The following is a 56,808-nucleotide window of genomic DNA, read 5'->3' as shown; positions in this document are numbered from 1 at the left end:
ATTGTTTTTGGCATACACCTGCTGGGCTTTCATGTACTCATAGGTTGCATCAAATGATGGAGCAATTAATGCCGTTGCGAGCTTATTCATTGTGGCTTTGCGGACTTCCATGAGCTGCTCATAAGGAGTCAGCAAAGGCTTTGATACCTTTGGATTTTGAACAGGTTTCACCTGAGGCTCTTTGTTTTCTGTACTGTACCAATGAAACCCATGAGCGGGTGGACTTACTAAATCAGCCATGACCGGCATGGAAAGTAACATTAAAATAATAGTGAATAATCTCATTTTTGTTCCGCCTTTTTCTGGACTCGCCGTTTGATTTCATCCATGGCTTTTGAAGCGTCGGGGCTATTTAAAACGACATCGCCTACAATTCCTGCTTCTTTTGTTGGCTGTCCCTGGGGAAATGGATACACAGGGTTTAAAAAATCGATGCGTCCCATATCAAGGCTTTGTAATTCATTCACACTGAGCCCCGCACAGCGTGTATGCTCTGCATCTCCTAAAGCGTTGGGATTTAATTGTCTTAAACGTCCTTCGGCCTGGATAATGCGCGCCATTTTGCTGTCAAAGACACAATAGGTGCGTTTGTGCTCCAGACAGGTGCCAAAAATGGGATCTTTCTGGCTGCAAAACTCGCCTACATAATGAGCCAGGTAATTCAATTTGGCTTTGCCTAAAGCCTTATCTTCTTCACGACACAAATCGATATGGAGTTTGTCAGCCCAGCCTTCATTCGAACAACAATCAATAATGTCCCAAACCCAGATTTTGCACTGCACAGGATGGCCTGAAAATAAGGTAGCCTGCGTTTTACCAAACTCAGCGCCAGCAGCCCCTGCAACGGCCATGGGTGCCATGGCCTCTCCAAAACCATCATTCTGAGTTGCTGCATGTTCCGTGCAGTCTCCATCGGCACAAAAGAGATCACGCACACAGGCCACAGGCTGTGGGCAGACTGTCTCATCGCAACGATATACCTGCTCATAGAGCGAGCAGGTATTATTGTTCATTAATGTGCAGCGCGAGCTTGCCTGTAAGCATCCTTTTTCCCGTTGCGTTTTACATTCATCGGCTGCAGCGGATGCACACTGGTATCGTGCATTAAGCTCCCAGCAATCACGGGTGACGGGCAGACCATTAATGACACGGGTTGGATTGGAATCAGTACACTGCTCTTGTGTTTTTTGACATAGGTTGTTTGTCTCAAGAGTGGCGCATTCATTATCCCAGTGCTCTTCTTCCACATAGGATTTGGAATGGGCATTAATCGTCAATGCCACCTGAATTGGGTAATAGCGACTGAACTTATCTGAAATATACAAGGTGATTACGCCTCCATTCTGGCAAGTTGGGAGTCCCACAACATGCACCCAATGAGCAGAACCACCATTATTTAAAATGGAGTGAACCGTGGCTTTCATTTCTTCACAGGGATGATTTAACTTCACAGGATTGGTTAAGTGCCCGCCTGCGCTATTGGTCATGGCGCCCGTTATAAGATTAACCGCAATAAGCCCCGTCCATTTTTTATGAACCCATACCTCAAAATCAGCTCTTTGACTTAAACGCTCGGTATTCACGGTTACTTTACGTTTTTTAAAACACTGCTGCTCGGGCAATTGCCTTGATGTATGACAGATTTCCTCATGCGATTTAATTTGACAAGCCTGTGGTTTTTCATCACATTTGACTCGCTCATTGGATTGTCCATGAGTAATGGCATAACTTTCTTCTTCAATTAATTTAGCGTTTTTAATCGCTTCATTTTTGGTATTGATTTCAAATTGGCGCTGACCAAAATGCTCAGTCACAGTACGTCCACCGGCATCATTGTGTAAGGCATTGGCAGCAAAGGTACTTAAATCGGTTTTTTCAGTTTCAACCCCCTGATAATGAAGCGATTGCGAGGGAGTTTCCGTATAGTCTTTGAAGGTATTCTGGGGCTTAAATTCATTCATGGCGCTCAGTGGTTGATTCCCCAAAGATTTTGCGTATTCTTTTAATTTCTGAAAGTCTTGGGCTGTTGTATTGGCAGCCGAGAAAGTGCAAAAACCAAAAATACAGGCGATGGTCAACAAACTTCTAAACATGGCCTTTCTCCAAAATGGTGGCCGCTAATGTCGCTCCTGCGTCTCCTTTCTGGGCGATGAGCTCGAGTCCTTTTTTAATGCTTGCATTGCCATACACTACATCAAACGGTTGATTGGTGCAGTGCTGCCCTGAACCGCAAGACCTGGAGGGCTCTGTTACTACAAGCGCTGGAACCGTTGTAATGTGGAATTGATTAAACCAGACTGGGTCAATAGAAATTCCCTTAAAGTTCAAATGCTGCTTTTGGGCTTCGCTATTAAGACGTTTAAATGTTTCTATGGTCTGTTTAAAATCACCATCCACTAACCCATTAATGACCACGGGAATATGAAACCGTGCTGCTTCATCGCTCAATGCAAATAAAAGTGAGTCGGGCATGGAAAAGGATACAAATAAAATGGCACCTTCAGCTCCCTGCGGTTTTTGATTGCTTTGTAAACCGTCTGTGCTGCGTTGCATGATTGTATCAATTAATAATTGGTGCTCTGATTGATTCCGTGAGGACGTGCGCTTTAACGTTTCAATTGTCTTATTCGAAATGGTTGATACCTGGTGAACCCCCTCCTCTTGATAATGCCTTAACTCATCATTAGTGTTTGCAAGGCATCCGCCAATCCCAGTTAGAAACAGAATAATGATTTTAATGTAGTGCGCCATGAAAGGCCTCCTTATAAAAAGCAACAATTTCTCTTGCGCCAAATCATGAAACCAAAATTATCCCCATCCCCAGGATAGGTATGTCCGGCTTCCCAGGTAATGACTGAACGGCCAAAGGGCTGGCAGCGTTTTGCATCAGGCAATGTATTGACTAATTGGTAGCGATACCGGCTTTTAGGTAAAATGGAAGAGCGATAGGTGCTACAAAGTGCAGGCCAATCTTTACCAACGGAATCTTTAATTGCTCCAAGGCGATGAAGCTTAAAGTCGGTGCGTTCTGTCAGAAGCGTTGCGGCACTAATGGGACTTGCCTGATTGGCAACAAAACCATTGAGAGGATAGGTGGAACCTTGTGCGCCCATGCACCAGAATAAAGAATCCATGGCCGTCCCTGCCAATGCTTTGGTTGCATCTGCAGCGCAAGATGCACGCACTGGCGGTGTGGTAAATAAAGTGGCCTCAGGATTAAGAACAAAAGCAAACTCAGAGTCATTCCATGTTGGATCAAGTTCACTCAAATACATCACATCGAAATCTTCTGTCTCCATACAGCCGATGGAAGTGAGTACCTGCAGCCAATACATCAGTGGGTATTTGTACCAATGCACGTAATAAAATGCGCCCCGCCCATCGGTATCAGGCATTTGTGAACCACCCAGCCCCTGATCTTTAATGTGTAATTGCACCCCAAGATTCACCATGCAATAAGGCTTTCGTGTCACATCCACTAACGCAAAGGGTTCCCAATAACCTATAGTAACTCCTAAAAGTTGTAATTTGTTTGGGCAGGAGCAGATAGGGTTGCCAGGGTTTTTCGTATCAGGATATTGGCTCTTTACCACTTCGGAGGAGCCAATGGTTAATGGGAACAAACAATCCCAGCAAATGTCGGTTATAGGATTGACAAAATGCCCCTTACATTGTGATGCATGCAGTGAACCTATGAAGAATAAGCCCACAACAATCGAATAGAAGAAACGTTTATTCATCGTTCACTCCAATTTCTTTAACCTGCCAATCAAGACCTTCCTGGCTGACTATGCTTGGGACGTGTTGAAGGTGAAGCCTGGATGAAATGTTGCCGTTCACATCAAAATAAATTCGACCAAAAAGCTTTGCAGCAACTCGCACATCCCCACCAGTCAAAATATACTTAACGTGCTTAAAGTCGGTGTAATGTTTTTTAACCCAGGCAACTTGTCCTGTATCATCTGCATTAAAAAAAATCAGGGTTTTAAGGAAGTGAACACGCTCAAATGGATTGATCCGAGTTCCTGCTTTTGCAATTAAATGTCCATCAGGTGTCCAGATATCATGAGATACAGTCACTGCCGGTGAAATGCGAAACGTCTTAGGCTTGCGAGTCGTGCTCAATGCCAAAGGGGTTGGCCTCATCGCCTGACGTGCAGCTTTCTGCTCTAAATCGCGTTGAACATGCTCTAAATCACCGCTTTGCTGCAATGCATAGAGTTTGTTCATAATGACTTTCCTTATATCCTCTTCATTGACAGGGAATGTCTGACCATAATGACCTATATTTTTTGCATGACTCACAGGTTCTAATAGACAGAAAAAACCTAGAATAAGGAGAAACAACTGTTTGTTAGCGTGCCTCATGTTTTATCCTTGTTATGGTCAAGGCAATAAGCTCATCCGTCACATCCACAGGGGACGGTTTAAAACTCGACAATACGGACGCACTCACAAGGGTTACCTGATGTGACGCCCCATAATCCTTGATGACTTCTGGGAGGGTGCGTGAAAAGCGCTCCATTATTTTTAATTGTTCTTCATGAGTCAGTTTGGAACGAGCAAGCATTACCGAAGGCGCTTCAATGGCACGATTCATGTCAACCACCAAAAGAGGTAAAGACTTAGGCCACATCACCCAAATACCCGCCAGGATTCCAATTAATCCGCCAATTCCTGCAAAGACCCAATGCATGGTTTTGATCTGGTTAAGCCGCATAAGCCCTCCCATAATGCTCCTTTGCCACTTGCGATACGGCATCAAGAAATAACAGTCCCTGTGCCACATAATTAATGACTGCCTGATAATCATCACCATCGGAAGATAAAAGCACGCGAGTAAACGGATCAACAAACAAGCGATGAAAGGAGGAAATACCATTAGCACGCAGCAAGACTTGAGAAAAACCCGCTTCTTTCGCTATTGGGAATGATTTGAGAATAGTCATCTCGTAGTCTGAAAAAGTCTCATGCTTTTTTTGATGTTCTAAAAGCGGTGATTCCTCTTGTAAAAAAACAAGCTTTAATGCGGAATTTTCCCAGGCGGCGCGCGCTTCTGAAAATTCGAAATAATCCTCAATTCCCTGGGTAATCGTGACAAATGATGCTTTATGCCGCCGACCAGTACGAAAGCCTTTGGTAATAAAGTTGACCGCAATTGAATCTCCTGTAAAAAATGACCAGGCTTCATCAATGATGCACATCTTTTGTTTGTTCCTGTCTGAGTTGAACATACGTCTTTGAAACTGGGAAATAACGGACAGAAGAACCGGGGCGCGAATACTTTGATTGTCCTCAATTTCCTTTAAGTCCACTACAATCATACGGGCATCAGGTGATAGTTGAGATGGCTCATTAAAGGCTTTGCCATGCTCTGAGGCAGAACAGTAACGCTGGAGGTTCTTAGACAAAATACGCGCTGTAGGATAGGTTTCGCGGTCGTGCTCGTACAACGATAATAAGACTCCTGCAACCTCATCAATGCGTGTTTGATTCTGAGTTGCTCCAAAAGCAGTTAAAATAGCTTCTCTTAAAGTGCCTCGGTCGTCATCTGTAGCACCGCTAGTAGGGCAGGTTAATAATTCAAACAAGGCAATAATGTCATCAATCTCTCGTAAAATGTCCGTTACATGGGTAAAGGGATTCATCGCCAAATTGCTGTACTCAAGATAAGTCCCACCGAGCGCCTCACACAGTTTTCTATAGCTCCCACCTACATCAATAATGAAAATATCTCCGCCATTAAACAGGATATTGAGCATCAGCATCTGAATAAAAAAGCTTTTTCCACCGCCCGAGGTTCCGGTGACAGCCATGTTGTAATTGCTGCCAAATACACCAGAGAAAGGATCGATGCAGGCAAATTGATCGCGCATGGTAGGCAACAAGATACCCTTACCTACTCCGCGCCAGTCAGAAAGAATGGGCATGTATTGAGTTGCATTCCATGAAGAAATTGGCCACATCATTGTGGGAAGAGAAAAATCCTTAACCAGATTTCCTGTGAAAAAAAACGGCATCGAGACTAAAAAATAGGGACATTGCATGCGTTTACACAATGCCAGTTTAATGTCATTAAACGCAAATACTGTGCGAGCAGCTTCTACATCACGCTCTTTCTCATGAGGTCTTGAAAAAAGAACCACGTTATAAAGCATCTTTACAGAGCGAGTCTTTTGTGAGGATAAATCATCACGAAAGGTACGCCATACCCGTGCCTGCTCCTCTGTTCCCGCCACATTTAATGCGTAATCACTTTTAGATTTTTTATCCAAATCACGGGTTTTACGATTCGCCCTACCCTGAGCGCGTCCTTGCTCTTCGACCAGATAGATGACCGAGATGATGTGATTGCAGGATATTCTTTTATCAGGATGAAAAATATTGCTGGTATTATTAATGTTCTCCCATAAACAATACTGGCGAGGCAGGCGATCAATGGTCAGAACAGATACGGCTGTTTCATAAGCACGCCCAGATTCATTAACCCCTTTAATCACTACTTCATTATTTTTAAATTCAATATCAAAGTCATGAGACAGTGCCTGCTCTTTGAGTAACTTGGTTTTATCATAAATTACAGGGCGTGGAGTAATGACATCAGGACAATTATCCAGATAAAAATGAAGCAAATGCAAAAAATCGGTTGCATCCGCTTGCTTGAATCCAATTTTTGCAGCACTTAAGGATGCTTCAAACGAAACGCGAAACTGGCCAAAACAGGCTGTTAAATTACTCTCGGATTCTTTTTTGATTTTATCAATAACGATATAGCAATCTGTATGCGTTAATCGCGGTGCAAGCATCGTGTTGGTTTTAAAACCATGGATGGCGGCTTTTTGATAAAAGGCCTTAAGGTTATCTCCTAACAGGCTTAAATTTTCAAATTCGCTTTTTGCAAACTGAGAAGTAAACGCTTCAATATCATTCCCAACTTGATTGTGTTTGACGCAAATCAACTGTAAGGTGAACTCATGCGACACTTTAGATTGAAGCAGCGTATCCAGTTGTTCCGCTATGTGTTCATTCGCACCTGTTAAAGGAATAATGCGATAAATTAATCCTGCGTTGTATTCGTTAAAAAATAGCTTCGATTCCTCATCAAAATATTGATAAGGCAGTATTTTTTCAGTAAACGAAGGATATTGATGTGTCTTGAGGTCAAAATCGGATTCATTGCCCGTTAGCCCTTTGTCATTCCAGGTCTCCTTTAGCAACTCATAAGTATCTTGGACCCATTCTATAGCGTTTGTAAACATGGCTTCTCTCCTGTGAACTGGTCAGCGCCTACTTATAACCTGAATAAAGAACCTGGCTTTTTGCCTGCTGCACGAATTGACCATCGGGTGTGTAGCGTTTTTCCTGTACCATGCGATTCACCATCTCCATGCTTTGACAACCACCCCTGTCAGCAAAGGGGCATCTGGCATCCTCGTTGTCCAGGATGGATTTGGAGCAGGCAGATAACTGCGACACTAAGAAAAGGGTACTCAATAAAAATAGAGGTTTAATCATGAAGTGGCTCCTCATTTTGTACGGTTGAAAATAATGGAGTAATGGGTTGTCCTGGTTGATTTAATAGTGGATTCTCAACAGGATTAACGGTTTGAACCATGGGCTCTTGATTATTGGACTGCATCAATGAAGCGCCATTCACTGGGTGTGTATTTAATTCATAGGCACGGCTTACAGTGGTTGTAACCCCAGACTCGTTTTGGGCACGTCCTTCATTGATGGCTCGTCCTGACTCATACACCTGATGTTCTTTGTCTATCCAAAAGCCTTTAGTAAATAAAACTGAAACACGACGACCCGCACGTGCCACAACCAGTGGATGGTAAATATCGGCAATGCGCATTACATAATCTGAAATACGATTGGCAGGATTACTAAGCGCACCACCAGCAGCCGATTGAGCAAGGGTTGATGCCTGTCCATAGGTCGTAATGGTGCCAGCCCCTGGATTGATTGTTTGAGCGGTATTTAAATTCTTTAAACCATCACCAAATCCTGCCAGCATGCCTGCCGCTGCCGAATAAGTTAACAGAGGTTTTGTTTTTAAAATGGAAGTCCCGCGTAAATCCTGCATGGCATCCAAATCAAATACAGAGCCGTAGGCCTTTTGTTCAAAATTGATATTGTTTCCTGCGCAAGACAGTGTTTCTAAATGCATCACCACGGAGCTTCCTGATAAATCACCATAAGTGGATACCAGTGCGACACAGTCTTCCAGATGAGAATGCTGGTTGTTAGGCATGATTCCTCCGCTGGTAAGGCGGATTAAAGCAGTTCCCATATTTTTTGAGCCGTTTATTCCTGCATCACCTAAAACCCCAGTCAGCAACACCCCTTCAACAAAGGTTCCCGCCCAAACGTAATTTTTAGCGGTTCGTACTTCCTTGTTTCTTTTGTTCCGGTTGTTAAATTGCACTGTTTCCAGTCCTGATTTTGCCAGCAGTTCGCGCTCTGCCTGATGCTTTTTCTTTTGCTGTGCTTCCATTTCTTCACGAGTTGGCGGCCTTACGGTGACCAGGCTTGCCTGACGGGTAGAAACCAGTGCAACCTGTAATTGTTCGTTCATTTTTTTATTTTCTTCTTCAAGGTGTGCAAGCTGCTCTTTCATGGCCTGGATCAAGGCTTTTGTTTCCGAATTTTCTGTATTCACAGGTGCTGCTTCCTGCTGTTTTTTATGATGTTCTGCCACTAACTCTTTTAAAGAATCAATTTGTTGCTGCTGTTGCAGAAGGAGTGCTTCGTCACTGCCCTGGTTAAAAGTACTTTCAAAAATACTCTCGAACGAAGCTTCTTCCGGGTGGATTGGCTTTTTTTTCTCAGCCGATGAGTAACAATAAAATCCATAGGACGCGCCACCCACCAGTAATAGAATGGCTGCATGCTTCAATTGTTCCTTTTTAGCGAGCTTATTGGCGTTTTGAGGCTTTAGCGTCAACCATTGTTTTATTTTTTTAAACATTACCTACTCTCCTTCCAACTCATTTTAAGCCGCTCCTGGTTTATCCCTGATTGCTGTATAACCCGTATAAATAAGCGATTTTTTTAGGTGGGAGTGCCTCATCACTTAATGACAGGGACTCTGCATCCTTATGGGCAAATAAGGCTGTTGTAAGCGCTAGTTCATGATTTGATGTATTTTCTAACCGATAGACATAGCCCGTGAAACGCTTACCCTGATATTGCTTTTCAAGAGTTACCTTAATGTTTTTTTTAATGTAAAAAGGACTTGGAATAACCCGTTTCTCATTAAATTCTTTGGGAGTCTCCCCTGCTTTCATGGCAGCGATTGCCTCATCTACTTCGCTGGCATCAGGGGTATCCAGTTTCACAAATTTCAATTTTGTTTGAGCGCGAGGCACAAGTCTTAAGGTTTTTCCAACCGATTCATCAGGTGTCAAGGTAAGTGATACGTGATGTCCTTTATCTGTAGTTAGGAACAGGGTAATGGGAACTTGAAAATTGGGCTTTATATACACCGAAGAATCCGTGCTTTCGGGATTATCCATCTCACTTTTATCTACTGTAATAGCATGCTCTGGGTAACTTAATTTAGTGATCGATTCCCCTTCAACAAACACACGATTAAAGTTAATACTCGATAAGGTCAGATTAAACTGCTCTCCTTCTTCAAAAGCGATGATCGAAGGAGCTGTGCTTGCACCAACAATTCCTGAGCACAAACAACTTATAAGAAAAATGGTTTTTTTAGCTTTATCATAAATTGAGTTAGTCATGGTGTATCTCCTGAATGGACACAAGATTTAAAAGGCCTGATTGATGTGAAAACTGAACTCGATACATTTTGTGTTGTGGCTTTAATTGAAGTCCATGGCTTGTGCGATACAACTGCCCTTCGATTTGACCTTGGTTTTTAGTGACATCCACCGATACTTTTTCAGCGTAAAATACTGAGCTTACGTTTTTGTCATGTACTGTTTTTCGCTCGGCATCCAATAGTTTGGAAAACGATTCCTGGTATTTCGCTGGAATCAGATGAGACAGCATGGTGTAGCGTGCATCAATGGTTTCAGGGTTGTAGGTCAGGCGTAAGTCGGCTGCTTTCTGCGTCATTTCTTTCAGGTACTCGGGTGAATAGCCTTTATCACCAATGCTAAACTCAGAACCAGTGCACACTGGAAGCCAGTGAACCTGCTTATGCAGTAAGGTATAAAAATTTAAGGCACAAAGAACAATAACTGCAAACGTACTCGATAGCGCCCAAATCAGCGTCAGCTTGAATAACAGTCTGTTTTTTGCAATCGCATTATCACGAAATGAAGTATCCATTAAATCACCTGATATAAATTCGGTTGGCAGAATCGGGCAAAGCTCGAAATAAAAGGGACGTTAACCGGTGAGGCAGCGACCAGTATACGATGGCAAACAGACTCCGAAGAGGCAGTCCGCCATACTTGATATGCATCGCAACGCTTAGGGCTGCGCCTATCATAAAAAGCTGATAGGCAAGTCCTGTTAAAAGCCCAATTCCCGTGAGTAAAAAAATGGGCAGGCCTGTGGTAACAGGAATACCCGCAATTTTGGGCTCATCAGAGAGCATAAAGGTTTGGTAATTGCGAGCCATTATTTCAATGCCCAGTGAGTAAACACCATCAATACCGGAACACCCGCAAGGACTGCGATATTTTTGGTTTTGATGTAGGCATAAGCCCCTGCAAGCCCTTCTGCTAACAAAAGAAAATAAGGGAGATCTGAATCCGCTCCAAAGGTTGCCTTTACTTCCTCTTTTAATCCAGAAAGCCGATTCTCAGCAGCGAAACAAGAGTCAGGCATCAAACACAACAGTGCCAAACCAATCATTAAAAAAGGGAGCAGCTGCCTGGCATACAGATATCCTTTAATGCTCAAATCGTTCATTGCTGTTCTATAGTTCATCACATTCTCCTTTTTTGGTTAAAAAAATCCCCTGAGCCCCAATTTGTGCTCATTTTTTATTCTTTTTATTTAATGAATCGTGTTTTTGTGGTTTTATAAAGAGCGTTTATCCATTCATGGTTACTCCTTTATCGAGCATGCTTTGACTTAATAGGTGGTTGTTCTTTTTAAGTTCAACTAAAATTTGTGTCAGTAGGTGATTTGCAGAATCCAGTTTTTTGAACAAAGCCACATACTCAACTGCTTTGGCTACGTCAGGAACCTCCTTATCCATTGATAGCAAAAGCGTAAAAAGCGCTCCACCGGAAAGAATGTGTTTAAAATATTCGACATCCTGTTCATCATTTTCAGTTGAAACGGCAGTCAGATTCTGATTAATCTTAAAGTTGTTTTCAGGCAGTGTTGTGGGCTCTGCGTGAATAACTCCAGTCACAACGATGAGAGTCATCGACAGCATGAGTGTTTTAATCGGGTTCATTAAGAGCTCCTTTTATTTTTGTTATGAACTTAAGCCTTTAAACTTAGTCCGATGTTTGGTCTGTTTCTGGCATGTCGATGTTCTCAAGTTCACTTTTCATCACAATGACTCGTGCAAGATAGGGTTTTACCTTCGGTGATAAATGTGTACAGTAGCTTCTTACATTGCTGATTGCTTTTAATTCATTGTATCCATAAGCCATAGAAACAACTGCTCTGTCTTTTTTATGATGCTGCAATTGCGCTCCTGCTGATTCCAGGTAGGCTGCAGCAATTGCGACATCTCCAGAACATAAATCGGAGTTGTTTTCTTCGGCAATCTGGTTTAGTTGATAAGACGTCTCAAAAATTCGTCTTTCTAAATCGTAGTGATTCGAACTGGTTGCAACAGCACAGGGTGAACCCAGTGCGGTGATGATAAGTCCTGCTATTACATTGATTCTCATTACTATTCCCTCTTTAACTAATTATTGTTTTTTTAAATCCTATGCGCTTTTTTTCATGAAGCTCTAATCAGGCTGCATCAAAAAATGCCCGCTAATGTTTTTACCAGACCTTGTTCCAGTGCTGGTCTTGCCTCTGCAAAACTCAGATTGACTTTATCGGCATTGGATACCACCCGCGTTCTATAGCGTTGGTAATCACTGTGTTTGCTCAATGTCTGGGTGGTTCCAGATGCAGTGCCATTTTGAAGGTTGGAATTAAACTGTTCATGAACGGCACCCTTTCCAACGCGCTCAGAAATTTGTACATCGGTAATCATCGTGTAATTCACTGCCTTGACTAGAGAATCTGCAGCCAAACCAATAATTCCTCCACCAATACCTGCACCAATCATGGTGCTTGAATGACCGCTTAATGCACCCAGTGCAGTTCCTGTTGCAGCCCCCGCCAATGCACTGCCATACCCGCCACCTAGCGCAGACTGACTTGCAGACACGCTCATTTTTCCAACCTTTAAAATATTGGCTTGTAGCAGGTAATGGGCTTTGGATGGATTTCCAACCACTTTATAGCCATGTTCTTCTAATGCCTGCTTTAGTGACTTATCAATGGATAATGACTCTTGAGAAGTATTCTTAATTGTGATGTAAATCGTTTTTTGACTTTGAGCCACAGGATCAAGAAAAATCGTTTGGCTGAGTTTTGTATCTGTTTCTAAGTTACGATGTTCAATTACTGTTGATGTAGCAGCACAGCTCACCAACAGGGCAAAAGATCCAGTTAAAGCTAAAGTGGTAATTGCCTTTTGTATCTGGTTAATGCATGGTTTCATTTTATTCCCTTAACTCGTTAGTATGATGATTTGATTGGTTAATGAGTCTGTACGCCACGCTCTTCCTTCCACTTACCAGGCTTATTTAAAAACAGAGATTGTTCATTTTTAATTTTTTGATGTATTTCCTGACGATGAATAATTACATCTTGTGGTGCATCGAACCCTAAGCGGACTTGATTCCCTTTAACACCGAGCACGGTGATATAAATGTCATCATTGATTAGTACGGTTTCGCCTATTCTACGTGTAAGTATTAACATGCTGTGTTCCTTTTATTGGTTAGTGAATTGAATATTCTTTTTTTTGTGAATCAATTTCGAATCGAAGCGCTTCGCATGCCAATCGTGCCTCCATCGCAATGTGCCAGAAATCGCATTCAGGGATTTCCTGATAGGCCAGAGCCAATGACTCGGAGCAGGCGTTTAAAAGACAGTACAGCTCTTCCTTTGTAAACAGTTTTAAACATGGAATTTGTTTCATCATGCAACTCCCAATAACTGGCGAATTTTCGCAAGGTGTGTTGTTGCAATGTCCTTTGATTGAGGCAAAGCGCACAAGACCTTCTCTTTAATTTCCGGGATCTGGTGTCCTTGTCTCATTAAATGACATACCTGTTCATAGGCTTCTTTAAATACTGCAAAAGAATGGCCTTCATTATCAATTTCCAGAAATTTAAGCCCCAGTCTTTTAGCAGTAAATTTAACCACTGCATGACTCCAGTTTGGGTTCGTTGAATAAGCGCTGTTTAATACCTCCCTATGCGCCTGGGCAGCAGAAGGCAGTCGCAAATCACTATAAAAGCCAAGACACAAAGCTCGAAACTGCAGGCAATTGGGTGGAAATTCACAAAACTTGTCGCCTTTATTCAAAGCCATTAATCGTTCCACACCACTGTCTAATGCTTTTGGAGTTAAATCTTTAAGTGCGGCAAACCAAACTCCCGTATCTTTCACTCCATGCTTACTGATAAAAAGTTGCCCGTATATTGCGGTCAGCTTCATCCAGAGGCTGGACAAGTGTTCCTTCGATAAATGCACCGGAGTTGAGTTCACTGTCCTGGGTGTCCCAGAGTGAGTCGATTGAAATGCCATGATGTTCGCTGACTCGTTCAAGTGCTGTTTGGTTAAGAGTGCTTTGATTGGTACCACGCTCATTGTGATGACTCCTTAATTGTCCTTGTGCCTTTTGTTGTTTGTTTTGGGTATATTGGGAATCTCTTTCCAACCAGTTAATGAATACTGGATTAAAATCAGCCCATTGAGTGTTGTGTTTTTTGTTATGTTTTATGAATGCCTGAATTTCTTTTAAATCGGTGACTTTGGTGAGTCCCATGGAAAATGCCATTTCGATGGTTTTTGGGTTTGGATAAAAGTCGTCATGAATTTGTTTTTTGCTGCAACAAAAATCATTATTCGCAGTTTGAGTTTGTTTGTTTGAGTTAGTTATATTAAATATTTTAATATTCTTTGCAGGACTTTTGAGTGTGTTAGCTTCTCTGTTAACTTCTATGTTAGATTGTACCTCCAACTTTCCTTCTATATCAGAATCCATAAGGGATTTAGGTGAATTAAGATCTGTGTTAACTTCTTTCTTTCTAATCAATTGATTATAGATCTGAGGAGCCTCAGGGAACATAAATTTTAAATTTTGCCCTTCAGTTATAACTTTAAAGTATTCACCACACTCATGTTCTATAGACTTTATGAAATTTCTGATGGTTTGCTTGGATGGAATACCACTGTTGATTCGACCTGGAGCGGATTTAATCTCCAAGGCTTTTGATAGATCACGATAACTAATATCAGATACAATGCCTGTAAGAGGATTTGCAAGATTTAATAGCTCATAAATAATTAATCTAGGACCATAGGGCAATAATTGAAACTTTTTTTCTATTTGTTTCCTAGCATTAATGTATAACTCAACATCCAACTTCATCAACAAGTCCTTTTATTTACATAATTTATTTAGATAAGAGTATCAGTTTATGGTAAAAATTACAATGATATTTTTACCATAAAGGTAAATTTATAATGCTTTATCACACCTAGAATGCTATAACGCATTGTATTTTGATGTTTTTTAAACTATTTTTTTGGTAAATTCTTACGAAGATTTATTAACCATTTTGGTATATCATAGAATAAACATGTATCTGACTGAATTATTTAAATATGAGCAATCCTGTAATAGACAATGTTTCATCCCCCGAGTCTCGGGGCAAAAGAATAAGATTCATACGCGAGCATCTTCTGTCTTTTACACGAGAAGATTTTTGTCGCGATTCTAATTTTACTGCTCAATCATTAAAGGGATGGGAATTGGCTTGGGGAGGGGGTTTATCCCAACAGGGGGCTGTAAAAATCGTTAAGCGATCTAAAGAGTTAAATATTTATTGCACAGAGTCATGGTTAATGCATGGCATTGGTAAAAATGCCACAAGAATCACAAAAGATTTAGATATCCAAGAGGGTGACGAAAGCCACATAGCTAAAGAATTACTACTATTCAGAGAACTACAAAACTCTATTGACACTGTCATAAAAGATGATGGCATGATACCTTTCTTATACCCTGGCAATTATGTTGGCGGTATAATAGTCAACAATATTGAGAGTGCCATTGGCAAAGATTGTATTATTATTGCGGACAATGATGAAGTATTCGTTAGGATCTTAAAGCATGGAGAAGAACCAGCTCGCTATGACTTAGTTTGTTTAAATGAAAAAACCACATTAGTGAAAAAAGAAATAAAAAATACCGCTATTAAATTTGCTGCCCCAATTGTATGGATCCGCAGAATATTTCGAGAAAGTAATTAATGAAAGCTTACAAAAAAGATATTTTGCCACATCAAGAATTTTATATAGTCAGATTTACTAAAAGCTCCAGCCTACCTTATGCTCTTTTCATTCATGGTGGTCCTGGCCTTAATTGTGGAACCATAGAGTATCTTATTGAGCATCATAATTTATTTAATCCTCTGCAGTGCAATATTATTCTATATGATCAACGAAATTGCGGTAAATCTAATAAAATTAAAAAGCTAGTACTACAGCAAGATAATATAATTGATTTGCAAAAAATAATTCTATACCTTGCTGACCATTTTAATCTTAACATCAATGCATTGATTGGACATAGTTATGGTGCAAAACTTCTTTTTGATTACTACAAAAGTTATGAGTCTACCATCCCTGGCGTTTTTGTTTCTACCGCTAAATCAATACTAACGCCTCGTTTGAATAATTTAATGCTTGACCTATCCTATTTGAAAAAAAGTAATTTAGACCTATATAACAAAATATTAAAAGAAATTAATAATCTTGATCTTAATAAAATCTGGGAACTATCAGAACAATTAACTCCAGTTTTCCAAGAAAATAAAGACAGGCCTTATCTGTATTGGGCCAATTTAGAATATTATAATTTGGTCCAAGATATTCAAAAGCATATCAATTTACCATTAAATACAAACACGTTTATCAGTGTAAGAAAAGATCTTTATTCAAAAGAGGCGAATTTTTCTGTTAATATTGATGAGCTTAAAATCCGCAAATTATGGATAAATGGTTTTCATGATTTTGTCATTAACGGACACCAAATAGTATTGTCAAACAATCATGAAATTATAACTTTCAATAAATCTTCCCACTACCCACATCTAGAAGAGAATGATCGTTTTAGTGAGCTTTTAAATGAATTTATTAAGTAGCTCTAAGGCCATCATATTATTATTTTCTATACTGATATCCACTGTTGTTTACGCACAATCTAAAATTAAAATATGTTTAACCGGAAGAGTTGTTGAAAATTTAAAATCATATGGCCAGTCTTTTTTAAATGCGGCATATCTTGCCAAAGAAGAAAATGATCCTGCTAATAAAGTTGAAATCAAGAGTTATTTTTATAATAACAGACCATTGGAGCCAATGCATATTTATAATCAAATGGTAAATGACTCCTGCTCCGCAATTATTGGGTTTGAATATCTTTCCGACTTGTTATTAGCTGTAAAAGAACAGAAAAATGACACCATACCTATTTTTACTTCTTACGCTAGCACCACTAACTCTGATCAATTACCCAAGAATATTTTTATCTTTATGCCCAGCTATAATTACCAAGCTGATAAAATGATGAGCTACTTACAAGATCGTTATAAAAATATAAACAACGTGTTACTTATAACGGAAATTAACCGTGATGAGATGCTAAAGTATAAGGAAGTGTACTCCAGCACTCTAAAAAAAGAACACATACAATATTCTACATTCGATTTTCTAGAAAATGACAGCGATATAGAGGGAAAACTGAAGAAATTTTTGAATGAGCGAAAATATCAATACGTTTTTTTATTGTCAGGTGCAATAGCATCAGCAAAAATTGCCAATATTATGAATAACCATTGTACTGTTTTTATTGGCACAGAAAACTTTGGTTCTTCAGTCAGTCAAACATTTTTTATGCGACTAAATGATAAAGTCATTCGTTCTCATTTTATCCGTAATTTGGATTTTATACAGCCCTATGATGCTTTAACCAGATTTGAAAATATTTATGTTCAAAAATACCATGAAAAACCCACTGTATTGGCAGTATACACTTATGATTCAATGAAGATCATTTTAAAAGCATTGGATAGAACCGGTATCGTCAATACAAATAGCATATTAAATACTAATTATACAGGAATTACTGGAGCTTATTTAAAAAACGGTCAATTTTATCGATCGACCAATTACGTTATTTTATCAGTTAATAGCAATGGATATGCTTATGAAAAATAAAAGCTCTTCAATCAAAGCAATTTTTATCAAGAAAATGGCATATTCTGCTCTAATCCAATTTATTATTTTTGGATTTATACTCATGCTTGCAAAAGATTATTTTCATAATCAGATGAGTGTTTTTTCCAGAAATTTAATTATTAATGACTCATTTACCACTGATGAAATTGGTAGGTATCAGCTGCTTAATAATAAGGATGCTCTTGATTTAGTACTATACAATTTAGGTAATGAACGCAAACTAGACTCAATAAAATTTGTTCCTTTAAAAAATAAAATAGAAGATGTAGGTACTTGCGAAGAAAACAGCAAAAGCAATTACCTTCTATGCAAAAAAGATAATGGGCAAATTTCTGGTATAACATTAATTAAAAATGATGAAAAGATATTGGGCTCGGTGGTTGCAAGTAAGCAATATAATTCCATCTATACTTTGCCAGTATCCTATGGTCTTTTGTTAATTTTATTGATCGTACTTGGAATATTTCTTTTTAATTTCTTATTTTTATTCCTTTCCATGAGAAAGAAAATAGCAAACAATACCGAATACTTGCTCGATTTCATTTCATCACATCAAACTAATAATGCTGTTGATTTTGCAAAAGTTGAAATTAATGAATACAGACAAATTGCTAATAAATTTATTGATGAACATCGACAAATAATCAATTTACAGAAAGAAAAAGCCTATTACGAGGTAAGAAAAAATATTGCTGAGCTTGTTGCTCACGATATTCGATCACCATTAGCGGCAATAAATACCGCAGTAGCTGATGTAACATCAATTCCTGAAAATAAACGCATTATGATCAGAAATGCAGCTAAAAGAATCAATGATATTGCTAATAACCTACTCATACAATCAAAAAATAATTTGCTTGACTGTAAGAGTAGCGAAATAAATATGAATAATTCTCCAGAATTAATATTTGTTGTTTTAGATAATATCGTTGCAGAAAAAAGATATGAATATTACGGAACCAACATTCAAATCAACTTACTTGGGTCGGACTACTCATATAATTGTTTTTCTAACATACACCCTGATTCTTTTAAGCGTGTTCTATCCAATCTCATTAATAATGGTATTGAAGCAGTTAATTCTAATGGCTCTATTATTATCTCTCTAACCTGCAATGCTACCCATGTCGAAATTATTATAGAAGATAATGGCTGCGGCATTCCTCGCGATATCTTGCCAAAGGTTACGGAGCAAGGATTTAGCTTTAATAAGAAAACTGGTGCTGGTTTTGGCTTATCTTATGCTAAACAATATTTAGAGCAAATCAATGGTTCAATGCATATTCACTCCGAAGAAAAAGTTGGAACAAAAATTCAGATCACTCTAATTCGGTCTACCCCTCCTAGCTGGTTCTGTGATTCAATGAATATTAGGCATGGTACTAATATTGTCGTATTAGATGACGATATATCCATCCATGATGCATGGAATGAACGGTTTTCAAATATTTCACACGTTAAAATGTTTCATTTTTATAACGCGATCGACTTATTACAGTATAAAGTTGATCCAGAAATCCCAGTATTATATTTAGTAGATTATGAGCTGCTCGCTGATGTTAAAAATGGTTTAGATGTGATTGAAGAGCTTAATTTAAATGGCAAAGCTATTTTAGTTACCAGTTGCTTTGAAGATATTGCTATACGAAATCGGTGCGAAAATATTGGTGTAAAAATCATACCAAAATCTTATGTACCCTATATTAAAATTATTGAAACTCCAAAGAAAGAACATATAAATACGGTTGTTTTTATTGATGACGATGAAATGATGCGAATGACTTGGATCTTTGCTGCTGAAGAGGCTGGACAATGTATTTCAACTTATTCTTCATTTGATGAGTTCATAAATGAAATAAATAATTATGGTGAGAATACTCTTATTTATATTGATTCAGATCTAGGAAACAATGTTAGAGGCGAGGATTGTGCAAAACTCCTTTTTGATAAGGGCTTTATTGATGTTCATCTTGCCACTGGCCATTCAAGAGATCGATTTAGCCAAATGCCATGGATTAAATCCATTGTTGGTAAAGAACCACCTTTTCGATTTGCACACGGGAATTTAACATGAACTCAACGGATAAAGATAAATTAAAACACGATTTTTTAAACTCAATTGTTATCATCAACAGCATGACAAAATCGGCTTCGAGTTTCATTAATACAATTTCACAGTCAATGGAGACCAGCGATATTAATCAAAAACAGATGGAAAAATTTTTATATTCCATGAGCACTATTCGTGAGCAGACTGTAAAGATTGAAAATTATTTTCTATCTCTTTTGAATGAATAATTCTGCCAAATTATCTCTCTGCTAGATATGAGGAATATGAAACCACCCTTCCCCAATTTATAGAATCAGTTAAATGATCTTTGGTAATACTGTAGTAGTAATTGTTATCTAGCTTTTTCGCATCAAATAAATAGTTAATCCACTCACTTATTGGTTTTTTATATTCTTTTTCTGATAACAAGAATAATATTTTCTCTTTTTTTGCAACAGCGGCTATAGTCTGTTTGGGTAGTTCATATCCCTGCATTAAATCTAATTGATCAGATAGCTCTTTTACATGTCTAATGATAAGCCATGTAGGTTTGGCATCTTTATCAAGAAATAAAACACTCCCTGAATTATCAACTAGATAATATTCAACAGCCTGTGCTTGCAGTAAAACACTGGCAAATAATTGTTGATATAATTCATTACCAAATAAATCACTAATGGAGTTTTCATACGCATTAACTATATTCTTTGTTAACTCTCTAAAATAGCGCTGAGTTAGGTCATCGACAGCTAATGTAATTTCTGGATATAGATTTTCGCTTGTCTTGAGTATAAATTTATCAATTAAACCGTTATTGAACGCGCTGATCGCTGTATCTTTATCTGCTTCTGCCGTTAGCATAATTTTAAAGATTTTTTTCTCTTTAATTTTTTTGCAAAATTCAATTCCATTAATAACGGGCATTTGATAATCCACTACTAACAGTGGGGCATGCTCAAACCTTGCTTTATCATAAATCAGGTTTAACATTTTACTAACATCAAAGCCAATAACCCGATCATTAGTAGTATCTAGATTAACATCATTCATCAATTTGAAAATTGATTGGGTAACATCCTGACTATCATTATCAATCAGATGAAAAGCCATATCTGAGCTTGTAAGTGTCAGTATATTAAATTTTTCGCCAAATTCTAAATCTAACGCATCCAAAAATGCACGGTTATCATCTAAAAAAATGACTTTTATCGGATGATAAAAACAGGTAGGTCTTGCATCAATAATAGTCATATAGTAATTCCTCTACGTTACAGCTTTAATTGCATCACACCCATGATAAATCGCCAATATTTCAGACTCCTAATTTATACTGTATTGTTCCATTATCATTGCTGTTAAGGAAAATTAAACTAACATGGATGTCGCTTTGTATAATAAATGATTATTCAAATTTTTTCCTCCTCAATTTTATATTTTGTCACTTAAGTTGTAGTTGTTTATATTTTGCGATTAAGTTTGAATACTTTTCCTGTTAATTTTTTTTCTCTCAAACGTTTGTTAATTTGTAATCACCATAATTTGCTTTAAAATTTGCCGCCTCATAAATCTACACCATTCCATAACCCCCATGTGAATTACAGAATATTGTTTATTTTTATTGTTTATAATCAATAAGTTACTAAAATTATCCCCCGGGGACAATTTATGAAACCGATAATTCCTAGTAGAAGTCTCGTAAAATTAAAAGCGCTTGTTGAAACAGAGACAGGATCGAATTTAATAAAAAATTCAACAGTCCAAAAACAAAAAACATCATCCTAAAGATAATTAAGATTATCATAAAATTAGAATGCAACCCTATTAATTAATATTTGTAGATAATTAATTCGTCACACATTTAGTATAGGTTGATTACTTTAATATTTAAAAAACAACAAGCTTTGCTTAAATCAGGAATAAATTTCTTAGATCTATAAATGAGTTAAATAAATACTGCGAGAGAAAAGATCTTATCGTTAAATGGATTATTGAAAAATGTTAAGCGATAAACCTATTTAACTTGATAATAGATACATAGTTATAAAAACTAATTTATCCATTCAAGTAGAGAAGCTAATCTCAGCTCCAACAACACCAGCGATCAATATTCGTTAAAAAAATATAATCTTCGCTATGGACAAAGACAAATAAGCAACCATCCATAATCTTTTATAAAACATAAAGATAGTGTAATGTCCGCATCAACTTTTAAGGAGTAGCTGAGTTTTAAGGATGGGTAAAGCGATAAAAGTGATTATCACGCAAGAGCAAAAACAAACACTTCTAAAACTAAGAGGCTCGCGAACGGGAAAAAATATAGGGGAGCGAGCGTATTATGTTTTACTGTCCTCATCAGGCAAAAGTATAGGTGAAATCTCAGCGCAATTGAGTCGTAATCCACACACGGTGAGATGTTGGATAAAACGTTATTTACATTTTGGCATTTCAGGATTAATAGATAAAAATTCAAGCGGTCGACCGAATCAATTGAGAGAAAAAGTCAAGGAAGAGCTCAACCAATTGCTAAGTGTATCGCCCAAGGAGTACGGTTACCAACAGTCTGGATGGCAAATTAATCTTCAATTAGATCAATTGACTAAAACGGTTGGCTCTGTGAGTGCGACAACAGTAAAGCGAGCACTTCATGAGCATGGATGGGTATATAAACGCTATTCTAAAAAGCCCCCACTGAATGCGCCGAGTAAAGAAGATAAAGCAGCTTATATTGAAAAAATGGTTGCATCGCTAAGTAAACAAAAGTTAGAGCATGAAATAGAAATATTATTTGCAGATGAGTCTCACTTCTCAAACGAACCCTATGTAGAGAGAGGTTGGTTTAAACGTGGCGAAAAAAAACCCGTCCACACCAACAAAATGAGAGAAAGTAAAACATTATTTGGTGCTCTGAGTTTAAGCTCACAAGCTTTTTATTGGAAACAAGCCGAAAGAGGAACTCTAAGATATTTATTCAATTTCTACATCAATTACATAAAAGCTAAACCCAACAAAAAGATAGTGATGATTATTGATAATGGCTCTATTCATCGCAGCAAAAAGGTTTCAAAATTTGTGAAAAAACACGAATGGGTGGAGTTATTTTTTTTACCACCATATTCACCTGAATATAATCCAATTGAGCTATTTTGGAAGTGGTTGAAGAGGAAAATATATGGTGCGAATGGATTTACTTGTATTGAGCAATTGATTGCTCGTATTAGAAAATTTATCTGGCATTACAATGAAAATAAATTTGCTTGACCCTATTCAATTTGAGTTTAACGCATATCGGGAGTTGTTATAAATGTTTTTGGATGGTTACTTATAATAGATTTAACTCAATACGTGGACCCTTATTACGGGCATATATAGCTGAATAACCAAGATACTTAGCAAGAATTAATCACAAACTAACACCGCTACAAAGTAGCAATTGGTATGATTATTTAATCGCAAATGAAGTTATTCTGTTACAACTAGAAATGAAATCTAGAATATGGAAATAACATTCGTTTATATCTATTCCCGAATTTATTCTATTATCAAAGTTAATCAATGTGCGACTTATTCGAGCAAACGCAAAAAGTATAGTGTGGTACTATCCAGTTAAACATATCTTATTGCAGGGTAGAGATTTAATACAAAAGATAAGTATACCCAAACAAACATCAGGATAATCTTTTACTGAGATTCGCAATACCACTTGCCACTCCGAATTTTCAAAGTTTCTAGAGCAAAAGATCCAGCCGCCTAAAATCTAGCATTCATTGCATTAGGTAGATTATGGATAAAAGTTAAAATCTCTCCCATAAATCTACACCATTATCATATAACTACACCACAATACCCCATAAAGCTACACATATGATTAAAAAACCTTTTGAACCCCATATTACTACACAGAAAAACTCATAAACCTACACTATCACTCCCAAATAGATACACAATTATCCTTTCATAAATCATTTAAAATCAATTAGTTACTGTGTTTTATATAAGGAATCTATGAATAGAAGAAAAAAGATATATATTTTTCTTTTTTATAAATTTAAAAGAATAGTACAAATTACCGCTTGCAAATTCATTTCAAAGAAGATAGCCTAATAACAAATAGTACAAAACACCTTATTGTAAGAAGGGGGATGGATGAAAGTAATTACAACAGCCGGAAACAAAGGAGGGATTGGCAAATCAACTATTGCACTCACTCTTGCACAATATCTAGCTAAATGTAAAAACATGAAAGGGGCATTTATTGATTTAGACCCACAAGGTAATTCTTCATCTAGCCTAATTCCAACTACCAGAGATCCTGCTCACCCAACGGGTTATATGCCTAAAGCGCATCCAGAGTGGGATCCTAATAACTTACCAGAAGATGATCCACATTGGGATGGTGTTAGTAGTATTGCAGATATATTCATAGGTAAATCTATTTATCCATACCCAACATGGGTTGACAATTTACATTGTTTCCCTTCTTTTGCTTCATTACTGGAAGATGCACAACGTGTTCTAAAAGTTGATGTAAAAGAAAAAGTTATAAATCGTCTTAAAGAATTTACCGAAATGCTGTCAACCCACAGTGATTACCAATTTGTTATTATTGATACGAATCCACAGTTTGGCCCACTAACAATGGCAGGGTTGCGAGCAGCAACTCATGGACTATTGCCAACCGAACTAGAACAATATGGTATTAATGGAACCATAGGTATGATCCAAGCAATTTCACAAGAGCAACTTAGAAGAGTAAAAGATGACACAATCAAAATAGCGGGAATTTTACCTAACCAAGTTCGTAAAACAGCAGTACATACTAAGTTCCTTAATGACTTGCGTTCGATAGAGAAATCAGAAGAATGGTTGTTACCTCCGATCGCCCAAAGAACTATTTATTCAGAATTGGTAGTAGAAGATGCAAAACCTAATTGTGTATTTAATCTACCGCAAACACATCTAGCTAGAATTGAGAGTGAAAAATGGTGTTCTTATGTATATGACAGGGTATTTCATAATGTATACAACAAAATAGAAGAAAAGGAGGCTTCTTATGGTTAGTAAATTCAAACTAAATCCAGTCAAAACCGGAGAGACAAAGGAAGCCATATCAAGAACACTGGCGATTGCCAATGATTATGCTGGGGAACTGTCAATAGAAGTATTATCCTTAGATAAAATAGAACTTGATCCAGAAAACAATCGTGAACTAGCACTAACTCTTCATGATGCTATGAATGGAATAGATCCTTCTGATCCTGACTATGCAAAAAAGAAAAATGATTGGAAGTCACTTGAGTCATTAGCAAAAACTATACTAGATGATCAGTTAATTAACCCCATATTTGTATACAGGTTTGGGAACAAATGTCGTTTAATCGCTGGTGAACGTAGAACCTTGGCCTCAGCGATTGCTGGTAAAAAGGAAATTATAGCAAGAATTGCAAGTCAACGACCTGTTGGTACAAAGTTAAGAGTTCTACAGTGGATTGAGAATAATGAGCGTGTTGACTTATCTCTGGCTGAAAGAGTTGCGAGCATTGAGGCTATTGTTAAGGAATATTTAAACGAAAATAAAGGAAAAAATGATAACGAGAAAATAACATCAAAAGTTTTAAGTGACTTAACAGGAATGTCCATAACACAATCTCGAAGATATATTCTGATTCTGCAAGCTAGCCCAGACATAAAACAAGCGATTGTTGAAGGAAAAATAGAGAATATAAAGTTAATTGAATTAATTATTTCAGTTGAAAATGCAGAACATCAACAAGTTCTTTTAAAGGCTGCCATAGAAAATCTATCCTTTGAAGCAATTGTTAAGCTAAAAAAAGAACTCGAATTTTCATTAGTTACAAAAAAAGAAATAAGAGGACGTAAACAATTAAATGTTAGTTTAGGTAAGGTAAAACCCAATATTGCCAAAATTATCTTTGATGCCTTAGTTTCAAGCAACATTCTACACGAGAGCATCGTCGAGCAAATGAATATGTTAAGCAATAATGTCCAATGGAATAATGGTAAATCAGTTGAGGAGTGCTTTAAAAAAATAATTCCTCTAATTGCTCAGGAAGTGTGATTAAAATGAATAAACTGAAACTCAATAATAATGAAGACGATAAGAAAATTATTACATTTACTATTAATAAAGAAATTAAAGAGTCACTCAGAGAAATTCTGTTAAATTCTGAAAAATATAATTTAAAAAAGAAAACTGATTGGGTAAACGAAGCCATCATAATGTTAAAGGAAAATCCTGATTACAAAGAAATGGTACTCAATGCAGAAGGGAATAGTGAAAATTTTGTATTTGATAAAATTTACATGACATTTAAGCAACGATGTTTTTTTTCTGATATGAGAAGTGAAGTTGTAAAGGAATATCCTGATATAAGAGGCCCTCAAACTGCCATAATACGCGCTGCTATTTTGAGTAGAATGATGAGGAAAAAATAAGAAAAAAGGCCAAACGGAATGGGTAATGTTCGCTGAAAAAACAATACGTAAACATGTAACAATTATTCATGCATACTCTTTAATGAGTGTATTGCAACGGAAAATTGTCAATGTGCTTTTGTATGAAGCAATAAAAGGAGATGGCCGCATAAATAACCATCAAAATTCGGTCGCTGTCGAATGCAATATGCCTTTTTCTAAGCTGTTAAAAGCAGTTAAGTTCAATAGTAATAATACCCAATATCTAAAAGAGTCCATTGATGGGTTGGCATCATTAAAAATAGAATGGAATTTATTGAAAGATAAGGTACCTACAGATATCTCTTTTTTAAATTTACGAGTTTTACATGGTGCACCTACGTTCTATCAGGATAATACCATCAATTTTTCTTTTCATAAAATCATGCTTGATTTACTAGTTAATCCATCTATATACGGTACTATTGACATTGATCTGCAATCTGAATTTGAATCGAAATATGGTCATGCTCTTTATGAAAATAGTACACGGTTTATTAACTTACAAAAAAATAAAATTATTTCGTTAGATACATTTAGAAAAATTTTAGGAGTTCCTGAAGATAAATATCCAAGTATGCGGGAACTTACAAGAAATGTCATTTCGCCTTCATTAGAAGAGGTTAATGATCGAGCTAATTTTGCTGTTAGTTTGGATCCAATAAGAGTTGGTAGAAAAATTACTGGATTTGAGGTGTTAGTCCAGAATAAAAAAAATACAATAAAATCAGAAGTCAGCTGTATTGATTATGAAAATGAGAAGATGCATAAAGAAATAAAAGTAACTTTTGGTATATTAAATGAGTCTATATTAGAAAATATTATAAATAACTACTCAGAAGAATATATTCAAGAGAAGATTAACTATACCAAGAAATATGCAAAAAAAGAGCGCACAGGTTTTTATCCAATTCCATATTTTATTAGTGCTTTAAAATATGATTATAAATTCAAGGAAGAATCTAAGCCAGACGGTTCTCAAGAAAAAGAATCTAATGAACAAATTGAGTGGGAAAAGAAATTATTCGCTTTACAGGCAGAGCTTAATCATTGGGAAAAACTATCAGGTTATACTAAAGCTGGAGATAATCAAGAGCATGTTAAAAACATGCAGAAATTTGTTCTGGAAACCCGGGAAAAATTAAAGCAACATTATTTAGAGAAGCCCATTAAAATGGAGGCGGTTTAATATGAAATTTCCTGCCTTTGAACCAATTAATCTAAAAAATGACATACAATCCTTGGAAGCAATTGATCTGTGTTTATCAAAAATTTATCCAGATCAAAATCAGGCTAGAAAGTTTTTTAGCGATGCTTCACTAGAAGAACTGGCCTCGTCAATTCGACAGCATGGGATTATACAGCCTATTCTTGTCAAAGAAAGAGATCATAATAGGAATGAATATCAAATTATTGCGGGTGAACGGCGTTGGCGTGCAGCTAAAATAGTAGGATTAGAAAAAATCCCTGCAATCATCAGAAAATATAATAAAGCAAACGGGATGGCAGTTTCTTTAATTGAAAACATTCAAAGAGAAGATTTAAACCCATTGGAAGAAGCACAAGCTATACAGCGGTTAATAGAAGAGTGTTACATGACGCATGGTGAAGTTGCTGAAACTTTAGGTAGATCGCGAACAACAGTTACTAATCTTCTTAGATTGCTTACTCTCACGGATGAAGTAAAAGAAATGTTAAAAATGGGATTACTAGAAATGGGGCATGCCAGAGCTTTATTAAGTTTGTCGAGTATACAACAAGCAGAAACAGCAAAAATAATTATCAATAAGTCTTTATCCGTTAGGGAAACTGAAAAATTGGTTCAGCGCTTAAATATGCCAGAAGATAAACAAGAGTTTTTTCTAGATCCCCAATTTGAACAAAAAACGAAAGATTGGATGGCACAATTATCGAAAAAACTTTCATCCAAAGTTAACATGCATTTTAATGATGGAGGAAAAGGTAGGGTGGTGATAAGTTTTGACTCTTTAGAGGAAGCAGATTGGTTAATGGCCCATCTTAAGGTGGAAGGGTAGGGCTATTTTTTTATTCACAAAATTAGTGGATAACTATGTGGAAAAATTAGAAGATGTTTGCCCTCGAGTCTGTAGTTATAATTTTACTGGTATACTGGAAAAAAATGACCTCCAAATTTTACCTTCAAGAGACGATTGGACTACGGCGAATGGTAAAGTGTGGCAAGAGCTCAGCTTCTTTCTAATCACTATTAGAGCGCTCTTAAATCGGTCTGATTATTTAATGATCACTTTTCTTTTTAGAAATTAAAAAAATAAGTCAAGTTGGAATGCTTTTGTATGAGATAAGTTGTTTTGAACAGTCGTGGAACAATTATTTTGACTCAACTCGGATCTTGGTTTTTCCTTCCTTTTGGCATGGGTTTTATTAGCATATTTTTGTGATACTAAAAGAAACAGCAGATTGTGAAGGGAAAAAATATTTTCACTATACAAAATTTTAAGTCGATAATTATGCTGATAACGGATTTTTATCATGATTAAGAATTGAGCAAACGCATTTGTGTACGTTGAAAAATCCAATATTCTTCTTTGTCCCAACTTGGATTTTATTCGTCCGTTAATAGCGGTGATTGTCCAATCATCTAGTAAATCTTTCTCTAAACGAAGTACATAATAGCGTTTGTCTTTTTCAAAGCGTGCCTCATGGTAGACTTCATTGTAGGTAAAATCCAAATAGTGTAACCAAGGTAAAGTAATAAACCATGGTGTCATTTAGAAAATAGCCAAGTTAGCAATACGTTTCAGGCGATCAGGGTTGTCTTCAACATAAATTGCGGTGGTGACAATGTTGGCATGACCTGCAAGACGAGAGACTGCTTTAATATCAGCGCCTTGCTCAATTAAGCGGGTAATGAAAGTACGTCGACCAGAATGGGAGCTTGCCCCAATGATTCCTGCCTTATCATAGAGTGACTTGAACCATTTTTGCAAACTATTGGGTGTAAAGCGACTTTTACGTTGGGTCTGAAATAAGGGTTTGTCTCGTGCAACAGGTTTTAGGGTATCGAGATGAGCTTGGAGTGCTTTACGGATTTTTTCATTGGCAAGATAAGCGTAACGCTGCTTTTCACCTTTGGTCATTGAGCGCTTCAAACAAATCTCTTCAGTCAATTGATAGTTGTAATCGGCTACATCTGCAATAGTGAGAGAGGCGATTTCTTTCACTCGCAATCCAAGTCCAAAAGAACAATACACAAGGGCACTATTTCTTATAGCGAATTGCCCATCTTTGGCAACAATAAGCAGTCGCTTAAACTCTGCTTCACTTAAGACTCTGGCCTTTCCTTCTTTTGGCATAAAAGACTCAATATTTTCCTGTTATAATGGTATTCTAAATAAATCAGGCTGTCTTGGCAAAAGCAAAAATAAAATTGTGGTTTATAGTAGAGCTTTAGTATGAATACACTCATCGATGCAGCAATAAAATATCTTTCCAATCATTATTGCAGTGAAAAAGAGCTCATAAGGCAATTAGAGAGGGATTTTTCGCATGTACCCGAGTTAGATGCTCAGATTCATGCAACCATAGCTCGCCTTCGGGAATTACATTTAATTAATGATAATCGTTTGGCTGAATCATTAAGTGCCCGTTATATCCATAAAGGAAACCGTTTTATTCAACAAATATTAAAACAAAAGGGCGTTAAAGAAGAGGTGATTGAGCAAATCTTAGAACATATTGAACTGGAAGAAGTTCGCGCCCTAGATGAAGCTCGGAAAAAAATGCGTGGATTTAAAAATGATACAGATGAGACGATAAATACAAAATTGGCTCGTTTCTTAAGTGGCCGAGGTTTTTCCCATGCTACGATAAAAACCGTACTTAAACAGTTAAGTGAAGAACAGACTACTTAAAGTTTTAGATAGTGTAGTGGATGAGTACAACAATCATTTGCATCCTTAAGAAAAGAACACAGTAAATTAAACTCTGAATGAAATGATAAACTTACAACGCATCATGATTATTGGTCGACCAGGAAGTGGCAAATCCACTTTTTCTGTTAAGTTGCAAAAGAGTCTAAATATTCCCTTGTTCCATTTAGACAAATATTTTTTTATTGCCGATTGGGTGCCACGAGAATATGAGGATTTTTTGTCACTCCAAAAAGAATTAGTTGCTAATCCTTGCTGGATTATTGATGGTAATTCCAGTAAATCATTCGAGATACGTTATCGCGAAGCCGACATGTGCTTGTACTTTAATTTACCCAAATGGCTATGTTATTGGCGGGTATTTAAACGCTTGTTTTATAAGGCTTCAGAAATCGATGATAGAGCCGCTGGTTGCAATGAAACGGTACGATGGTCGCTATTAAGTTATATGTGGAACTATGAACAACGGATTAACCCTTTATTAAATGCTTTAAAGAACCAATATCCAAAAGTGAAATTCATTGAGCTGCGTAGTCCATATGATGTGGCGCACTTGATGCGTGTGCTTACACATAAAGAAGAGTACAGTATTGTGACAGGATTTTAATAAATGATGCCGACGAATATGATGATACTCTTGATGGGTATTGCAGGTACCGGTAAAAAAACCATAGGCGAGGCAATTACAACACTGGCTTCTCAGTTTCGATTAGCGCATCACCATGCTTGGATCGATCCGGTTCTAAAACTTCTAGGTAACGATGATCAAGTATTTTGGTCTCTTGATGATAAAGGATGGGCAGCGCTTAACAAGGCCCGAGATGTGATTTTTGATACGATGACTGAGGTTTGTTCTAAAGAAACGAGCTTTGTTATTACCTATGAGCTCTTAGCGAATAATTCTTGGCATCAGGAGTTTTTTAATCAAGTACAAGCCGTTGCTCAAAAACGGGAAGCTATGTTTGTTCCTATCCGATTGATTTGTAATGGTGCAGAGCTTGTTAAACGCTTAAAATATTCAGATCGAAAAGGCTATTTTAAAACACAGGATGAGGCACTCATTACAAAAAGACTGTTTGAAGAAGACGTTTATTTTAGCAAAGAGCCGTATGAAATGACTCTAGATGTTAGCTGTCTTTCAGCAGAGGAGTCAGCGCGTCGTATTTTGGATTGGACTTCCTTAGTTTATGGGAGTAAAAATCAGAATCTTGAATTTAAACCATTGGGTCAAAGAGATTTGAACTTAATGACCCAATGGTTTGCAGAGCCTACGGTAAAACAAGGATACGCACGAAATCAACAGTTTTCTTTGGAAGATATTAGTGCAAAGTACTCACCCCGAATTGAAGGCATTGAGTGTATCCCCAGTTTTATTATTTATTTAAATCAAAAACCAATTGGTTTTATTCAATATTACTGTCTTTCCGACCATTTACCCGAAGGAATTTCAGGACATAATGCTTCCTTGTTTGACGAGGCAACACCTGAACAATTGGCTGGTATCGACCTTTTTATTGCAGAGCCATCGTTTCGTGGAGTAGGGTTGGGCAGACAAATTATAAGGCGTTTTATTGCCGAACAACTCTCCAAATTTAAAGCCGTTGTGGTTGATCCACAAATTGGAAACGAGCAAGCCATTGCGTGCTATCAAAAGGCTGGTTTTCTTCCCACGCAATACAGTGAAGACGCTAATTACCTACTCATGATAAACATGCTTTCTTATAGAGGCTCCTATGAATATTCTTGAAACTTCCCGTCTGATTTTACGTACTTGGAGAGAAGCTGATCTTGATCCTATGTCACTTATTGATCAAGATAAAAAGGTATGCCAATTTTTACCCGGAATAGGGAACAGGAGTGCTACAAAAGCAGGCATTGAGCGGATGATTGCACATGATAAAGAGAAGGGATTTTCTTTGTATGCTGTTGAACTAAAAAATACTGGAGAAATGATAGGATTTTTAGGGTTAATGACCCCTTCTTTTGAAGCGCACTTTACCCCTGCTGTTGAAATTGGCTGGAGACTTTCCTCAACGCATTGGAATCAGGGTTATGCTACGGAGGGAGCAAAAGCGGTTTTGCATTATGCATTTACCTCTTTAAATCTTCCCGAAGTAGTTTCATTTACAGCAGTGAATAATCTAGCTTCAAGACGTGTTATGGAAAAAATTGGTTTACAACATAATACAAAGGATGATTTTGATCATCCCAAATTGGAGCACAATAGTCCATTGAAACGACATGTGCTTTATCGATTATCCAGAGCTGATTATCTGAACAGTAAGAGTATCCAAAAATGATTTGGGAGACCACATTAAAAAAAATTACGGATGAAACGGCAAATCGTGCTGCTAATAAGTGGGTAAAAAACCCTACCCATCTTAAGCTTATCAATAATCAAATTAACTGTGTTTATCGATTTGAATCTAAGAACCAAGGCTTTTACCTTCGCATGACGCATGAAAAAATACGAAAAGCTCATGAACTTTTGAGTGCCATTGATTTTCAGAAGCATTTATATTTGCATCAGGTTCCTATTTGTGAACCGGTTGTATCCCAAGAAGGAAATGATGTCGAAACGGTACACCAAGATGATTTGGAATTTTTTGTTCATGTTTGCCGTGAGGTGCCAGGGCAAATCATGAATTTTGATTATCCAGATAAAAAAGCTTATCTAACATGGGGCCGTGCCCTAGGTCTATTGCATCAAGCCTCGCAAAGTTATGTTGCATCGGAACATCATTTTTTAACTTGGGAAGATTTGTGGCGTGAAACTTGGGATTATGCGCGTCAAGAAGAGGCTCTGATCCAGGATTTATACCAAACCATCACGACACGCTTCAAAACTTTTTCAATCAACTCAGCACATTTTGGCCTAACCCATGGGGACCATCGTCCTGGCAATGTGCTTTATGATGGTGAGAGCGTTCATCTGATTGATTTTGATGAGCCAGTTTATCATTGGTATCTTGCCGATATCGCTAAACCTTTTTTGGACTTATGCAATAAGCCATGGCCTCTCTGGAAACCCCTGTTTGAATGGTTTATAGAAGGGTATAGGCAAATCCGGCCATTGAGTTCAGACGAATTAAAAGAAATGAATCATTTTTCGCAAATGAAAAGCTTGGATATCTACCTTTGGTGTAAATACAACTGGTTTGAAGAAACAGCGCCAGGAGGAAAGCCACGCAATGAGTGGCTTCATGACTTAAAAACTATGGCATTAACGCCTTTGTTTTATGTACCATAATCGATTAAGGCGATTTATATTGGGGTGGGTAATGAATAATATCATGGATGCGCGATAGTTCATTGGTTGGATTCCGGTAGCCATGCGGTTGATTGGCATTAAAACGAAGCCCTTCTCCTTTAGAAAGTTTTTTCCAGCTCCCGCCTAACAAAAGCTCAATGGTTCCATCCACAACAATGACATGCTCAATGACTCCATGTTTATGGGGAGGTGAAAGATGTTCACATTCGGGCAATAACTCAATAACAAACAATTCAAAATGTAACTGCTCATCAAAAGGAAATAGAGGCAGTACTCGTATTTTTTCATCATCTGGATGCAAGGTTTCAGCATGTCCCGCCCTATAAACAGGATTGGTTGAATTATCCAGACTGTCTTCAATAAACGAAGAAAAGGAGGCTTGAAAGCCGCTCGCAATTTTCCATAAGGTAGAAATCGTTGGACTTGATTCTTCTCGTTCAATTTGCCCGAGCATCGCTTTAGAAACGCCGGTTTCAAGCGCTGTTTTGTCTAAACTCCAACCTCGTTCTTGTCTTAATGATTTTAATGTTTTTGCAATACGTTTTGAAATTTCTTGCATGATATCTCTTAATAAAAAAGCTTGTGCGTTTTAGCGCACGGGCATATACTGGTTTATTATGCGTTATAACGCACGAATTGGGAAGTAGATTGTGGAGAACTGTATGGTTGAACACCCTTTTAAAAACAAACTGGTTGCGGTACTTAATAAGCGTATTGAGCCAGGCAAAGTGATGAATGCGCTTGCTCATATGTGTATTGGTTTAGGTTCCGTAATTGGTGAAGAAGAGCTGCGTTTAACCGATTATCGAGATGCAGATGGAGGATCTCACCCTTATATTTCAGAAATACCTTTTATCATTCTTTGTGAGAACCCCAACAAAATTAGAACATTACGCCAGAATGCTTTAGCAAAAAATGTTCTTTTTAATGATTTTACCGATACGATGACTGTGGGTACCTATCAAGAGCAAATTGAAAGAACGGCACAGGTTAAAGAGAATGATCTGATTTACTATGGCATTGTTTTGTTTGGAGATTGGGATGTGGTGACAGAGCTGACTAGAAAGTGTTCTTTGTGGCGATGATGGGTGGGTGATAGCGATGAATGAAGGTAAAAATTTAAGTAAAAGCGCGCAAATCATACAGGATTTTTTATCTCAAAAGGGGATATCGTGTGAGGTCAAGGAACTTGATTCGAGCATACGCACTGCAAAAGATGCTGCTGATACTTTGGGTTGTGGTGTTGCTCAAATTGTGAAATCACTATTATTTTGTACTGAAAAAACCAACAAGCCGGTATTGGTATTAGCAAGTGGTGTTAATCGTGTGAATGAGAGCCTGATTGGGAATCTCATCAATGAATCTATTGGGAAGGCTGATGCAGATTTTACACGAGAAATAACTGGTTTTGCGATTGGTGGGATCCCTCCAGTTGGCCACAAAAATGTTATTAATACGGTTCTTATCGATGAAGATTTGTTATGCCATGAAGTCCTCTGGGCCGCAGCAGGAACGCCCAACGCAGTATTTTCATTATCTCCAGAAGCACTTAAGCAGCTAACCAATGGGATAGTGGTAAAGATTAGAGAGTAAGTTATGCAAAAAATATTTTGGGATAATCCCTATCAACGCCAATTAATGACTAAGGTGGAGTCGGCAAATGAGAATCGACTACTTTTTGCAGAGACTATTGGTTTTTCGTTTTCCGGTGGTCAAGAAAGTGATACAGTTCGCGTGAATGGCCTGATGGTCACTCATTCTGAAATAGAAGATGACTTGATTTATTATACATTACCTTCGGAGCATGGGCTTTCTGAGGGCGATGTTGTCCTTATGGAAATTGACTTCGTTCGTCGCTACAAATTGATGCGTCTTCATTTTGCTGCTGAATTAATCTTTGAACTTGTCCAAAGAATGTTTCCTATTGAAAAAATAGGTGCTCATATTGCTGAGCATAAGGCTAGAATCGATTTTAACTATCAGCACAATATCTCGGATATCTTTGACACTCTCTTGCTTGAATACAATCAAATTATTGCAAAAGATATGTCTATACGCACTGGGTTTTCTGATGAGAAGAGTCAAAGACGTTATTGGGAAATCGAAGGATTCTCTAAGGTTTCTTGTGGTGGAACACATGTAAAATCAACCGCGGAAGTGGGCTATATTACGTTAAAATGGGCGAATGTGGGTAAAGGTAAAGAGCGAATTGAAATTTATCTGGTACAATAAATCAGCCTAAACGTAGAGTGTTGGATGTTAGCCAAAAAAGAAGTTTTTAATACCATAGGAATTACGTGTGAATGCACAAGAAATTACAGTCTTAAATGATTTAAAAAACGACATAAACCAATTGCTGGGATTTCATGAAGAAACACCAAGGATTAATTATGGTCCTTGTGGTGCGTTTGCCAAATTATTTTTTGATGCGTGGAATAGCCGATTTAAGGATAAAGTGCATATTGTTTTTGTGATGGTGACATCCCATGAAGAGTGCTGGCATATTGCATTACGTATGCCTTCAGGAGAACTTTACGATGGTGGAATTGGCCTTCATTGTGAAGAAGTTTATGGAGAAGGTTATTTATTTGAAGACATGATCGAATATGACCATGAACGTTTGGAAAAATGGTCTTATGGTCTTGAACGTGACTATCCACGATTTTGTCCTGACTTTAATAAAGAAGTGGTTAATTCATTGATTACTCATCATCTAGATCGATTGCAATCTCAAGGAATTTGACTTAATGCGTTATTTACCTCAAGAAGCAATTCAAAAATTAAGTAATGAGCATCAACCCGAACCGCGTGCTATTTTTTGGCTGGCTCTGTTTCTCGAGAGGAAGGAATGCAAGCTCAGATATTTGATGAGAATATCGCTATGAAACAAGAACACCAACTGATTTATGAGCTAGAGATTTCTCTTTTAAATCCGCAAACGAGAAAATCGATTACACAACTGAAGCTACTGATTGCTGATGAATTTATTGAGTATGGTGCTTCTGGTTTAATTTACAATAAGAACGACTTACTTGATTCTCTCCCTGAAGAAGAGCCACAGAGCTATATGGTTAATGATTTTTCAGTTTTAGAGGTGTCGTCCGAAGTCATGTTGGCAACTTATAGGGTCACTGTTGCCTCAAAAAGTTCTTTACGTTCTTCTCTCTGGCAATACAAACACAATCGTTGGCAAATGGTGTTTCATCAAGGCACGCCTTGCCAAGAGTAATAATTTATTTTTACAGGTATTATGATGATTACAATAGCCTATTTAAAACATCACTCAGATTGCATACCAGAGCTTGCTAAGATTTGGCATGAAGTATTAGGGCAAATTTGGGTTCCTGATGTGCCCACCTCACGTGTAGAAGAAAATTTACGAAATCATTTAAACATCGAACAGTTACCGCTCACTATCGTTGCCTTTGATGAAGATAAACCTGTTGGGATGTGCTCTTTACGCGTGAATGATGGAATCCGCCCTGAATTAACCCCATGGCTAGGCTCATTAGTGGTATCACCAAGCCATCAAAAACAAGGTATTGCAAGACAGCTTATTCATCGAGTAAAAGAAGAAGCCCAAGCATTAGGGTTTAAAAATCTTTATCTTTTTGCTTTTGATCCTACTCTTCCAGAATATTACAGTCGTCTTGGTTGGTGCATGATTGGCATGGATGAATTTAAAGGACATCCTGTAACAGTTATGGAGATAATGTTGTGAAGATTAGACAGTTGTTTGATACGGATTGGCATCTATGGAAAGAAATTCGTTTGGAAGCTTTGAATAATTCACCAGAAAATTTTGGCTCTTCTTATGAAGATGAAGTGCATATGTCCGATGCTGATTTTCAAAATGGATTAAGTAAAGGATATGTATTGGGCGCATTTGTTGACGATTTATTGGTGTCTTGTGCTGGATTCTATACACTTAACTCAATTAAAACAAAACACCGTGGTGTGCTTTGGAGTATGTATACTCGTCTTGAATACAGAGGGAAAGGTATTGCAACAGCATTAATTCAGACCCTGATCCAACATGCAAAAACCAGCGTTACTCAATTGCACCTAACCTGTGTAGTAAGTAATTTTGTGGCTCAAGCTTTTTATCAAAAGCAAGGATTTCGAATTTATGGTACCGAACCTAAAGCACTTAAAATTAATGATACCTTTTATGATGAATATTTGATGGTATTGGATTTCAATGAGGAACCCATGAAAAAACTGGATACTTATCAGAGCCTTTGTACTGAAGTATATGATTTAAGTAAACCTAATGCACCACAAGATGAATACTCATTCTATCGAAGCTATGCCGCAGAGGTTAAAGGCTTGATTTTAGAGCCTATGTGCGGCACAGGTCGATTTTTACTGCCTTTGGCTGCAGAAGGATTTGATGTTCATGGCTTTGATGCAAGTCAACCAATGCTAGAACGACTGCATGCAAAAGCGAAGAGCAAAAATCTTAAGCCAAAAGCCTGGCATGGTTTTATTGAAGATTTAAATCAATCCGCTAAATATTCTTTAATTTTTATACCCAGTGGTTCATTTGGTCTCATCACAGAAAAGGTGGATATCCAAAAAGCCTTAAAAACCATTTATGAACATATGGAAGATAAAGGACTTTTTGTATTTGAAGTAGAAACACGCTATGCGGTTCCTAAAGAATTAGGTATATGGAGAGGCACAAGATGGCCAAAAGAAGATGGCACAATCATCCTACTCAGCCAATTAGCTATGCTCGATGAGGAGATTTGTTACTCTATAGGTAAATATGAACTGATTGATAACAACCGTGTCATTCAAACAGAGGTTGAGGAATACAAAATTCGAATTTATCAAGATCTTTCTTTCTTGCTCAATTTGCTCAATGAGGTTGGTTTTAGCAATGTACGAACGGTTAAAGCATTTGACCGAAATGCATCGCCTAATGAAACAGACGAAAGTATTGTTTTTGAGTGCAGAAAATAATTGAGGTAATAAATGAATATTCTATGTCCAGAACCACTACAAAGAGGAGATATCGTGGGGCTTATTTCTCCCTCGAGTCCTATTACGGAAAAAGCAATAGAAGTAGGAGTTCATTTATTAAAGTCGAATGGATTTAATGTAAAGTATGCAAAGCATATGTTTGCATCAGAACGATTTTTAGCTGGTAAAGACCGTGACCGTGCACAAGATGTGATGGATTTCTTTATAGACTCAGAAGTGAAAGCAATTATTGCAACCCGAGGAGGACAAGGTTCGCAACGACTTTTACCTTTCTTAGATTATGAATTGATTAAGAAAAACCCAAAACCATTATTCGGGTTTAGTGATACTACAGCGTTGCAATTAGGCCTATTTAAAAACACTGGCTTAGTAAGTTATACAGGGTTTACTTTGACCATTCATTTAAGTACCCAAGTTAAAAAAACATTATTTTCTTCTTTGTTAGGCCAAGAGTACACAATTCGCAAAGGAATAAAGGTTCATGGAGGCGTTAGCCGAGGTACTCTTCTTGGTGGCAATTTAACCCTTATGACTAATTTAATGGGCACGCCTTACATGCCTACTTTTAAAGGATGTATTTTGTTGGTAGAAGATGTTGGCGTCGAGCCCTATAATATTGATGGCATGTTCTCACAATTAGATTTAGCAGGAATTTTTGATGAAGTTTCCGGCGTTATTTTTGGTACATTTGAACAATGTAAAAGTAAGAAGTCGAATCAGAGCGATGGTACGGTAGAAGATGTAATCAATGAATGGGCTTCTAAATTAAAAGTCCCTTGTATTAAAGAGTTTTCCTATGGACATGGTAAGCAAAATTGCATTCTTCCAATTGGCAAAGTAGTTACTTTAGATGCAGATACTACTTGCGTTACGATTCAAAATTAAAAATGAAGAAATAACCACTTGATAAAACTGATGAGAGCATTGGTTTAATAGAGGCATAAATGAATACACAAGAAATACCCAAAGAATATCAACACACTTCACCAGCAGGAGCTGAAGTTCGATTGCTGATGAATAATCATTTAGGTGGAATGGCTCACTGTACTTTGAAGGCAGGCACAATTTCCAAAGCAGTTCGTCATAAAACTGTATCTGAATTTTGGCATGTCCTTTCTGGTGAGGGTGCAATTTGGCGTAAGTTGAACGATGAAGAGAGCATTACCCCTTTAACTGCTGGAGTCAGCATCGATATTCCCTTGGGAACACATTTTCAATATCGAAGTGATGCAGCAGATTTGGTGTTTATTTGCGTTACTATGCCACCTTGGTCAGGCAGTGATGAGGCAAGTTATGTGGAGCATGGTGCCTGGCCTCCTACAGTGGAATACATTAAATGACTTTAAAATTATCGTTTTTAGAAAATCCAAACCCTGATGATGTTCAAATATTAACGAATGGGATTAAGGCGTACGCCAAACAAGCAAGGGGCTTCGAGTCCTTAGATTTCTTTGCATGCTTTATTCGTGATGCAGACAATAGCATTGTGGGTGGTTGTAGTGGTGGAACACTCTATGGAGGACTTCATGTCGATAATCTTTGGGTGAGTGAGTCCATCAGGCATCAAGGATGGGGAACAAAGCTTATGCAAGAGGCATTGAAGTACGGTAATGAGAAAGGCTGTGCTTTTGCAACAGTTAATACTATGGATTGGGAAGCAATAGAATTTTATAAAAAATTAGGTTTCGAACTTGAGTTTGAGCGGCATGGGTTTCAGAAAAACTCTATTTTTTATTTTTTGCGTAAAGAATTTCAGGGAACAAGAGACATCGGGCTCTTAAATGATGATTCAGTCTCGGACTTAAGTCAAAATCTAAAATCGTCTATATCAGAATCTGTAGTGAGAGAAGAGGTTGTCTCAATAAGCAATGCGCCTCATTTTAAGTGGGGACAAAATTGTGATGCATGGTGGTTAAAAAATGATGGTCAGTTTAACGTTCTTTATGAAACGATGCCCTCAGGCAGTTTTGAGGTAAAACATTATCATCAGGAAACAGAACAATTTTTTTATTGTTTGCAAGGACAATTGGTTATTGAGTTTGAAGACTATGAACAGGTGTTACAGGAACAGGAAGGAATAAGTATTAAAGCAGGGATAACCCATAAAGTGAAAAATAGTTCCGGAAATTTGGTTTCTTTTTTGGTAATTTCATCTCCTAATCTAATCGGGGATAGAGTCAATCTGGAGTCATAAAGTGTCTTCTGAACTGATTATCCGCAAAGCATTAATTGATGATGTTCAACATCTTCACCCTTTAATGGAGCAATTGGGTTATCCACAATCGTCTGAAGAGTTGCAAAGACGACTTGAGCTATTTACTAGTGAACTGCATTACGGTGTTCTTCTTGCGGAAATTGCAGGAAAAGTTGTTGGTTGGATTGCTTGGTCTAAGAGCTATCTTTTTGTTTCCGAAACAACAAGATTTCATATTGAAGGCCTTGTGGTCGACCAAAGTTATCGTAATCAAGGAATAGGTAAAAAGCTTATGATTACTGTTGAGGAGTTTGCCAGGCAATTTAGTCCCTGTATCATTGATTTGACATCTGGACTTAGGCGAGCGAAAGAGGGCTCCCATGATTTTTACAAATCGCTTGGATATCAGAATGAAGGTCATATGGCGAAACTGTATTTAAGGAAAATGCTGTGAACATCAAAGAATTACAATCTGCTTTAAAAGTTGAGACAGCAACATTAGATGATTATCCTACCATCCAAAACATGGCACGATTTTATGTATATGAACTCTCGCGTGACTGTGGTTTTATTTCAGATGATTGGGCTTTGCCTTCCGATGGCCTGTATGAAAGCTTCGATTTTAAAAAATACTTTGAAGAGCCGACAAGAAAAGCCTTTCTGATTAAAGTTGGTAATAAATTAGCTGGTTTCGCTCTATTAAATCACGAAGGAGTTTACCCTGATACTGCATGGAATATGGGCGAGTTTTTTATTACTGCTAAGTTTCAAGGCAAAGGTTTAGGTTATTTAGTTTCCTCTGAATTATGGAAAATGCATCCAGGCTTATGGGAGGTTTCTGTGATTCCAGAAAACAAGCGAGGACTTAGTTTTTGGCGCAAGGCTATTTCAAGCGTTACAGCGGGCAATTATCAGGAAGAAATTAAAACAATCAATTATGATACGCACCAACCACAACGAGTTATTTTTCGTTTTGATAGTACAGCACATGAATGCAGCGAGCCTTTAGAAAGCGAGAACGAATATCAAATCCAATTTGTTGATGAGCTTGATGAAGCCACAGAAAAACGCATGACAAAAGGATTTATTGCCTATGAAGCTCAGCATGGTATTGACGTCAATTATCGACGTTTTTCAGTGACCATCTCTTCTGCCCAAGGAAAAATTTTTGGTGCACTTAATGCCTTTACTGCATTTGCAGAAATTTATGTGGATGATATTTGGGTAGACAGTGCTTATCGTGGTAAAGGGTATGGCAAGCAGTTATTGCTTGCTCTAGAACATCACTTCAAAGGCCAGGGCTTTAATAATATCAATTTAGTGACCAGTGCTTTTCAAGCCCCAGAGTTTTATAAGAAGTGTGGCTTCATAGCAGAATTTACGAGAATAAATAAAAAAAATCCCAAGTTAAGCAAGACATTTTTTGTTAAATTTTTTAACGAGGAATCAGAAACACAAGGCACTCTTAAGGCAGCTCATGGTGAATAAAAATCAACTGGAAACAATCTGTAAAAAATTAAAGATGAACCAACCTTGCGACTTGCCTCAAAGAGTTCACGGTGGTCTTTTACATAAAATGTGGTATCTGAAGTGCAATGGCTCGCAATTTGCTGTAAAACAGCTCAATAAAAGGCTTCAGTTAACTGAAGAAGTTAAATCCCAATATGAATTGACAGAAGAGATAGCCTTCCAATTTTCCCAGTGTACTATTCCCGCAGTTCATGCTCTAAAATTAGAAAATAATTACTTAATCCTTTCAGAAGATGAGGCCTTTCTTGTTTATCCTTGGATAACAGCAAAAACATTGGATAAAGACGCTATATCTGAGATGCATGCGCTTAAAATAGCCACTCTTTTGGCTAAAATTCATCGTATTAATCTTAATGTTCCCCAGCTAAGTGCTCAAGAATTTGATATTCATCCCAATGAAAAAATTAGTGTGTTAATAGACCAGTCAGCAAGCAAAAATTTGGTGTTTAAGGAGCAATTAAAAAGTAATCAACGAGTTATAATTGAGCTTAACGATATCTATCAAAAAGCAATACCTATTTTACAAAGTAGTAGTGTAGTAAGCCATGGTGATTTGGATCAAAAAAATGTTTTATGGGATAAAAATGATACTCCATTTCTCATTGATTGGGAGTCTGCGCGAAAACTTAATCCCACTTATGAAATAGTCAATTGTGCTCTTGATTGGAGTGGAATTACTACTCCGCTGTTTAATAAAACTTTATTTATAAAAATGCTAAAAACATATGCGTCTTCTGGAATAACAATAAATCAAGATCATTTGGAAGCTGCTTTTTATGGTGTTCTTGGCAATTGGATCAATTGGCTAGTATATAATATAAACCGTTCTTTTAGTTCTGATAAAGAGCAGCAGGACATTGGTATTGAGCAGGTGCTTCAGGTTTTACCTACTATTATTCAAGTCAAGGCGAGTATTCCAGAATTAACTCAATTAGTAACACATGAATTAGGAATAACCTTTTAACTTTCGCCAACTTTGATTACCATACCGCACGAAAGTAACTTAAGTTTCAAGGAATGCTTCATGACGAACATCAACAATAATAAAGCTGCATTAGTGACCGGAGCCAGCCATGGAATTGGTCTTGAACTTGCTAAAATTCTTTTAGGTGACGGCTGGGTTGTCTATGGAACAGGGCGGGATGTGAGCAGCTTAGAGGATACTAAAGCGCTATTTCCTCGTTTTGTTCCCATTCAATCGGATTTTACTCGCAATAGTGATATCGAACAGGTTGCTAAAACTATTAATGATTCTGGAATACCGCTTCATCTTTTAGTTCAAAATGCAGGAATGAAAAGTCCTCCACGTCCGTTGACCGAATACGATTGTGACAGTATTGACGAAGTTTTTCAGGTTAATTTATTAGCTCCAATGAAACTTACGGCACTACTTGCCGCGCAGATGCCTGAGAAGTCTCGGATTTTATTTGTTACATCAAGAGCAGCTACTCTGAAACTTAAAGAAAGTTCAACATACTGTGCCAGCAAAGCAGGTTTGGATGAAGTAACTGCTATTGTGAGAAAAGAGTTAGCAGAGAAAAATATTGGTGTGTCTTGTATTATTCCAGGAGAAGTGGATACAAGAATTCAAAAAATTTTAAGAGAAACGACTTCATTTCATTTACATAAAATGTTTGATGAAGCTTATCAGTCCGGTCAATTAATAAGTCCGGAAACTTGCGCGGAATTCCTTAAATGGTTTCTTTGCGACTTATCTTTTGATGAATTTAAGCAAAGCAATATGCCCGTTTCCATTTATGAAGAGTGGCACCATCCATTCTGGCTTAAAGATAGGAATCAGTTACCTCCTTTTCCTTTCTAATTTATTTATGAATTTTTATGATTAGTTCCAATAAAAATTCAACTCTGGAGAACAGATGCTTCGTTTCTTCTGTTCCTTTTTCAAGGCATACTCTCTTATGGGGGATATGCCCCACTCTTTCTACAATTGTTTTCTAAAATAGATCCGATCATGTCCTTCTAAATAATTTTTAATTGTCCCTATGTGCTGATAACCTTGTTTTAAATAAAATCCTTCTGCTTGAAAAGAAAAAGTATCTAATGTTGATGCAGGAATACCTCGCTTAATTGCTTCGGCTTCAACGCTGCGTAATAGTTCAGCACCGATACCAAGGCCACGGTATTCTTCCTTAACCCAGAGGACATCAACGTATATTGAGCTTTTATGAGCATACACAATAGCTCCGCCAATAATATTACCCTCCTTACCTTTCACATAGACTGAGTAACGCTCTGGTTTAGTTCCCGTAAAAGGAGCATTATAATTTACTATCCCATCACGAATAATTTTATCTTGCTGTTCCAGTAGATTGGTGTCTATAACAAGCTCTAGTTGGTAATTTATTTGCGATTGATTCATGAGTTATATCTTCTAAAATTAGCTTGAATACAATAAATCATTGACCACTTCCATAGTAATTTCGGGTAGTTTTTGTGTTTGATCAATACACTCTTGGATGGTTATAACCGCTTTTCTAATTTCATTGGGTAACATCTCAGATGGTGCATTGTCGCCTGGCCAAGAAGCATCTCGAGTAGCTTTATCGGGCCAACGAGAATAAGCAAGCCACATACCATCGTTAGTTTTATGCAGGCAAGAACCTAAGGCACCGCGATATTGCACAAAATAGGAAGCAACCTGATGCCAAGCTTTTTGATACTCCATCTCAAGTCCAGGCTTAATAAAGGCTCGGTAAATAACAGCAAAACATTTTTTTGAAAGCAGCTTAAAATGTTCAAGCGCTTCTTCAGGTGTTAAATCCTGGGTACCCAAAACCTCCTCTGCTTTGAATATGTTTATACCTTTGGGAATTGAAAATTGGGAAGTAAAATACATCTGATCAAGGCCTATTCCGAAAGCACAATCCTCATAGCCTAGAACACGAAAGTAATTAATTGATTGCTGATTTTCATTAGTTAAGACATAGTTTCTGAATTTGGGATTATAAAATCCATAAGTCATGTAGTAATGAATACCTTGGCTTTCAAGATGTTGAATGATTTGCACCAAATTCTGGTGCAGTTTTTCAGGCGAATAAAGTTCAATATACATCCCAGCTTTTTCAAGCGTCGAATGTTCATTCTCTGGATAAGGAGGATTCAGCGCCACAAAATCACCAGGTGACGCAATCGAAATCACTTCCATAAAATCCCCGCTTTTGAAGGTAACCCGATTAGCATTGAGTAGAATAGATACTCGGTCAATTTCACTTAAAAACATTTCCAAAGACAAGTTCGCTTTCTCAAGAAATCTATCAGCCTTTTTTCCTTCAAATAGTTCACCTTCACGGTAGATAATGTTTAATTCCTTATCATAAAAAAGGATTCCACCCCATGAATGATTAATGATAAAAGGGAGCAGTAATGCTTTTTCTTCATCAGTTATTTGGTTGTAATTCCTAATCACTTCAAGGAAAAAATCTTTTTTTGATAATGAGGCATCATATTTTTCTACTAATGCTGCATAGGGCTCTTTGATTAGATCTGGTTTGTCTTTAATTAATTGAAGTGTATTAATAAGAATTTTATTGCTGTCATTGATGATATATTCCTCTGCAAGACCGATCTCCATTGCGGCCATACTCCAGGAAGCAGACCCTGCAAAAGGTTCGATTGCTTTCTTGTATTTTTGACCATTATTATTTGCCAATAATACAGAGAGATGCTCATTCAACCAGCTAGTATCAGGGGACATATGCCCTGTCAAATCTGGAAGAGTCAGGTACCTATTTCCGAGATAATGGAGCGGTCCCCCATGATTTTGAGTTAATTGAATAGAACGTGGATTCATAATGGTCACTATGTGGTAAATTTATTTATAAAGCTGCACATCTTAACATGAAATAATAAATTTTTTATTGTATTGAACAAGCATATCTTATTTTTTAATTATTGATGTGGCTCATTATTGTGATATTAAAACATACTATTTGGATTAGCTGATTTTACCGGAATATCTTGTATTGCGTCCCAATGCTCTATGATTTTCCCGTCTTCTAATTTGAATAAATCAAAAATAGCTCTACCCCGAGTGCCAGGCTCACGAATAGAATGTACATGAAGAATAACATAGTCCCCCTCAGAAAAAATTTTTTTAATTTCACTATGAGAATTAGGATAATATTCAATTAAATATTGAATAAATGCTTTTAAACCTTCAGGTCCATCAGCGGCAGCAGGATTATGTTGTTTATAATTTGTTCCCAGGTACTTTGATGCTGCTTCAAAATTTTTTTGATTAATTGCTTTTTTATAAAACTCAGTAACTATTTGTTTATTCATTTTTTGTTGCTCATCAATAAATGCATAGCTATTGTTAATAATTGATAGAAACAAACTTATAGCAAAGATTTTTGATTTATTAATAATCATAAAACACCATTGGTTATTTATTCTCAGGGTTTATCTTGAGATAGCCATCAAAAAATTCGGGTAAATCTTTCAATGCTTGTGCTCTTGCTGCTTCATTAAAACCAATATGATAATGTTCTCCTTTTTCGTCAATAACTTCTTTTGAAACTGGAAACTCAAAGTTATCAAATCCATGCAATGCATTTTCATAAATTTGGATGGAAACATTTTGATTGCTACCAGTACTTTGGTTGACTAACTGAATGCAATCTTGGGTTGTTGCACGATCATCATGTTCTCCAATAAATAGTTTGGTGATTGCCCTTAGTTTTGTTCCTTCTTCAAGTCGATGACATACGCCATAAAAAGAAGCCGCTGCTTTAAAAGAGAGCTTTTGGTATGGTTTCGGATCTTGTTGTGATAACGCCATGATTTTCAATACATCAAAGCCTCCCATAGAGAATCCCAAAAGTCCTATTCGGTCAGGATCAACAGAAGGAAGCTGCTTAAGGTATTCATAGGCAGGAACGATATCATCAAGTTGTGCTTGTGTTGCTCTTTCCCAGCCTACTGAGCGACGATCTTCCCAACCTCTGGGTTTAAAACTGTCTATCATATAGACTACGTATCCATGCTCTTTTAATCGGGTGGCCCAATCATAATTCACTTTTTCGATACCGGTACTCGCGTGCAATAATAAAATAGCAGGGGATCTCATCGTTGCATCAGGAATATAAAGACTGTGATGTGGATCATTGGGATCAAAGATATAATCTTCATTATGTGCTAGTACTTCAGTACACACTAATAAAATAAATAACATAAAAAGCATTTTGGGATGGAAAAACATAATTTTAATTCCTTAGTTTTAAACAGTTAGCTTTAGACTGGATGCCTCATTATTTTCTAGCTTTTCCATGTGCTCTTTTAGATTGCAAATTTCATCAAAACGAGCACCTTCATGAATTCGAGTGAGGGCAGCCGCTTCTTTTTCCTTAATCTCTTCCGCTTTATTAATAGCATTAACTGCTTCTTCTTTATTCATGACAATAATGCCGTCTTCGTCAGCAAATATCAGCTCACCAGGATTTACCTCAACAGAACCACAATTGATTGGTTTTCTTATACTGCCAATTTTATTTTTACTTCCTGATTTGGCGCATTGTCCCTTAGCAAAAAAAGGGATATTTGTTGTTCTGACTTCAGAAACATCTCGACAATTTCCATCAGTAATAATGCCACCAAAACCCTTCGTTTTTGCTACATCTGCACACATGCCACCTGCTACAGCAAGCTTGGTGCCGCAGGAAGCGATAACCAATAAAATGGGAACTCTATCATCATAACAACCAAGGGCAAGCATAAAATCAGGCAAGTCATCCAAAGCCTGCATGGTAGATAAAGAATCTTGAGCCGAGTTAACAGTATAAGCTCTTCCTACAATTCTTGTTTGTGGCGATGTGTTAAAAGAATGAATATCTGAATCCATGAGACGCACACTGGGTAAAGCATCACAGATTAAGGGCGTTGTCAGTTGAGATAATCGCTTACATAGTTCAACATAGCTATGTTCGATCTTTAGTTTCATAATAATCCTTAATATATCGATTCAGTTCTATCCAATTTGTATGAGGTTTTAGGGATAAAATAGGTGAAAATCTCCCTCATTTAATAAAGTTGTTATTTGTTGATAATCTAAAGTATTTGCTGTTTGAGAAGCATTTTGGAATTTCAATCCGATGACGGATGCCATTGCTGACCAGGAGGAGGGTTTAAAATTGTACTGTGTAACATAGCCTTTCTCATAAAGGTTTGTTGTTACAAAATAATCATAACCTCGAGCAATATTATCAGGTTTCCAAAGTATTTCTTCTCCAGGTGCTGGGGTAAGGATAATTTGGTTTGCTTCTGCTATTTCTTTTTCAAGATTGTAATTATCAATACCATAGGTAGATAATAATATTTGTATTTGATATTGCTTGAGTAATTCCTGAGTCAAGCTTTTGAGTTTATCTTTCTGGGATTCGGTGTCTAGATAAACAATATCGGGATCATAAACTTGATTGTCAATTAAAAGTCCACCGCTTTTGATAACAGTACTTTTCCAATATTCATATCCTCTTAGCATTTCACGACCTTTAGAACCATCCTTCCCTGTCAATGGTAAAGCAACTCCCATGCGCAGTTTTTTGTGTGTTCTTTGGGTAAACTCAGGGATGAATGCTAAACCATTTGGTCCAGCATGGGTTGGAATAGAGATGAGTTCAAAATTATGCAAATCTATTTTAGATAAATGCTTGTCTGTTGCATTAGATACATAAGCATATTGACCCTCTGGGTCAATTAAAACGTTAATCGGATTTAATCCGGTGACTAATCGTTTTATCACTTGGCCTGAATGAACATCAATCACTGCAACTTGGTGATCAAAGGGCGCCGGTGCTAATATATAGTTTTGATCAGGAGTAATATCTGAGTAAAGAATCGGTCCTAGATTCAAATTAGTGAATTGTTTTTTAATGGCGAGGGTATCGGGATCAATAAAGACGATCTGATTGACAGCTGATACCATCAAGGAACGATGATCTGGCGTATATTTTAAACCCCGTACAGCTGAGGGCAATGTGAGGTTTCCAGTAATTATTCCTGAATCAGGATCGATTCGAATGACGCCATCTTTACCCGCCATTAACCACAAGGTTTTTCCATCATTAGAAAAAAACAGATTATGTGTATTAGGACTGACCGCAATTTTTTTGACGATGGTTTTGGTATCAACATCAAAGACGAGAATCTTACCGCCTTTTTCCACATTCACAAAAAGTTGTTTTTCAAAAGGAGGTCGTAACTTAACACCATGAGGCGCACTATCGATGTCTGCATAGTCTTTGTTCTCTAGTGATTCAAAAGTAAATAGCCGATATTTCTCGACTTGATTTAATAAATCGATAACAGAAATGGACACACCAGGTATACCAGAGCCACTATCGTAGTCTCTAATGCCGAAATTGCTGACAAAAGCTGTTTTCCCATCTTTTGTAACAGCAATCTCATGAGGGAGGAAGGCAAGTTTCAGGCTACCTTTTCTTGCACCTGTATCGGGATTATAGAAACTGATACGATCGGCATTTTCTTCAACAACAGCTAACGTGGTGTTGATAGAAGAGGAATAAGTGAGGCCATTGAAAATCGATAGAGCAATAAATAGGCTGCTAACTTTTTTGAACATCATTAAATCCCTTTATAAACACAAAAAGTGCCGCCATGATAGTAAGGGAATACGATATTGTCAATATATATAGGTGCCTATATAATAGCGCAAAAAGGAACTATCCATGACATTTAATTTGAATGAACATACTGGTGTCTTGATTAAAAAGGCAGCTCGCTTGTTTGAACGTGTTTCAAATCTCAACCTTGAAGAACTTGGTGTGACCTATAGTCAGACTATTTTTCTGGTTCGCTTGTGGGAGCGGGACGGCCAAACGCAAATGGAACTCACAAAAAGTGCGGGACTGAAACAACCTACCGTAGTAGGTATACTTGATAAGATGGAAAGAGACCAGCTTATCACACGTGTTCGAAGTGAACAGGACAAACGTTGCTATCATTTTTTTCTTACTGAAAAAGCGAAACATGCTTGTCGCGAATTAGAAAAGCAGGGGATATTGATGCAGAATTTGTCTGCGGGTAATTTACCCAATAAAGAAGTTAGCAAGTTAAATGAGAATCTATTATCAATTATAGAAAACCTAGAGCGTTTTATTGAAAAAATTCAGGGGTAGACTTGATGGCCCCATGTTCAGTCACCTGAAATGTAGAAGCAAATTGATCCATCACCAAATCTACATCACGATAAACCATAAATGAAGAATGTGGTGTAGGAACAGGATGATTGTAATTTGCTACAGGCCCTATACAAACTAGATTTTCATGTACCTTTCCGTATGTATCGATCACTTGATAATGATCCGTTAAATGGATGCCACCATAAGGCTTAGTGCTTATTAATCCGGTTTGTGCCAACTTGTCTAATAACATGGGCTTGACACTATTGGGATCTGGTTTGTAACGATATCCAGTTGCATCAATAAGAGTTGCAGCATGCAAGACTTCGCCTGATGTAAATAATAATTGGAATCTGTGATTTACTTCATCATAGCTTACAGAAGCCAAGCTATGATGCTCAATAATTCTATTTTTCTCATAGAGATGGAGCATGATTCTAGCATTCACTGGTGTGATACCAGTCAAATAAGCCATTAAAAGAGAATAGAAGTATTTTAGAAATTGTTCTTTGCCTTCAACATTCAAGCTTTGCCACATGTGAGTATAACAACCACTAAAATAAAAAGTTTTAATAAATGCTCGTAGCTCATCAATATTACCCAGTATGGGATTGTTTTCTGGCAGATGATCAAATTTATTCATTTGATAACGTAAAGTCTCAAGAGCACCAGGGGAATGGGTAGGAGTAATAGGATTTTTAGCATCATTTTGATAAGCATTCCAAAATAATGTTTTTGCTTCGGAAAAGGTTAAACTGTCAGGAAAGCGTTTTTGTAGACTATTTGATAATTCCTGTTGTTTCGTAGTGTCACAACTATCTGTATTGCCTTTGGTTGTTAATATATTAGGATTTCGCGTGACACTGTGTATTTTTCCTGAGTACTGCTTTTTCATAGTTAACCAAAGTGCGGCATCAACAAATGCTGCCTGACCACCAATGATATAAACATCATCTGCTAAATCCCATGCATCTGGATTTCCTGTTGTGTTTTCAAAACGGAGAAAACCTGGTTGATTCTCGACAGTATGAAAAAAAGGATTTGTTAAATGTCCAGTTGTTATAAAAAGTCTATCAGCGATATAATTTTGATCCATGCATGCTATCTGATAATTCCCTTCTTTTAGTGGACAAATATCTGAGATTGGCAAAAAAATTTCTTTGACTGTTATCCCTAGTGATTTAACCAGTGTTTTATGTTTTTCATATTGAGCGCGTAAATAATGACCCACTACAGCACGAGGAATATATTGTTTGTCTCTATGTGGATAATGATCTTGGAGCAACTCTGGATTAGCATCTATCCATTCTGTTAGGCTATCTGTAGTAGAAGTAAATTTGAAACCATCAGCTGGATTATTTAAAGTCCAGAATTCTGGGCTATCAATAGAATAAGCAAATCCTGTAGCAAGGTATTGTGGATTTTGTTCAAAGATTAAGATAGTAATGTCATCGTCAGAATATTTCATTGTTGCAAGCAAGTGACTTAAACGGCAAAAAATAGCATTTCCGCAGAGTCCCATTCCCGCAATAGCAATTACTTTTGGCATTATATCAAGACAATTGTTGGATCAGAGGAAAATTCTAGGGTTTAACCTCGATACTGTCAATTTGTAGATTTCTTATCTTTAAATGACAACAGATTGATCGATCCACATCCTTAATTTAGAGCTAAATCGTCCCTGACGGCAAAGAGTTTTGACGGCCTTTGTAGTGATGCTTTTAATTAAGCGATATTCCCCCAGTACTGCATGTATAGACCAACATTGGTTAATAATTGTATAGTCTATTATTCTTCAGTTTCACTGGTGTAAAATTGAAAGTGTCTTTTAAATAGGAGTCCTTAATGCAGGATGCAATAACGATTGAGAACAATTGGCGCTCTCGTGGCTTTAGTTTTGAGCTTTGGGAAGATCCCCCAGGTCAAATTTGGAAGGATTTTAAGCATGAAACGGATGAGTTATTCATGTTGCTTGAAGGTGAAGTCATTTTAACCGTGGGCAATAAAACGTTAAAACCTGCTATTGGAGGTATTGATTTCAGGAGGAGTAGATCATACGGTTCAAACCAGTTCCACCACAGGAAGTCCTTGGTATTATGGTTACAAAATAAGAAGGTAAGGGAATGACACAAAAGAAAATATCACTAGAAAATGATGCTGTTCTGCAATTCATTGTTGATGAATTAATATCTTTACATCATTGCCATACAATTATTTTATATGGCTCGCGCGCACGAGGAGACTTCACAGTAACCAGTGATTATGATTGCAGGGATTAGGGAAAAAGGAGATAAGCAACGAATTGCACGCTTTGATGAAGCACATCAAGTTTATCATGATATTTTTGTTTATCCCGAGAATGCTTTTGATTCAATTTCTGATGAACATTTATGTATGTCAGATGGCATCGTTGTTCTTGAAAAAGCTCATTTTGGCACAGAGTTATTAAAAAAACTCTCTGCTTTTTTAATATTGCCTGAGTCCCTCCCTCCTGATGAAATTACAGCACGTAGAGTGTGGTATCAAAAAATGCTGGCAAGGGCGTATACTAGAGATTTAGAAGGAAAATATCGCCATATTTGGTCAATCTTCACAATTCTAGAGGATTATTTTGTATTCAAAGAATTGCGTTATCAAGGTCCAAAAAAGCATTCAAGTATTTAGAAACACACGATCCAGAGACTTTATCATTATTTGATGAGGCCATAACGAATATCGATAATTTGGATGCCTTAAATAGGCTAATTACAAGAGTTATAAAGATAGACAAAACGTAGGATAATTATGCCAGAATTAGATATTGAAATTATCAAAGATAATCCAGAGTACTTTCTTGTGAAAAGGCATCTATTATTTTTATTTAGAGTGCCTAGTAATGAAATTTAATATTTATATTAAAATTTTGACTGCGTTCTTTGTGATTTTTTTAATTCTTGTTTTGGCATTTTTTAAATATTTAAAGTCAGTTGAGACAAAGATAGTTGTTAATGCTGGAAAAACGACCTCGCAAGGGCTTTTAATTAGTTTAGAAAAAGAGTTAATTAATAACCCGAAATCAAACTGGGATGCGATAATAAAGAAGAAAACAGATAATGTTATTCATCTTATAGCAATCGACAGTCTAAAACTCACCCTGGTGCAGAATAATCAATTAAATAATGATGAAATCATTTTTTTATCAGGTACAACCTATCAATTTCTAAACGAGGTCATTGTAGAACATACTGCGTATAAAAAAATTGGTAATACCCCATATGCATTAGCTTACAATTTTTCAGATCCTGGCGAAATTATTTTTAATTATATGAATCCTGTTTTAAAACAAGTCGTTCAACATTTATTATCAAAATCAAAAAATACCTGGAGTAATGAACTATTACATTTAGAAAAAATATATGGTTTCCCTCTTCATGTTTATAAAACTAAAAGTAAATACTTACCAGGTAATATAATTAATTCTTTATCAACAAAGCGTCTAGTATTTGAAACAAATAAAAACTCGTCACAAATTGTTATTCTCTATTATCGTTTTAGTGGTGGAATACTCAAAATTGGCCCACTAAGCTATCTGCCAGTTATGGCAAGAATCAGTGATGTTATGTATTATTTTATAGGAACTTTCTTTTTTATATCCCTTTGTCTTATTGCCTTATTTTCATTGCTTTTTGTTAGAAATATGAAAAAGGTGTATCAGATAACTAAAAATTTCAGTCAAGGGAACTTTGATTTTCATCGGAAAATAGGTACTACCTCTGTTTTGTATGGGCTGTATAGAAATATCATCCAAATGGGTGAGCAATTAAAAGAACTGATTGAATCACATAAACAATTGTGCCGGTTTGTCGCGCATGAAATTAGGACCCCTTTGTCAACCATACAAATGGCGACGGATAGTATCAAAAGGAAAAACGCTGAAGATGCATTGCTCAATAAACAGATAAACAGCATACAAGAAGATATTGCAGACATAAATCGCATCGTCAGCACTTTTTTGATTTACTCAAAAATGCATTCAAACGAATTGAAATTAAAACAGTCTGAGACCGATATAATAGTATGGTTAAGAAAGTTATTAGAGTCTTATTCTTCCTCAACATTTGAAATTACATTTTATTCTAATGAGTTAAATTCTTTGAAAGCATACATAGATGAAAATATTTTAAAACACGCTGTTACCAATTTGATTACAAATGCCATGAAATTTGCAGAGCACACTATTTCTTTAACCATTTCGCTGGATAATAGTCATATTTTACTTCACGTAGACGATGATGGCCCAGGCTTGCCGGAGGAGGGTGCGGATGACATTTTTTCTGAATATACAATTGCTGAAGACGCAGGAATTGGAGATAAACATATTGGGTTAGGATTAGCTATTGTTAAAAAAGTTGTTAATCTCCACGGAGGAAAGGTCATGGCTACACAATCACCGATATTAAAAGGTGCTCGATTCACCATAGTACTTCCAATATATTCTTAACGATTAAGATTTTAGTTTTGGAAGTTGGTCCTCAACTGTAGTATCTTTTGAAGTATCCATCTCTTGTTTCATCCCAACCAGTGCGTCGATAACCGCTGTTAACTGGAGTTTTGCATTTTCAAAACGTTTAGGGATAAATTCATCTTCCTCACCATCAATCGCTTCTCCAGTTCCAATGCCTTTTTCAAGAGCGCTGATAACCACACTAAGCTCTGATTCAAACGCCGATAATAGTTCATTACTCCCCGTTGCAGATTGCAAGATTCCATGCAATTTTTCCACTGCATCTTCAGGAATATAAAGAGTGCCCTCACTGCATTTGCTATATTCACGTTTCGCAATAGGTAATGAAAGTAGTTCATCAGCCTTGTGTTGACTCATCTGAAATATTTGTCTAACAGATTGTTTTAGTTCTATGGGAGTTGGTGGCGAATTGCTAGATTTCAAAGATGCGAGAAGCTTATCACTAGCAGTTACTCTTCCATCTTTGCTATGTTCTTGCGCTGTCTCGATAGGAGTCTGTCCTTTTTCATTTCGCACTTCAAGACTAGCACCACACTCTAATAACTTTTTAATGAGATGTAACAGCTCTTTTCTATAATTATAAAAATTCTGTACCGCATAGTGCAAAGCCGTCATGCCTTTTTTATCAGCACTATTAATATCAGCGCCATGTTTTAATAATAAAGCAATGACGCTATCATTACTTGGGTTACCAATAAGGACTTTTCCACAACTTACCATTGCCAGGTTTAACAAAGCTTTATTAGCTAGAATTGACTCTAGCAAGTCTTCATGACCTTTAAATACAGAAGGTTCTTTTAAACCTAAGAGAAGTTCTAGTACATCTCTATCTGTCAGTTGTTCTATAGGGTCCGCCCGACCTAAGATATCACGGACATGTGTTAAATAATTTTCTTGTTCTTTACCTAATATTTGATTTTCCTGTTCAACAAACTTTGCAACATCTTCTCCTTCAAATCGCAATTCTGGAAAACCCTCAATTTTCTTTAAATCTTGAATGTTTAGAATATCTCGATTTAAAGCGATTTTTGCTATCAGTTCATCGGCTCCGTCTTTACCTAGAATTGCACGGGCATATTCTATGGTGTTAACTTTTAGTTCTTTAGCTGTTTGTGTTGAGGCAAATAAAGATTTTCGAACGGCAACTTGATATTCACCATGATGAAAAATAACACTGTTTCCAGCCTTCCAAATATTTCCTGCCATCGATGTGATAGGGGATGCCGGCGAAAGGGATCGGAAGCCGGTCTGTACATCTTGCGCATTCCATGGTCCAGTTCCACCAAACGTGATTTCTGGATGTTTCACTGATACTCTTTCTAAAAATGTTTTTTCCTGTGAGTTTGCTGCAGCATTAAGTTGATTGTCTGTATTACAACCTTCTAAAGTCACAAAAACTTCACCATGATGTGCGGGCAATGCTCGTTTAAAACCATGTAATAAATTATCAAAATTATCATCATATAACTGCTCACTTGGGCCATGGCAATTACCCATACCATATTCGCCACCACCAGCATGGCCCATAATAAATAATTTTGGGTTCTTCTCAAATATATTGTCTAGTTCTTTCGGTAAGTCTCGTTTGAGTTCATCCAAACTACTATAGATTTTTGGGGATTTATCACACTGATCGAAAAAATAATACTTCAAATCAGAGCCTTCTAAATAGACGCCAATTGGAACAAATTGCTTGAACCGTTGTTTTAAGTGAGGATTTATCACCACACCTCTCTGATTTTCAGGCAGTGGATGATCTGGATCTGGTTTATATATTAAGATTTCTATTGCAGCGTCTTTCATGACTCATCTCGACTATTACTTAAAATAATAGGTTGATTTTATCAAAAACACTCGGCTCAAATGTATATATATTGTACAAACGTTCTAAAATGATACTTTTGTCGAGGGCAAATGATTATAGATTTGCGATATATTTGGTGAAGCTTTCATAACTGGACGAAAAATCTCAAGATCGAGGCAAAAGAATTTTTTACTATTTTTCATAAGTCTTACATAAGATCGGTGGCTGTGATCTGTATTTATTCCCAAGCCGCTGATACAAATATATATCCTTTTTTATGGATTGTTTTTATACGATAGGGCTTTTTATTATTATCATTCAATGCTTTTCTTAAACGTGATATTTTTAAATCGATACCTCTATCAACCCCATCATATTCATGCCCAGAAAGAGCATACATAATGCTATCTCGACTCAGCAACCTATCATGGTTCTTAACCAACAAAGCAA

67 protein-coding genes and 1 pseudogene (2 of these 68 running past the window's edge) are annotated in these 56,808 nt (G+C 37.1%); 35 read left to right on the top strand and 33 right to left on the bottom strand.

The window, feature by feature from the left end; translation table 11 throughout:
- The 20 genes from traF to IZU94_RS01825 all read right to left on the bottom strand — a co-directional run.
- Nucleotides 1–285: the start of a type-F conjugative transfer system pilin assembly protein TraF gene (traF, locus tag IZU94_RS01920; protein ID WP_058453002.1), read on the bottom strand. Its footprint begins 498 nt before the window's first position; only the first 285 of its 783 coding nucleotides appear in the window; its start codon is at nt 283–285; its stop codon lies beyond the left edge, outside the window.
- Complete coding sequence (gene traN, locus IZU94_RS01915) at nt 282–2,093, bottom strand: type-F conjugative transfer system mating-pair stabilization protein TraN (RefSeq protein ID WP_203107481.1); 1,812 nt, start codon at nt 2,091–2,093, stop codon at nt 282–284. Before traN ends, traF begins: the two co-directional genes overlap by 4 nt.
- Nucleotides 2,086–2,751, bottom strand: a complete 666-nt coding sequence (trbC, locus tag IZU94_RS01910) for a type-F conjugative transfer system pilin assembly protein TrbC (RefSeq protein WP_238400545.1) — start codon at nt 2,749–2,751, stop codon at nt 2,086–2,088. The genes traN and trbC overlap by 8 nt, the downstream gene beginning before the upstream one ends.
- 11 nt (nt 2,752–2,762) lie before the next feature.
- A complete protein-coding gene (gene traU, locus IZU94_RS01905) occupies nt 2,763–3,740 on the bottom strand; it encodes a conjugal transfer pilus assembly protein TraU (protein WP_058464708.1) in 978 nt (325 codons plus the stop codon).
- Nucleotides 3,733–4,368 (bottom strand): type-F conjugative transfer system protein TraW, encoded by a 636-nt coding sequence (gene traW, locus IZU94_RS01900; RefSeq protein WP_058468994.1) that lies wholly within the window; start codon nt 4,366–4,368, stop codon nt 3,733–3,735. Before traW ends, traU begins: the two co-directional genes overlap by 8 nt.
- Nucleotides 4,355–4,720, bottom strand: a complete 366-nt coding sequence (locus IZU94_RS01895; RefSeq protein WP_082647084.1) for a TrbI F-type domain-containing protein — start codon at nt 4,718–4,720, stop codon at nt 4,355–4,357. The genes traW and IZU94_RS01895 overlap by 14 nt, the downstream gene beginning before the upstream one ends.
- Entirely contained in the window at nt 4,710–7,259 is a 2,550-nt protein-coding gene (traC, locus tag IZU94_RS01890) for a type IV secretion system protein TraC (protein ID WP_203107479.1), read from the bottom strand. The genes IZU94_RS01895 and traC overlap by 11 nt, the downstream gene beginning before the upstream one ends.
- 28 nt (nt 7,260–7,287) lie before the next feature.
- On the bottom strand, nt 7,288–7,515 hold the full coding sequence (locus IZU94_RS01885; RefSeq protein WP_021460420.1) for a hypothetical protein: 228 nt from the start codon (nt 7,513–7,515) through the stop codon (nt 7,288–7,290).
- Nucleotides 7,508–8,974 (bottom strand): TraB/VirB10 family protein, encoded by a 1,467-nt coding sequence (locus IZU94_RS01880; protein ID WP_203107476.1) that lies wholly within the window; start codon nt 8,972–8,974, stop codon nt 7,508–7,510. Before IZU94_RS01880 ends, IZU94_RS01885 begins: the two co-directional genes overlap by 8 nt.
- Nucleotides 8,975–9,014: 40 nt before the next feature.
- Entirely contained in the window at nt 9,015–9,749 is a 735-nt protein-coding gene (gene traK, locus IZU94_RS01875) for a type-F conjugative transfer system secretin TraK (protein ID WP_021460418.1), read from the bottom strand.
- Complete coding sequence (locus IZU94_RS01870) at nt 9,742–10,302, bottom strand: TraE/TraK family type IV conjugative transfer system protein (RefSeq protein WP_021460417.1); 561 nt, start codon at nt 10,300–10,302, stop codon at nt 9,742–9,744. The genes traK and IZU94_RS01870 overlap by 8 nt, the downstream gene beginning before the upstream one ends.
- Before the next feature lie 4 nt (nt 10,303–10,306).
- Nucleotides 10,307–10,597 carry a type IV conjugative transfer system protein TraL gene (traL, locus tag IZU94_RS01865; RefSeq protein ID WP_021460416.1) on the bottom strand — a complete coding sequence of 97 codons (291 nt, stop codon included), beginning with the start codon at nt 10,595–10,597 and terminating at the stop codon, nt 10,307–10,309.
- Complete coding sequence (locus IZU94_RS01860) at nt 10,597–10,908, bottom strand: type IV conjugative transfer system pilin TraA (RefSeq protein ID WP_014845152.1); 312 nt, start codon at nt 10,906–10,908, stop codon at nt 10,597–10,599. Before IZU94_RS01860 ends, traL begins: the two co-directional genes overlap by 1 nt.
- Nucleotides 10,909–11,014: 106 nt before the next feature.
- On the bottom strand, nt 11,015–11,386 hold the full coding sequence (locus IZU94_RS01855) for a hypothetical protein (protein ID WP_021460415.1): 372 nt from the start codon (nt 11,384–11,386) through the stop codon (nt 11,015–11,017).
- Nucleotides 11,387–11,429: 43 nt separating this feature from the next.
- Nucleotides 11,430–11,831 carry a hypothetical protein gene (locus IZU94_RS01850; RefSeq protein WP_021460414.1) on the bottom strand — a complete coding sequence of 134 codons (402 nt, stop codon included), beginning with the start codon at nt 11,829–11,831 and terminating at the stop codon, nt 11,430–11,432.
- 77 nt (nt 11,832–11,908) lie between these two features.
- Nucleotides 11,909–12,661: a complement resistance protein TraT gene (locus IZU94_RS01845; protein ID WP_021460413.1), complete on the bottom strand. Its 753-nt coding sequence runs from the start codon at nt 12,659–12,661 to the stop codon at nt 11,909–11,911.
- A gap of 38 nt (nt 12,662–12,699) precedes the next feature.
- Complete coding sequence (gene csrA / locus IZU94_RS01840) at nt 12,700–12,924, bottom strand: carbon storage regulator CsrA (protein ID WP_042238390.1); 225 nt, start codon at nt 12,922–12,924, stop codon at nt 12,700–12,702.
- Nucleotides 12,925–12,943: 19 nt separating this feature from the next.
- Nucleotides 12,944–13,147 carry a hypothetical protein gene (locus IZU94_RS01835; protein ID WP_014845157.1) on the bottom strand — a complete coding sequence of 68 codons (204 nt, stop codon included), beginning with the start codon at nt 13,145–13,147 and terminating at the stop codon, nt 12,944–12,946.
- Nucleotides 13,144–13,617, bottom strand: a complete 474-nt coding sequence (locus IZU94_RS01830; RefSeq protein WP_237758679.1) for a hypothetical protein — start codon at nt 13,615–13,617, stop codon at nt 13,144–13,146. Before IZU94_RS01830 ends, IZU94_RS01835 begins: the two co-directional genes overlap by 4 nt.
- A gap of 7 nt (nt 13,618–13,624) precedes the next feature.
- Nucleotides 13,625–14,602, bottom strand: a complete 978-nt coding sequence (locus IZU94_RS01825; protein ID WP_021582609.1) for a hypothetical protein — start codon at nt 14,600–14,602, stop codon at nt 13,625–13,627.
- Nucleotides 14,603–14,838: 236 nt separating this feature from the next.
- Here IZU94_RS01825 and IZU94_RS01820 point away from each other — a divergent pair, with 236 nt between their 5' ends.
- From IZU94_RS01820 to IZU94_RS01800, 5 genes are read left to right on the top strand one after another with little or no spacing between them, the layout of a single operon-like run.
- Complete coding sequence (locus IZU94_RS01820; RefSeq protein WP_021582608.1) at nt 14,839–15,486, top strand: hypothetical protein; 648 nt, start codon at nt 14,839–14,841, stop codon at nt 15,484–15,486.
- The gene (locus IZU94_RS01815) at nt 15,486–16,379 is read left to right on the top strand and encodes an alpha/beta fold hydrolase (RefSeq protein WP_021460407.1); all 894 of its coding nucleotides are present in this window, start codon (nt 15,486–15,488) and stop codon (nt 16,377–16,379) included. The genes IZU94_RS01820 and IZU94_RS01815 overlap by 1 nt, the downstream gene beginning before the upstream one ends.
- Entirely contained in the window at nt 16,363–17,454 is a 1,092-nt protein-coding gene (locus tag IZU94_RS01810) for a type 1 periplasmic-binding domain-containing protein (protein ID WP_021582607.1), read from the top strand. Before IZU94_RS01815 ends, IZU94_RS01810 begins: the two co-directional genes overlap by 17 nt.
- A complete protein-coding gene (locus IZU94_RS01805) occupies nt 17,444–19,549 on the top strand; it encodes a sensor histidine kinase (RefSeq protein WP_021460564.1) in 2,106 nt (701 codons plus the stop codon). The genes IZU94_RS01810 and IZU94_RS01805 overlap by 11 nt, the downstream gene beginning before the upstream one ends.
- Complete coding sequence (locus tag IZU94_RS01800; RefSeq protein WP_021460565.1) at nt 19,546–19,773, top strand: hypothetical protein; 228 nt, start codon at nt 19,546–19,548, stop codon at nt 19,771–19,773. The genes IZU94_RS01805 and IZU94_RS01800 overlap by 4 nt, the downstream gene beginning before the upstream one ends.
- Nucleotides 19,774–19,783: 10 nt before the next feature.
- Here IZU94_RS01800 and IZU94_RS01795 read toward each other — a convergent pair whose 3' ends face one another.
- Nucleotides 19,784–20,776: a response regulator gene (locus tag IZU94_RS01795; protein WP_021460566.1), complete on the bottom strand. Its 993-nt coding sequence runs from the start codon at nt 20,774–20,776 to the stop codon at nt 19,784–19,786.
- A 981-nt stretch (nt 20,777–21,757) separates the two neighbouring features.
- On the opposite strand from IZU94_RS01795, the gene IZU94_RS01790 reads away from it, so the two are divergent.
- From IZU94_RS01790 to IZU94_RS01765, 6 genes are all read left to right on the top strand, one after another.
- Nucleotides 21,758–22,783: an IS630 family transposase gene (locus IZU94_RS01790; RefSeq protein ID WP_021460567.1), complete on the top strand. Its 1,026-nt coding sequence runs from the start codon at nt 21,758–21,760 to the stop codon at nt 22,781–22,783.
- A gap of 885 nt (nt 22,784–23,668) precedes the next feature.
- Nucleotides 23,669–24,583 carry a ParA family protein gene (locus IZU94_RS01785; protein WP_010655313.1) on the top strand — a complete coding sequence of 305 codons (915 nt, stop codon included), beginning with the start codon at nt 23,669–23,671 and terminating at the stop codon, nt 24,581–24,583.
- The gene (locus IZU94_RS01780; RefSeq protein ID WP_021582606.1) at nt 24,576–25,601 is read left to right on the top strand and encodes a ParB/RepB/Spo0J family partition protein; all 1,026 of its coding nucleotides are present in this window, start codon (nt 24,576–24,578) and stop codon (nt 25,599–25,601) included. Before IZU94_RS01785 ends, IZU94_RS01780 begins: the two co-directional genes overlap by 8 nt.
- A gap of 5 nt (nt 25,602–25,606) precedes the next feature.
- The gene (locus IZU94_RS01775) at nt 25,607–25,978 is read left to right on the top strand and encodes a hypothetical protein (RefSeq protein WP_021582605.1); all 372 of its coding nucleotides are present in this window, start codon (nt 25,607–25,609) and stop codon (nt 25,976–25,978) included.
- 25 nt (nt 25,979–26,003) lie between these two features.
- Nucleotides 26,004–27,185, top strand: a complete 1,182-nt coding sequence (locus tag IZU94_RS01770; RefSeq protein WP_021582604.1) for a replication initiation protein — start codon at nt 26,004–26,006, stop codon at nt 27,183–27,185.
- A gap of 1 nt (nt 27,186) precedes the next feature.
- Nucleotides 27,187–28,032, top strand: a complete 846-nt coding sequence (locus IZU94_RS01765; RefSeq protein ID WP_021460571.1) for a ParB/RepB/Spo0J family partition protein — start codon at nt 27,187–27,189, stop codon at nt 28,030–28,032.
- Nucleotides 28,033–28,278: 246 nt separating this feature from the next.
- On the opposite strand, the gene IZU94_RS01760 is transcribed toward IZU94_RS01765, so the two are convergent.
- Together IZU94_RS01760 and IZU94_RS01755 are read right to left on the bottom strand one after the other, a co-directional pair.
- On the bottom strand, nt 28,279–28,746 hold the full coding sequence (locus IZU94_RS01760; RefSeq protein WP_021460573.1) for a hypothetical protein: 468 nt from the start codon (nt 28,744–28,746) through the stop codon (nt 28,279–28,281).
- A complete protein-coding gene (locus IZU94_RS01755; RefSeq protein WP_021460574.1) occupies nt 28,747–29,331 on the bottom strand; it encodes a tyrosine-type recombinase/integrase in 585 nt (194 codons plus the stop codon). It abuts the gene before it with no gap.
- A gap of 99 nt (nt 29,332–29,430) precedes the next feature.
- On the opposite strand from IZU94_RS01755, the gene IZU94_RS01750 reads away from it, so the two are divergent.
- The 5 genes from IZU94_RS01750 (at nt 29,431) to IZU94_RS01730 (ending at nt 33,157) form a co-directional block, all read left to right on the top strand.
- Nucleotides 29,431–29,889 carry a regulatory protein RecX gene (locus tag IZU94_RS01750; protein ID WP_021460575.1) on the top strand — a complete coding sequence of 153 codons (459 nt, stop codon included), beginning with the start codon at nt 29,431–29,433 and terminating at the stop codon, nt 29,887–29,889.
- An 82-nt stretch (nt 29,890–29,971) separates the two neighbouring features.
- Nucleotides 29,972–30,514 carry a P-loop NTPase family protein gene (locus IZU94_RS01745; protein ID WP_025520183.1) on the top strand — a complete coding sequence of 181 codons (543 nt, stop codon included), beginning with the start codon at nt 29,972–29,974 and terminating at the stop codon, nt 30,512–30,514.
- A gap of 3 nt (nt 30,515–30,517) precedes the next feature.
- The gene (locus tag IZU94_RS01740; RefSeq protein WP_021460591.1) at nt 30,518–31,654 is read left to right on the top strand and encodes a GNAT family N-acetyltransferase; all 1,137 of its coding nucleotides are present in this window, start codon (nt 30,518–30,520) and stop codon (nt 31,652–31,654) included.
- Nucleotides 31,641–32,207, top strand: a complete 567-nt coding sequence (locus IZU94_RS01735; protein WP_021460592.1) for a GNAT family N-acetyltransferase — start codon at nt 31,641–31,643, stop codon at nt 32,205–32,207. Before IZU94_RS01740 ends, IZU94_RS01735 begins: the two co-directional genes overlap by 14 nt.
- On the top strand, nt 32,204–33,157 hold the full coding sequence (locus IZU94_RS01730) for a phosphotransferase enzyme family protein (protein WP_021582668.1): 954 nt from the start codon (nt 32,204–32,206) through the stop codon (nt 33,155–33,157). Before IZU94_RS01735 ends, IZU94_RS01730 begins: the two co-directional genes overlap by 4 nt.
- Nucleotides 33,158–33,161: 4 nt before the next feature.
- Here the strand turns inward: IZU94_RS01730 and IZU94_RS01725 are convergent, their stop codons facing one another.
- On the bottom strand, nt 33,162–33,737 hold the full coding sequence (locus IZU94_RS01725) for a helix-turn-helix domain-containing protein (RefSeq protein ID WP_011212585.1): 576 nt from the start codon (nt 33,735–33,737) through the stop codon (nt 33,162–33,164).
- Nucleotides 33,738–33,840: 103 nt separating this feature from the next.
- On the opposite strand from IZU94_RS01725, the gene IZU94_RS01720 reads away from it, so the two are divergent.
- From IZU94_RS01720 to IZU94_RS01655, 15 genes and pseudogenes are all read left to right on the top strand, one after another.
- Nucleotides 33,841–34,263 carry a DUF2000 domain-containing protein gene (locus tag IZU94_RS01720; protein WP_021460594.1) on the top strand — a complete coding sequence of 141 codons (423 nt, stop codon included), beginning with the start codon at nt 33,841–33,843 and terminating at the stop codon, nt 34,261–34,263.
- A 16-nt stretch (nt 34,264–34,279) separates the two neighbouring features.
- Entirely contained in the window at nt 34,280–34,771 is a 492-nt protein-coding gene (locus IZU94_RS01715; RefSeq protein ID WP_021582670.1) for a YbaK/EbsC family protein, read from the top strand.
- A 3-nt stretch (nt 34,772–34,774) separates the two neighbouring features.
- Nucleotides 34,775–35,410 (top strand): alanyl-tRNA editing protein, encoded by a 636-nt coding sequence (locus IZU94_RS01710; protein WP_021460595.1) that lies wholly within the window; start codon nt 34,775–34,777, stop codon nt 35,408–35,410.
- Nucleotides 35,411–35,477: 67 nt separating this feature from the next.
- The gene (locus IZU94_RS01705; RefSeq protein ID WP_010655431.1) at nt 35,478–35,921 is read left to right on the top strand and encodes a hypothetical protein; all 444 of its coding nucleotides are present in this window, start codon (nt 35,478–35,480) and stop codon (nt 35,919–35,921) included.
- A 105-nt stretch (nt 35,922–36,026) separates the two neighbouring features.
- Nucleotides 36,027–36,407 carry a nuclear transport factor 2 family protein gene (locus IZU94_RS01700; RefSeq protein WP_231296972.1) on the top strand — a complete coding sequence of 127 codons (381 nt, stop codon included), beginning with the start codon at nt 36,027–36,029 and terminating at the stop codon, nt 36,405–36,407.
- A 24-nt stretch (nt 36,408–36,431) separates the two neighbouring features.
- The gene (locus tag IZU94_RS01695) at nt 36,432–36,899 is read left to right on the top strand and encodes a GNAT family N-acetyltransferase (protein WP_010655429.1); all 468 of its coding nucleotides are present in this window, start codon (nt 36,432–36,434) and stop codon (nt 36,897–36,899) included.
- A pseudogene (locus tag IZU94_RS18100) lies at nt 36,896–37,348 on the top strand (GNAT family N-acetyltransferase); the annotation flags it as partial. The gene IZU94_RS01695 and the pseudogene IZU94_RS18100, both read left to right, overlap by 4 nt.
- A gap of 42 nt (nt 37,349–37,390) precedes the next feature.
- Complete coding sequence (locus IZU94_RS18095; protein ID WP_031297877.1) at nt 37,391–38,146, top strand: class I SAM-dependent DNA methyltransferase; 756 nt, start codon at nt 37,391–37,393, stop codon at nt 38,144–38,146.
- A 12-nt stretch (nt 38,147–38,158) separates the two neighbouring features.
- Entirely contained in the window at nt 38,159–39,052 is an 894-nt protein-coding gene (locus IZU94_RS01685) for a S66 peptidase family protein (protein WP_058393171.1), read from the top strand.
- Nucleotides 39,053–39,111: 59 nt separating this feature from the next.
- Nucleotides 39,112–39,507: a cupin domain-containing protein gene (locus IZU94_RS01680; RefSeq protein WP_021460598.1), complete on the top strand. Its 396-nt coding sequence runs from the start codon at nt 39,112–39,114 to the stop codon at nt 39,505–39,507.
- Complete coding sequence (locus IZU94_RS01675; RefSeq protein WP_021460599.1) at nt 39,504–40,361, top strand: GNAT family N-acetyltransferase; 858 nt, start codon at nt 39,504–39,506, stop codon at nt 40,359–40,361. Before IZU94_RS01680 ends, IZU94_RS01675 begins: the two co-directional genes overlap by 4 nt.
- A 1-nt stretch (nt 40,362) precedes the next feature.
- Nucleotides 40,363–40,815, top strand: coding sequence for a GNAT family N-acetyltransferase (locus tag IZU94_RS01670; RefSeq protein WP_021460600.1), 453 nt, complete (start codon nt 40,363–40,365; stop codon nt 40,813–40,815).
- The gene (locus IZU94_RS01665) at nt 40,812–41,849 is read left to right on the top strand and encodes a GNAT family N-acetyltransferase (RefSeq protein ID WP_021582671.1); all 1,038 of its coding nucleotides are present in this window, start codon (nt 40,812–40,814) and stop codon (nt 41,847–41,849) included. The genes IZU94_RS01670 and IZU94_RS01665 overlap by 4 nt, the downstream gene beginning before the upstream one ends.
- A complete protein-coding gene (locus IZU94_RS01660) occupies nt 41,842–42,855 on the top strand; it encodes an aminoglycoside phosphotransferase family protein (RefSeq protein ID WP_025520168.1) in 1,014 nt (337 codons plus the stop codon). Before IZU94_RS01665 ends, IZU94_RS01660 begins: the two co-directional genes overlap by 8 nt.
- 60 nt (nt 42,856–42,915) lie before the next feature.
- Nucleotides 42,916–43,713 (top strand): SDR family oxidoreductase, encoded by a 798-nt coding sequence (locus tag IZU94_RS01655; protein WP_021460602.1) that lies wholly within the window; start codon nt 42,916–42,918, stop codon nt 43,711–43,713.
- 120 nt (nt 43,714–43,833) lie between these two features.
- Here the strand turns inward: IZU94_RS01655 and IZU94_RS01650 are convergent, their stop codons facing one another.
- From IZU94_RS01650 to IZU94_RS01625, 6 genes are all read right to left on the bottom strand, one after another.
- A complete protein-coding gene (locus IZU94_RS01650) occupies nt 43,834–44,271 on the bottom strand; it encodes a GNAT family N-acetyltransferase (protein ID WP_021460603.1) in 438 nt (145 codons plus the stop codon).
- 18 nt (nt 44,272–44,289) lie between these two features.
- The gene (locus IZU94_RS01645; RefSeq protein WP_025520170.1) at nt 44,290–45,702 is read right to left on the bottom strand and encodes a DNA adenine methylase; all 1,413 of its coding nucleotides are present in this window, start codon (nt 45,700–45,702) and stop codon (nt 44,290–44,292) included.
- Between the two features lie 125 nt (nt 45,703–45,827).
- Nucleotides 45,828–46,283 (bottom strand): nuclear transport factor 2 family protein, encoded by a 456-nt coding sequence (locus IZU94_RS01640; RefSeq protein ID WP_058393170.1) that lies wholly within the window; start codon nt 46,281–46,283, stop codon nt 45,828–45,830.
- Between the two features lie 13 nt (nt 46,284–46,296).
- Entirely contained in the window at nt 46,297–47,112 is an 816-nt protein-coding gene (locus IZU94_RS01635) for a dienelactone hydrolase family protein (RefSeq protein ID WP_021460554.1), read from the bottom strand.
- An 18-nt stretch (nt 47,113–47,130) separates the two neighbouring features.
- On the bottom strand, nt 47,131–47,850 hold the full coding sequence (locus IZU94_RS01630) for an RraA family protein (protein WP_021460553.1): 720 nt from the start codon (nt 47,848–47,850) through the stop codon (nt 47,131–47,133).
- Nucleotides 47,851–47,898: 48 nt separating this feature from the next.
- Nucleotides 47,899–49,494 (bottom strand): hypothetical protein, encoded by a 1,596-nt coding sequence (locus tag IZU94_RS01625; protein WP_131795772.1) that lies wholly within the window; start codon nt 49,492–49,494, stop codon nt 47,899–47,901.
- Between the two features lie 103 nt (nt 49,495–49,597).
- Between IZU94_RS01625 and IZU94_RS01620 the strand changes: the two genes are divergently transcribed.
- Complete coding sequence (locus IZU94_RS01620) at nt 49,598–50,047, top strand: MarR family winged helix-turn-helix transcriptional regulator (protein WP_021460551.1); 450 nt, start codon at nt 49,598–49,600, stop codon at nt 50,045–50,047.
- On the opposite strand, the gene IZU94_RS01615 is transcribed toward IZU94_RS01620, so the two are convergent.
- Nucleotides 50,025–51,599: an FAD/NAD(P)-binding protein gene (locus IZU94_RS01615; RefSeq protein ID WP_021582645.1), complete on the bottom strand. Its 1,575-nt coding sequence runs from the start codon at nt 51,597–51,599 to the stop codon at nt 50,025–50,027. The genes IZU94_RS01620 and IZU94_RS01615 overlap by 23 nt on opposite strands.
- Nucleotides 51,600–51,895: 296 nt before the next feature.
- Here IZU94_RS01615 and IZU94_RS01610 point away from each other — a divergent pair, with 296 nt between their 5' ends.
- From IZU94_RS01610 to IZU94_RS01600, 3 genes are all read left to right on the top strand, one after another.
- Nucleotides 51,896–52,177: a cupin domain-containing protein gene (locus IZU94_RS01610; protein WP_021460548.1), complete on the top strand. Its 282-nt coding sequence runs from the start codon at nt 51,896–51,898 to the stop codon at nt 52,175–52,177.
- A 135-nt stretch (nt 52,178–52,312) separates the two neighbouring features.
- Nucleotides 52,313–52,714 (top strand): hypothetical protein, encoded by a 402-nt coding sequence (locus IZU94_RS18090; RefSeq protein ID WP_021582646.1) that lies wholly within the window; start codon nt 52,313–52,315, stop codon nt 52,712–52,714.
- Nucleotides 52,715–52,925: 211 nt separating this feature from the next.
- The gene (locus IZU94_RS01600; RefSeq protein ID WP_021582647.1) at nt 52,926–54,530 is read left to right on the top strand and encodes a sensor histidine kinase; all 1,605 of its coding nucleotides are present in this window, start codon (nt 52,926–52,928) and stop codon (nt 54,528–54,530) included.
- 3 nt (nt 54,531–54,533) lie between these two features.
- Here IZU94_RS01600 and IZU94_RS01595 read toward each other — a convergent pair whose 3' ends face one another.
- Complete coding sequence (locus IZU94_RS01595) at nt 54,534–56,357, bottom strand: ankyrin repeat domain-containing protein (protein ID WP_203107474.1); 1,824 nt, start codon at nt 56,355–56,357, stop codon at nt 54,534–54,536.
- Nucleotides 56,358–56,596: 239 nt separating this feature from the next.
- A protein-coding gene (locus IZU94_RS01590) for a response regulator (RefSeq protein ID WP_203107472.1) crosses the window boundary here: on the bottom strand, nt 56,597–56,808 show its 3' end. The gene runs 481 nt beyond the window's last position; only the last 212 of its 693 coding nucleotides appear in the window; the start codon falls outside the window, past its right edge; the stop codon is at nt 56,597–56,599.

The sequence above is a fragment of the Legionella bononiensis genome, from assembly GCF_016786215.1.
Lineage (GTDB): Bacteria > Pseudomonadota > Gammaproteobacteria > Legionellales > Legionellaceae > Legionella > Legionella bononiensis.
Note: the sequence above shows the minus strand (reverse complement) of the source record. Positions and strands in the feature narration are given on the sequence as shown.

Coding starts and splice junctions, on each gene's coding strand:
- traN (WP_203107481.1), bottom strand. CDS start 2,093: ATGTTTAGAAGTTTGTTGACCATCGCCTGTATTTTTGGTTTTTGCACT.
- trbC (WP_238400545.1), bottom strand. CDS start 2,751: ATGGCGCACTACATTAAAATCATTATTCTGTTTCTAACTGGGATTGGC.
- traU (WP_058464708.1), bottom strand. CDS start 3,740: ATGAATAAACGTTTCTTCTATTCGATTGTTGTGGGCTTATTCTTCATA.
- traW (WP_058468994.1), bottom strand. CDS start 4,368: ATGAGGCACGCTAACAAACAGTTGTTTCTCCTTATTCTAGGTTTTTTC.
- IZU94_RS01895 (WP_082647084.1), bottom strand. CDS start 4,720: ATGCGGCTTAACCAGATCAAAACCATGCATTGGGTCTTTGCAGGAATT.
- traC (WP_203107479.1), bottom strand. CDS start 7,259: ATGTTTACAAACGCTATAGAATGGGTCCAAGATACTTATGAGTTGCTA.
- IZU94_RS01885 (WP_021460420.1), bottom strand. CDS start 7,515: ATGATTAAACCTCTATTTTTATTGAGTACCCTTTTCTTAGTGTCGCAG.
- IZU94_RS01880 (WP_203107476.1), bottom strand. CDS start 8,974: ATGTTTAAAAAAATAAAACAATGGTTGACGCTAAAGCCTCAAAACGCC.
- traK (WP_021460418.1), bottom strand. CDS start 9,749: ATGACTAACTCAATTTATGATAAAGCTAAAAAAACCATTTTTCTTATA.
- IZU94_RS01870 (WP_021460417.1), bottom strand. CDS start 10,302: ATGGATACTTCATTTCGTGATAATGCGATTGCAAAAAACAGACTGTTA.
- traL (WP_021460416.1), bottom strand. CDS start 10,597: ATGGCTCGCAATTACCAAACCTTTATGCTCTCTGATGAGCCCAAAATT.
- IZU94_RS01860 (WP_014845152.1), bottom strand. CDS start 10,908: ATGAACTATAGAACAGCAATGAACGATTTGAGCATTAAAGGATATCTG.
- IZU94_RS01855 (WP_021460415.1), bottom strand. CDS start 11,386: ATGAACCCGATTAAAACACTCATGCTGTCGATGACTCTCATCGTTGTG.
- IZU94_RS01850 (WP_021460414.1), bottom strand. CDS start 11,831: ATGAGAATCAATGTAATAGCAGGACTTATCATCACCGCACTGGGTTCA.
- IZU94_RS01845 (WP_021460413.1), bottom strand. CDS start 12,661: ATGAAACCATGCATTAACCAGATACAAAAGGCAATTACCACTTTAGCT.
- csrA (WP_042238390.1), bottom strand. CDS start 12,924: ATGTTAATACTTACACGTAGAATAGGCGAAACCGTACTAATCAATGAT.
- IZU94_RS01835 (WP_014845157.1), bottom strand. CDS start 13,147: ATGATGAAACAAATTCCATGTTTAAAACTGTTTACAAAGGAAGAGCTG.
- IZU94_RS01825 (WP_021582609.1), bottom strand. CDS start 14,602: ATGAAGTTGGATGTTGAGTTATACATTAATGCTAGGAAACAAATAGAA.
- IZU94_RS01820 (WP_021582608.1), top strand. CDS start 14,839: ATGAGCAATCCTGTAATAGACAATGTTTCATCCCCCGAGTCTCGGGGC.
- IZU94_RS01815 (WP_021460407.1), top strand. CDS start 15,486: ATGAAAGCTTACAAAAAAGATATTTTGCCACATCAAGAATTTTATATA.
- IZU94_RS01810 (WP_021582607.1), top strand. CDS start 16,363: ATGAATTTATTAAGTAGCTCTAAGGCCATCATATTATTATTTTCTATA.
- IZU94_RS01805 (WP_021460564.1), top strand. CDS start 17,444: ATGAAAAATAAAAGCTCTTCAATCAAAGCAATTTTTATCAAGAAAATG.
- IZU94_RS01800 (WP_021460565.1), top strand. CDS start 19,546: ATGAACTCAACGGATAAAGATAAATTAAAACACGATTTTTTAAACTCA.
- IZU94_RS01795 (WP_021460566.1), bottom strand. CDS start 20,776: ATGACTATTATTGATGCAAGACCTACCTGTTTTTATCATCCGATAAAA.
- IZU94_RS01790 (WP_021460567.1), top strand. CDS start 21,758: ATGGGTAAAGCGATAAAAGTGATTATCACGCAAGAGCAAAAACAAACA.
- IZU94_RS01785 (WP_010655313.1), top strand. CDS start 23,669: ATGAAAGTAATTACAACAGCCGGAAACAAAGGAGGGATTGGCAAATCA.
- IZU94_RS01780 (WP_021582606.1), top strand. CDS start 24,576: ATGGTTAGTAAATTCAAACTAAATCCAGTCAAAACCGGAGAGACAAAG.
- IZU94_RS01775 (WP_021582605.1), top strand. CDS start 25,607: ATGAATAAACTGAAACTCAATAATAATGAAGACGATAAGAAAATTATT.
- IZU94_RS01770 (WP_021582604.1), top strand. CDS start 26,004: ATGTTCGCTGAAAAAACAATACGTAAACATGTAACAATTATTCATGCA.
- IZU94_RS01765 (WP_021460571.1), top strand. CDS start 27,187: ATGAAATTTCCTGCCTTTGAACCAATTAATCTAAAAAATGACATACAA.
- IZU94_RS01760 (WP_021460573.1), bottom strand. CDS start 28,746: ATGACACCATGGTTTATTACTTTACCTTGGTTACACTATTTGGATTTT.
- IZU94_RS01755 (WP_021460574.1), bottom strand. CDS start 29,331: ATGCCAAAAGAAGGAAAGGCCAGAGTCTTAAGTGAAGCAGAGTTTAAG.
- IZU94_RS01750 (WP_021460575.1), top strand. CDS start 29,431: ATGAATACACTCATCGATGCAGCAATAAAATATCTTTCCAATCATTAT.
- IZU94_RS01745 (WP_025520183.1), top strand. CDS start 29,972: ATGATAAACTTACAACGCATCATGATTATTGGTCGACCAGGAAGTGGC.
- IZU94_RS01740 (WP_021460591.1), top strand. CDS start 30,518: ATGATGCCGACGAATATGATGATACTCTTGATGGGTATTGCAGGTACC.
- IZU94_RS01735 (WP_021460592.1), top strand. CDS start 31,641: ATGAATATTCTTGAAACTTCCCGTCTGATTTTACGTACTTGGAGAGAA.
- IZU94_RS01730 (WP_021582668.1), top strand. CDS start 32,204: ATGATTTGGGAGACCACATTAAAAAAAATTACGGATGAAACGGCAAAT.
- IZU94_RS01725 (WP_011212585.1), bottom strand. CDS start 33,737: ATGCAAGAAATTTCAAAACGTATTGCAAAAACATTAAAATCATTAAGA.
- IZU94_RS01720 (WP_021460594.1), top strand. CDS start 33,841: ATGGTTGAACACCCTTTTAAAAACAAACTGGTTGCGGTACTTAATAAG.
- IZU94_RS01715 (WP_021582670.1), top strand. CDS start 34,280: ATGAATGAAGGTAAAAATTTAAGTAAAAGCGCGCAAATCATACAGGAT.
- IZU94_RS01710 (WP_021460595.1), top strand. CDS start 34,775: ATGCAAAAAATATTTTGGGATAATCCCTATCAACGCCAATTAATGACT.
- IZU94_RS01700 (WP_231296972.1), top strand. CDS start 36,027: ATGCAAGCTCAGATATTTGATGAGAATATCGCTATGAAACAAGAACAC.
- IZU94_RS01695 (WP_010655429.1), top strand. CDS start 36,432: ATGATTACAATAGCCTATTTAAAACATCACTCAGATTGCATACCAGAG.
- IZU94_RS18095 (WP_031297877.1), top strand. CDS start 37,391: ATGAAAAAACTGGATACTTATCAGAGCCTTTGTACTGAAGTATATGAT.
- IZU94_RS01685 (WP_058393171.1), top strand. CDS start 38,159: ATGAATATTCTATGTCCAGAACCACTACAAAGAGGAGATATCGTGGGG.
- IZU94_RS01680 (WP_021460598.1), top strand. CDS start 39,112: ATGAATACACAAGAAATACCCAAAGAATATCAACACACTTCACCAGCA.
- IZU94_RS01675 (WP_021460599.1), top strand. CDS start 39,504: ATGACTTTAAAATTATCGTTTTTAGAAAATCCAAACCCTGATGATGTT.
- IZU94_RS01655 (WP_021460602.1), top strand. CDS start 42,916: ATGACGAACATCAACAATAATAAAGCTGCATTAGTGACCGGAGCCAGC.
- IZU94_RS01650 (WP_021460603.1), bottom strand. CDS start 44,271: ATGAATCAATCGCAAATAAATTACCAACTAGAGCTTGTTATAGACACC.
- IZU94_RS01645 (WP_025520170.1), bottom strand. CDS start 45,702: ATGAATCCACGTTCTATTCAATTAACTCAAAATCATGGGGGACCGCTC.
- IZU94_RS01640 (WP_058393170.1), bottom strand. CDS start 46,283: ATGATTATTAATAAATCAAAAATCTTTGCTATAAGTTTGTTTCTATCA.
- IZU94_RS01635 (WP_021460554.1), bottom strand. CDS start 47,112: ATGTTTTTCCATCCCAAAATGCTTTTTATGTTATTTATTTTATTAGTG.
- IZU94_RS01630 (WP_021460553.1), bottom strand. CDS start 47,850: ATGAAACTAAAGATCGAACATAGCTATGTTGAACTATGTAAGCGATTA.
- IZU94_RS01625 (WP_131795772.1), bottom strand. CDS start 49,494: ATGATGTTCAAAAAAGTTAGCAGCCTATTTATTGCTCTATCGATTTTC.
- IZU94_RS01620 (WP_021460551.1), top strand. CDS start 49,598: ATGACATTTAATTTGAATGAACATACTGGTGTCTTGATTAAAAAGGCA.
- IZU94_RS01615 (WP_021582645.1), bottom strand. CDS start 51,599: ATGCCAAAAGTAATTGCTATTGCGGGAATGGGACTCTGCGGAAATGCT.
- IZU94_RS01610 (WP_021460548.1), top strand. CDS start 51,896: ATGCAGGATGCAATAACGATTGAGAACAATTGGCGCTCTCGTGGCTTT.
- IZU94_RS18090 (WP_021582646.1), top strand. CDS start 52,313: ATGATTGCAGGGATTAGGGAAAAAGGAGATAAGCAACGAATTGCACGC.
- IZU94_RS01600 (WP_021582647.1), top strand. CDS start 52,926: ATGAAATTTAATATTTATATTAAAATTTTGACTGCGTTCTTTGTGATT.
- IZU94_RS01595 (WP_203107474.1), bottom strand. CDS start 56,357: ATGAAAGACGCTGCAATAGAAATCTTAATATATAAACCAGATCCAGAT.